Annotated in this window: 54 protein-coding genes and 28 tRNA genes (1 of these 82 cut by a window edge); 26 read left to right on the top strand and 56 right to left on the bottom strand. The window is 45.3% G+C overall.

Translation table 11 applies throughout. The features are described 5' to 3' along the window. Nucleotides 1-416: the final stretch of a sorbosone dehydrogenase family protein gene (locus QUA99_RS05375; protein WP_333234901.1), read on the top strand. The gene continues 940 nt to the left of window position 1, outside the view; 416 of the gene's 1356 nt are visible here — the last part of the coding sequence; its start codon lies beyond the left edge, outside the window; it ends in the stop codon at nt 414-416. A 212-nt stretch (nt 417-628) separates the two neighbouring features. Here the strand turns inward: QUA99_RS05375 and QUA99_RS05370 are convergent, their stop codons facing one another. From QUA99_RS05370 to QUA99_RS05355, 4 genes are all read right to left on the bottom strand, one after another. Further along, a complete protein-coding gene (locus QUA99_RS05370) occupies nt 629-1195 on the bottom strand; it encodes a DUF924 family protein (RefSeq protein WP_333234902.1) in 567 nt (188 codons plus the stop codon). A gap of 411 nt (nt 1196-1606) precedes the next feature. Beyond that, the gene (locus tag QUA99_RS05365) at nt 1607-1963 is read right to left on the bottom strand and encodes a peptidoglycan-binding domain-containing protein (RefSeq protein ID WP_333234903.1); all 357 of its coding nucleotides are present in this window, start codon (nt 1961-1963) and stop codon (nt 1607-1609) included. A gap of 126 nt (nt 1964-2089) precedes the next feature. Then, entirely contained in the window at nt 2090-2728 is a 639-nt protein-coding gene (locus QUA99_RS05360) for a ThiF family adenylyltransferase (protein WP_333234904.1), read from the bottom strand. 12 nt (nt 2729-2740) lie between these two features. Next, nucleotides 2741-3568 (bottom strand): hypothetical protein, encoded by an 828-nt coding sequence (locus tag QUA99_RS05355; protein WP_333234905.1) that lies wholly within the window; start codon nt 3566-3568, stop codon nt 2741-2743. A gap of 269 nt (nt 3569-3837) precedes the next feature. Here QUA99_RS05355 and QUA99_RS05350 point away from each other — a divergent pair, with 269 nt between their 5' ends. Next, entirely contained in the window at nt 3838-4227 is a 390-nt protein-coding gene (locus tag QUA99_RS05350; RefSeq protein WP_333234906.1) for a DUF4189 domain-containing protein, read from the top strand. A 141-nt stretch (nt 4228-4368) separates the two neighbouring features. On the opposite strand, the gene QUA99_RS05345 is transcribed toward QUA99_RS05350, so the two are convergent. Beyond that, the gene (locus tag QUA99_RS05345) at nt 4369-4710 is read right to left on the bottom strand and encodes a hypothetical protein (protein ID WP_333203426.1); all 342 of its coding nucleotides are present in this window, start codon (nt 4708-4710) and stop codon (nt 4369-4371) included. A 450-nt stretch (nt 4711-5160) separates the two neighbouring features. Between QUA99_RS05345 and QUA99_RS05340 the strand changes: the two genes are divergently transcribed. Next, on the top strand, nt 5161-5415 hold the full coding sequence (locus QUA99_RS05340) for a DUF433 domain-containing protein (RefSeq protein ID WP_333234907.1): 255 nt from the start codon (nt 5161-5163) through the stop codon (nt 5413-5415). A 73-nt stretch (nt 5416-5488) separates the two neighbouring features. On the opposite strand, the gene QUA99_RS05335 is transcribed toward QUA99_RS05340, so the two are convergent. The 9 genes from QUA99_RS05335 to QUA99_RS05295 form a co-directional block, all read right to left on the bottom strand. Then, entirely contained in the window at nt 5489-6682 is a 1194-nt protein-coding gene (locus QUA99_RS05335; RefSeq protein WP_333234908.1) for a hypothetical protein, read from the bottom strand. Between the two features lie 63 nt (nt 6683-6745). Further along, nucleotides 6746-8185, bottom strand: coding sequence for a hypothetical protein (locus QUA99_RS05330; protein ID WP_333234909.1), 1440 nt, complete (start codon nt 8183-8185; stop codon nt 6746-6748). A 166-nt stretch (nt 8186-8351) separates the two neighbouring features. After that, a complete protein-coding gene (locus tag QUA99_RS05325) occupies nt 8352-8834 on the bottom strand; it encodes a hypothetical protein (RefSeq protein ID WP_333234910.1) in 483 nt (160 codons plus the stop codon). 309 nt (nt 8835-9143) lie between these two features. Continuing rightward, nucleotides 9144-9216: transfer RNA gene (locus tag QUA99_RS05320), tRNA-Lys, on the bottom strand. Nucleotides 9217-9431: 215 nt separating this feature from the next. After that, entirely contained in the window at nt 9432-9632 is a 201-nt protein-coding gene (locus tag QUA99_RS05315) for a hypothetical protein (RefSeq protein ID WP_333234911.1), read from the bottom strand. Nucleotides 9633-10260: 628 nt separating this feature from the next. Then, nucleotides 10261-11223: a GNAT family N-acetyltransferase gene (locus QUA99_RS05310; protein ID WP_333234912.1), complete on the bottom strand. Its 963-nt coding sequence runs from the start codon at nt 11221-11223 to the stop codon at nt 10261-10263. Nucleotides 11224-11229: 6 nt separating this feature from the next. Further along, nucleotides 11230-11406 (bottom strand): hypothetical protein, encoded by a 177-nt coding sequence (locus QUA99_RS05305; protein ID WP_333234913.1) that lies wholly within the window; start codon nt 11404-11406, stop codon nt 11230-11232. Nucleotides 11407-11458: 52 nt separating this feature from the next. Next, nucleotides 11459-11532: transfer RNA gene (locus QUA99_RS05300), tRNA-Lys, on the bottom strand. Nucleotides 11533-11607: 75 nt separating this feature from the next. Next, nucleotides 11608-12150 carry a Uma2 family endonuclease gene (locus tag QUA99_RS05295; protein ID WP_333234914.1) on the bottom strand — a complete coding sequence of 181 codons (543 nt, stop codon included), beginning with the start codon at nt 12148-12150 and terminating at the stop codon, nt 11608-11610. Between the two features lie 244 nt (nt 12151-12394). Between QUA99_RS05295 and QUA99_RS05290 the strand changes: the two genes are divergently transcribed. After that, entirely contained in the window at nt 12395-13213 is an 819-nt protein-coding gene (locus tag QUA99_RS05290; RefSeq protein WP_333234915.1) for a hypothetical protein, read from the top strand. A 117-nt stretch (nt 13214-13330) separates the two neighbouring features. On the opposite strand, the gene QUA99_RS05285 is transcribed toward QUA99_RS05290, so the two are convergent. The 15 genes from QUA99_RS05285 to QUA99_RS05220 form a co-directional block, all read right to left on the bottom strand. Then, nucleotides 13331-13402, bottom strand: a tRNA-Lys gene (locus QUA99_RS05285). Nucleotides 13403-13503: 101 nt separating this feature from the next. Further along, on the bottom strand, nt 13504-14076 hold the full coding sequence (locus QUA99_RS05280; protein WP_333234916.1) for a dihydrofolate reductase family protein: 573 nt from the start codon (nt 14074-14076) through the stop codon (nt 13504-13506). A gap of 28 nt (nt 14077-14104) precedes the next feature. After that, entirely contained in the window at nt 14105-14185 is an 81-nt protein-coding gene (locus QUA99_RS33015; protein WP_445250982.1) for a hypothetical protein, read from the bottom strand. A 2-nt stretch (nt 14186-14187) separates the two neighbouring features. Next, complete coding sequence (locus QUA99_RS05275) at nt 14188-14484, bottom strand: type II toxin-antitoxin system VapC family toxin (protein ID WP_333234917.1); 297 nt, start codon at nt 14482-14484, stop codon at nt 14188-14190. After that, nucleotides 14481-14699: a hypothetical protein gene (locus tag QUA99_RS05270; RefSeq protein WP_333234918.1), complete on the bottom strand. Its 219-nt coding sequence runs from the start codon at nt 14697-14699 to the stop codon at nt 14481-14483. Before QUA99_RS05270 ends, QUA99_RS05275 begins: the two co-directional genes overlap by 4 nt. 128 nt (nt 14700-14827) lie before the next feature. Then, nucleotides 14828-14910: transfer RNA gene (locus QUA99_RS05265), tRNA-Ser, on the bottom strand. 4 nt (nt 14911-14914) lie between these two features. Next, nucleotides 14915-14989: transfer RNA gene (locus tag QUA99_RS05260), tRNA-His, on the bottom strand. Nucleotides 14990-14995: 6 nt separating this feature from the next. Next, nucleotides 14996-15068 (bottom strand) — tRNA-Ala (locus QUA99_RS05255). A 54-nt stretch (nt 15069-15122) separates the two neighbouring features. Beyond that, a tRNA-Ala gene (locus tag QUA99_RS05250) sits at nt 15123-15199 on the bottom strand. Between the two features lie 6 nt (nt 15200-15205). Continuing rightward, nucleotides 15206-15279: transfer RNA gene (locus QUA99_RS05245), tRNA-Arg, on the bottom strand. Nucleotides 15280-15611: 332 nt separating this feature from the next. Next, a tRNA-Arg gene (locus QUA99_RS05240) sits at nt 15612-15684 on the bottom strand. A gap of 6 nt (nt 15685-15690) precedes the next feature. Beyond that, nucleotides 15691-15761: transfer RNA gene (locus tag QUA99_RS05235), tRNA-Val, on the bottom strand. 5 nt (nt 15762-15766) lie between these two features. After that, nucleotides 15767-15838: transfer RNA gene (locus QUA99_RS05230), tRNA-Gly, on the bottom strand. Nucleotides 15839-15897: 59 nt separating this feature from the next. After that, nucleotides 15898-15968: transfer RNA gene (locus tag QUA99_RS05225), tRNA-Gly, on the bottom strand. A gap of 44 nt (nt 15969-16012) precedes the next feature. Next, the gene (locus QUA99_RS05220) at nt 16013-16456 is read right to left on the bottom strand and encodes a retroviral-like aspartic protease family protein (RefSeq protein ID WP_333234919.1); all 444 of its coding nucleotides are present in this window, start codon (nt 16454-16456) and stop codon (nt 16013-16015) included. A gap of 102 nt (nt 16457-16558) precedes the next feature. Here QUA99_RS05220 and QUA99_RS05215 point away from each other — a divergent pair, with 102 nt between their 5' ends. Continuing rightward, on the top strand, nt 16559-17164 hold the full coding sequence (locus QUA99_RS05215) for a macro domain-containing protein (protein WP_333234920.1): 606 nt from the start codon (nt 16559-16561) through the stop codon (nt 17162-17164). A gap of 20 nt (nt 17165-17184) precedes the next feature. Here the strand turns inward: QUA99_RS05215 and QUA99_RS05210 are convergent. The 16 genes from QUA99_RS05210 to QUA99_RS05135 form a co-directional block, all read right to left on the bottom strand. After that, nucleotides 17185-17256, bottom strand: a tRNA-Thr gene (locus QUA99_RS05210). A 95-nt stretch (nt 17257-17351) separates the two neighbouring features. After that, nucleotides 17352-17425: transfer RNA gene (locus QUA99_RS05205), tRNA-Leu, on the bottom strand. A gap of 51 nt (nt 17426-17476) precedes the next feature. Continuing rightward, nucleotides 17477-17552 (bottom strand) — tRNA-Leu (locus QUA99_RS05200). Between the two features lie 4 nt (nt 17553-17556). Next, a tRNA-Pro gene (locus tag QUA99_RS05195) sits at nt 17557-17629 on the bottom strand. A 4-nt stretch (nt 17630-17633) separates the two neighbouring features. Further along, a tRNA-Leu gene (locus QUA99_RS05190) sits at nt 17634-17714 on the bottom strand. Between the two features lie 23 nt (nt 17715-17737). Beyond that, nucleotides 17738-17814, bottom strand: a tRNA-Leu gene (locus QUA99_RS05185). A 29-nt stretch (nt 17815-17843) separates the two neighbouring features. Further along, nucleotides 17844-17917, bottom strand: a tRNA-Gln gene (locus QUA99_RS05180). Nucleotides 17918-17922: 5 nt separating this feature from the next. After that, nucleotides 17923-17997 (bottom strand) — tRNA-Gln (locus QUA99_RS05175). A gap of 10 nt (nt 17998-18007) precedes the next feature. Then, nucleotides 18008-18082: transfer RNA gene (locus tag QUA99_RS05170), tRNA-Asn, on the bottom strand. 6 nt (nt 18083-18088) lie between these two features. Continuing rightward, a tRNA-Phe gene (locus QUA99_RS05165) sits at nt 18089-18161 on the bottom strand. A gap of 4 nt (nt 18162-18165) precedes the next feature. Next, nucleotides 18166-18252, bottom strand: a tRNA-Ser gene (locus QUA99_RS05160). 8 nt (nt 18253-18260) lie between these two features. After that, nucleotides 18261-18334: transfer RNA gene (locus QUA99_RS05155), tRNA-Tyr, on the bottom strand. Nucleotides 18335-18368: 34 nt separating this feature from the next. Then, nucleotides 18369-18450: transfer RNA gene (locus QUA99_RS05150), tRNA-Tyr, on the bottom strand. 8 nt (nt 18451-18458) lie between these two features. Next, a tRNA-Glu gene (locus tag QUA99_RS05145) sits at nt 18459-18535 on the bottom strand. Between the two features lie 79 nt (nt 18536-18614). After that, a tRNA-Cys gene (locus tag QUA99_RS05140) sits at nt 18615-18688 on the bottom strand. Between the two features lie 208 nt (nt 18689-18896). Continuing rightward, a tRNA-Asp gene (locus QUA99_RS05135) sits at nt 18897-18970 on the bottom strand. Nucleotides 18971-19353: 383 nt separating this feature from the next. Here QUA99_RS05135 and QUA99_RS05130 point away from each other — a divergent pair. Then, nucleotides 19354-20016: a glutathione S-transferase family protein gene (locus QUA99_RS05130; protein WP_333234921.1), complete on the top strand. Its 663-nt coding sequence runs from the start codon at nt 19354-19356 to the stop codon at nt 20014-20016. A gap of 449 nt (nt 20017-20465) precedes the next feature. Here QUA99_RS05130 and QUA99_RS05125 read toward each other — a convergent pair whose 3' ends face one another. Then, nucleotides 20466-22334, bottom strand: a complete 1869-nt coding sequence (locus QUA99_RS05125; RefSeq protein ID WP_333234922.1) for a tetratricopeptide repeat protein — start codon at nt 22332-22334, stop codon at nt 20466-20468. A gap of 72 nt (nt 22335-22406) precedes the next feature. Then, the gene (locus QUA99_RS05120) at nt 22407-23222 is read right to left on the bottom strand and encodes a Uma2 family endonuclease (protein WP_333234923.1); all 816 of its coding nucleotides are present in this window, start codon (nt 23220-23222) and stop codon (nt 22407-22409) included. A 202-nt stretch (nt 23223-23424) separates the two neighbouring features. Between QUA99_RS05120 and QUA99_RS05115 the strand changes: the two genes are divergently transcribed. After that, entirely contained in the window at nt 23425-24237 is an 813-nt protein-coding gene (locus QUA99_RS05115; protein ID WP_333234924.1) for an ABC transporter ATP-binding protein, read from the top strand. Nucleotides 24238-24303: 66 nt separating this feature from the next. On the opposite strand, the gene QUA99_RS05110 is transcribed toward QUA99_RS05115, so the two are convergent. Next, entirely contained in the window at nt 24304-24540 is a 237-nt protein-coding gene (locus QUA99_RS05110) for a hypothetical protein (RefSeq protein WP_333234925.1), read from the bottom strand. A gap of 235 nt (nt 24541-24775) precedes the next feature. Between QUA99_RS05110 and QUA99_RS05105 the strand changes: the two genes are divergently transcribed. From QUA99_RS05105 to QUA99_RS05060, 10 genes are all read left to right on the top strand, one after another. Continuing rightward, a complete protein-coding gene (locus QUA99_RS05105; protein ID WP_333234926.1) occupies nt 24776-25513 on the top strand; it encodes an ABC transporter ATP-binding protein in 738 nt (245 codons plus the stop codon). Beyond that, entirely contained in the window at nt 25510-26370 is an 861-nt protein-coding gene (locus tag QUA99_RS05100; RefSeq protein ID WP_333234927.1) for an EamA family transporter, read from the top strand. Before QUA99_RS05105 ends, QUA99_RS05100 begins: the two co-directional genes overlap by 4 nt. 191 nt (nt 26371-26561) lie before the next feature. Continuing rightward, nucleotides 26562-30470, top strand: a complete 3909-nt coding sequence (gene cobN / locus QUA99_RS05095; protein ID WP_333234928.1) for a cobaltochelatase subunit CobN — start codon at nt 26562-26564, stop codon at nt 30468-30470. 45 nt (nt 30471-30515) lie between these two features. Beyond that, nucleotides 30516-31634: an ATP-binding protein gene (locus QUA99_RS05090; protein ID WP_333234929.1), complete on the top strand. Its 1119-nt coding sequence runs from the start codon at nt 30516-30518 to the stop codon at nt 31632-31634. Then, entirely contained in the window at nt 31634-32317 is a 684-nt protein-coding gene (locus tag QUA99_RS05085; protein ID WP_333234930.1) for a DUF3226 domain-containing protein, read from the top strand. Before QUA99_RS05090 ends, QUA99_RS05085 begins: the two co-directional genes overlap by 1 nt. Before the next feature lie 41 nt (nt 32318-32358). Further along, nucleotides 32359-34008: a hypothetical protein gene (locus QUA99_RS05080; RefSeq protein WP_333234931.1), complete on the top strand. Its 1650-nt coding sequence runs from the start codon at nt 32359-32361 to the stop codon at nt 34006-34008. A 521-nt stretch (nt 34009-34529) separates the two neighbouring features. Continuing rightward, a complete protein-coding gene (locus QUA99_RS05075; protein ID WP_333234932.1) occupies nt 34530-35450 on the top strand; it encodes an NAD(+) kinase in 921 nt (306 codons plus the stop codon). A gap of 321 nt (nt 35451-35771) precedes the next feature. Continuing rightward, complete coding sequence (locus QUA99_RS05070; RefSeq protein ID WP_333234933.1) at nt 35772-36257, top strand: hypothetical protein; 486 nt, start codon at nt 35772-35774, stop codon at nt 36255-36257. A gap of 5 nt (nt 36258-36262) precedes the next feature. Beyond that, nucleotides 36263-36391 carry a hypothetical protein gene (locus tag QUA99_RS05065; RefSeq protein ID WP_333234934.1) on the top strand — a complete coding sequence of 43 codons (129 nt, stop codon included), beginning with the start codon at nt 36263-36265 and terminating at the stop codon, nt 36389-36391. A gap of 36 nt (nt 36392-36427) precedes the next feature. Then, nucleotides 36428-38404, top strand: a complete 1977-nt coding sequence (locus tag QUA99_RS05060; RefSeq protein WP_333234935.1) for a carbamoyltransferase — start codon at nt 36428-36430, stop codon at nt 38402-38404. Between the two features lie 49 nt (nt 38405-38453). Here the strand turns inward: QUA99_RS05060 and QUA99_RS05055 are convergent, their stop codons facing one another. After that, nucleotides 38454-38579 (bottom strand): hypothetical protein, encoded by a 126-nt coding sequence (locus QUA99_RS05055; protein ID WP_333234936.1) that lies wholly within the window; start codon nt 38577-38579, stop codon nt 38454-38456. Between QUA99_RS05055 and QUA99_RS05050 the strand changes: the two genes are divergently transcribed. Genes QUA99_RS05050 through QUA99_RS05030 form a run of 5 tightly spaced genes read left to right on the top strand, consistent with a single transcriptional unit; the run spans nt 38578 to nt 43064 of the window. Continuing rightward, complete coding sequence (locus QUA99_RS05050; RefSeq protein ID WP_333234937.1) at nt 38578-38985, top strand: SxtJ family membrane protein; 408 nt, start codon at nt 38578-38580, stop codon at nt 38983-38985. The two genes, QUA99_RS05055 and QUA99_RS05050, sit on opposite strands and share 2 nt — an antisense overlap. After that, a complete protein-coding gene (locus tag QUA99_RS05045) occupies nt 38986-39150 on the top strand; it encodes a DUF5989 family protein (protein ID WP_333234938.1) in 165 nt (54 codons plus the stop codon). 4 nt (nt 39151-39154) lie between these two features. After that, on the top strand, nt 39155-40387 hold the full coding sequence (locus QUA99_RS05040; RefSeq protein WP_333234939.1) for an SGNH/GDSL hydrolase family protein: 1233 nt from the start codon (nt 39155-39157) through the stop codon (nt 40385-40387). A gap of 13 nt (nt 40388-40400) precedes the next feature. Continuing rightward, nucleotides 40401-41726 carry a hypothetical protein gene (locus QUA99_RS05035; protein WP_333234940.1) on the top strand — a complete coding sequence of 442 codons (1326 nt, stop codon included), beginning with the start codon at nt 40401-40403 and terminating at the stop codon, nt 41724-41726. A gap of 6 nt (nt 41727-41732) precedes the next feature. Continuing rightward, nucleotides 41733-43064 carry a hypothetical protein gene (locus QUA99_RS05030; RefSeq protein ID WP_333234941.1) on the top strand — a complete coding sequence of 444 codons (1332 nt, stop codon included), beginning with the start codon at nt 41733-41735 and terminating at the stop codon, nt 43062-43064. A gap of 270 nt (nt 43065-43334) precedes the next feature. On the opposite strand, the gene QUA99_RS05025 is transcribed toward QUA99_RS05030, so the two are convergent. After that, a complete protein-coding gene (locus QUA99_RS05025; protein WP_333234942.1) occupies nt 43335-44663 on the bottom strand; it encodes a hemolysin family protein in 1329 nt (442 codons plus the stop codon). 138 nt (nt 44664-44801) lie between these two features. Here QUA99_RS05025 and QUA99_RS05020 point away from each other — a divergent pair, with 138 nt between their 5' ends. The 3 genes from QUA99_RS05020 to QUA99_RS05010 all read left to right on the top strand — a co-directional run bounded on the left by QUA99_RS05020 (nt 44802) and on the right by QUA99_RS05010 (nt 49351). Next, nucleotides 44802-44963, top strand: a complete 162-nt coding sequence (locus QUA99_RS05020; RefSeq protein WP_333234943.1) for a hypothetical protein — start codon at nt 44802-44804, stop codon at nt 44961-44963. Nucleotides 44964-45094: 131 nt separating this feature from the next. Continuing rightward, complete coding sequence (gene mfd, locus QUA99_RS05015; RefSeq protein ID WP_333234944.1) at nt 45095-48661, top strand: transcription-repair coupling factor; 3567 nt, start codon at nt 45095-45097, stop codon at nt 48659-48661. A 24-nt stretch (nt 48662-48685) separates the two neighbouring features. After that, nucleotides 48686-49351, top strand: coding sequence for an S-layer homology domain-containing protein (locus QUA99_RS05010; RefSeq protein WP_333234945.1), 666 nt, complete (start codon nt 48686-48688; stop codon nt 49349-49351). A 98-nt stretch (nt 49352-49449) separates the two neighbouring features. On the opposite strand, the gene QUA99_RS05005 is transcribed toward QUA99_RS05010, so the two are convergent. The 3 genes from QUA99_RS05005 to gyrB all read right to left on the bottom strand — a co-directional run bounded on the left by QUA99_RS05005 (nt 49450) and on the right by gyrB (nt 52708). After that, on the bottom strand, nt 49450-49740 hold the full coding sequence (locus tag QUA99_RS05005) for a hypothetical protein (RefSeq protein WP_333448803.1): 291 nt from the start codon (nt 49738-49740) through the stop codon (nt 49450-49452). A gap of 65 nt (nt 49741-49805) precedes the next feature. Next, nucleotides 49806-50522: a heme oxygenase (biliverdin-producing) gene (locus QUA99_RS05000; protein ID WP_333234946.1), complete on the bottom strand. Its 717-nt coding sequence runs from the start codon at nt 50520-50522 to the stop codon at nt 49806-49808. Between the two features lie 245 nt (nt 50523-50767). Next, on the bottom strand, nt 50768-52708 hold the full coding sequence (gyrB, locus tag QUA99_RS04995) for a DNA topoisomerase (ATP-hydrolyzing) subunit B (protein WP_333234947.1): 1941 nt from the start codon (nt 52706-52708) through the stop codon (nt 50768-50770). Between the two features lie 258 nt (nt 52709-52966). On the opposite strand from gyrB, the gene miaA reads away from it, so the two are divergent. After that, on the top strand, nt 52967-53857 hold the full coding sequence (gene miaA, locus QUA99_RS04990) for a tRNA (adenosine(37)-N6)-dimethylallyltransferase MiaA (RefSeq protein ID WP_333234948.1): 891 nt from the start codon (nt 52967-52969) through the stop codon (nt 53855-53857). Nucleotides 53858-53967: 110 nt separating this feature from the next. On the opposite strand, the gene QUA99_RS04985 is transcribed toward miaA, so the two are convergent. The 3 genes from QUA99_RS04985 to msrP form a co-directional block, all read right to left on the bottom strand. After that, the gene (locus tag QUA99_RS04985; RefSeq protein WP_333234949.1) at nt 53968-54627 is read right to left on the bottom strand and encodes a Uma2 family endonuclease; all 660 of its coding nucleotides are present in this window, start codon (nt 54625-54627) and stop codon (nt 53968-53970) included. A 66-nt stretch (nt 54628-54693) separates the two neighbouring features. Next, entirely contained in the window at nt 54694-55356 is a 663-nt protein-coding gene (locus tag QUA99_RS04980) for a Uma2 family endonuclease (RefSeq protein WP_333234950.1), read from the bottom strand. A 246-nt stretch (nt 55357-55602) separates the two neighbouring features. Next, the gene (gene msrP, locus QUA99_RS04975) at nt 55603-56586 is read right to left on the bottom strand and encodes a protein-methionine-sulfoxide reductase catalytic subunit MsrP (protein WP_333234951.1); all 984 of its coding nucleotides are present in this window, start codon (nt 56584-56586) and stop codon (nt 55603-55605) included. Nucleotides 56587-56682 lie beyond the last annotated feature (96 nt).

Genomic DNA, 56682 nt, shown 5'->3' with positions numbered 1-56682 from the left:
AGCCGAATTTGCTCGACCCGCGCCACGCTAGAAACGGCAATAGCGATCGACCTGATTTAGCAGCTAAAACATTAATGCCGGACGTGCTGTTTCAGGCGCATTCTGCGGCTTTGGGGCTTCAGTTTTACGACGGCAAAACGTTTCCCAAAAGATTCCTGAACGGGGCATTTGTGGCGTTTCGCGGCAGTTGGAACCGGAACGCTGGAACTGGTTATAAAATCGTGTTTGTACCTTTTAATGCGGCGAACGGACGCCCTCAAGGTTATTATGAGGATTTTCTGACTGGTTTTCTGACAGATCCGTCTGGCCCGAAAACTTGGGGGAGGCCGGTTGGGTTGCTGGTTTTACCTGACGGGAGTTTGCTGTTTACTGAGGAAGCAAACAACCGGATTTATCGGGTGCAGTATCGCGGCTGACGATTGGGCGATGAATAAATTCTTCACCAGCGTCTACTTTTTGTTTAATCAACAATTTATCTTCTTTTCTAATTTGACTATTCCATTTTGATAGTCCCTGGGTTTAGGCGGGTTTTGTCGAGAGATTATCTGCTGTTGGTTGTGATTGCCGGCTAAAAATGCCTCTACAAGCCTCGAATATATCAGAACGCTCGAGGTTTGGCGATCGCGCTTTAAAATCCCGAACCGGGTTGTCTCAAAAACTCTGCTTCTTCCGGGGTTGTTTCGCGTCCGAGAATCTGATTGCGGTGCGGAAATCTCCCAAAACGCTCGATGATTTTTAAATGTTGAATGGCGTAGTTAATGACTGATTCGCTGTCGGGTTCGCCCTGAAGTCTGCTAAATAATTCGACTGATTTTTGCTGGTTTTCTAAGTTTTCGCTGTGTTCAAAAGGCAGATAAATAAACCATTTTTGTACAGTCAGCAATTCGCGATCGAAGTTGTGATTAACAGCGTATTCGGCGGTGGCTAAAGCTTTGCTGTCTGTGGCGAATGCTTGGGGCGTGGCGCGAAACATATTGCGCGGAAATTGATCGAGCAGTATAATTAATGCTAGGCAATTTTCGGGGGAATTTTGCCATGAGTCAAGTTGACCGGAGGCGGCTAGTTCGTATTTTTGCAGAAAGCGCGATCGCACTTCGGCGTCAAAATCTGCATCTTTTTCAAACCACTTCTTTTGGACTTTGCCAAATTCAGGAGAGTGCGATCGACCAAACCAAAAATCTAAAACTTCATTCATTACCACTCTAGTGTGCGATTGATTGTTGATGGCAATTTAGGTATCTGTAGTTGCACAAAATCTACTTAAGGAATGAGAATTAAATAACTTAAAATTTTGATGTTCTTGTGGGATGGGCGTCCCGCCCGTCCAGAAAGGGCGGGCTACGAGAGCCCACCCCACTTTCAAGAGTGTAAATTATTTAATTCGCGATCCTAATGTGCAACTACAAATCCCAGGGATTAATTATTACCAAAGATGACTCAACCCAAACACAGGTACTTGCTTTCCGACGCTATCGAGGGTCGAGAAAAAAAATTAGATTACAGAGTTTAAGCTTCCAGATTCATCTGTTATCGAGTAAATCTAAAATCTAAAATCTAAAATCTAAAATCGACTGACTTAGGAACTTTTGTTTTCGGGTGCTTAAATTTACGAACTAGCAAACAGTCTGTCCCAAGTTTTGCCTCCCACCACTCCGTCTACAGGAATATGAGCTTGCCGCTGAAATCTTTTCACTGCATCTTCGGTTGTCGGACCGAAAACGCCATCAATTACGATCGGGTGTGCGGACAAGCCCCGCGCGTTCAACAACTTTTGCAGTTTCTTCACATCGTGCCCTTTCGAGCCGCATTTTAAAATCCTTTTATGGTGTCTTACTACTGGTTGATGGCAATCATCAGTGTAGCAAACTGCGGAACCCGCTGCATAGTTGGCTCCACTTGTGCCAGTCAAAACTAATAGACCGAGAATTGCTAGTAAATAATAAAAAGTCTGTTGTCCTGCCATACTTTCCCTGTTAATGTTCTCAAGCGTTTTTTGCAAGTTTGACGATTGTTTGAGAGTGAGAAACCGGGTTTCTGGGATGGACGCATCCAATCTCGACCGGGTTTCTGGCAACAGTCAACCGACATTCTACAATATAAGTGGCTTGACTGCAAAATCTCCGATCGTGCAAGTTAAATTTTGTTGCTCTTGGGTAGCAGCAAAGGTAACAATAACTTCGCAAGCAACAGCAACTGTCAGCATTACCAAGTTTCTCGCCAGCGGGTAATCGCAAACGTCATCATTCGCCGCTGAAGGAACCCGATAGTGTTGGTTCCAAATTATTTCGGAATAATCGGCAGCTAATCCGACGTGTACGCATGGAAGGGAGGCACTCGCACAGTAATCCTTGACTGCTTGCCGCCCGACACTGTTATCGAAAGTATCGATGACTGTGGCGCTGTTGGCTAGCAGCCGATCGGCATTTGCGGGTGTCAATTCTTTTGAGTGCGCCTCAATGCTGACTCCCAAAGCGCGGTAGAGGTGGTTGGCGAGAATTTTGGCTTTGAATGCGCCGATGTCCGATCGATAATAGGGTTGAGTGGAAAGATTGCGTTCCTCAATGCGATCGCGATCGATGACTTTTAACTGACAAAAGCCCGATCGCGCCAGACTTTCTGTTATATTCGCACCCAAAGCGCCCGCGCCGCACACCGTTACCGGGAAATTTTTTATCAGCGACATCACTGCGGCACTTCTATAAAGTTGTTCGTGAAAAAATATACTCATGGTAATCAAGAATTATCGATTTTCGACTACTCCAACCAATGAATGCAAGTCGAAGTCTTTGTCCAATCCGCTGAGACAAATGCCAGCACTCATCACTGTCAAATCATTTTTGGCGATCGCAGAAGTGTGATGTTCTCCACTCCCGCTAGTCCATTCAACCAGCCAATAATTTTCGCGATCGAAAAAATCCCGCAATTCACCGCCGCCCATCTTCAACGCCCGCTGCAAGCGCTGTTCCTCCCGCACTTTCGGATCGAAATCTTTAATATTTCGGGACACCAATTCGTAAACAGTTCGCATTTCCGGCGTCATCCCTTTAAAGCGAACTTCGGGAGGCAAAATCAACTTTTTTAAAGCTGCTTTTAACTTCTCAGATGGCAGCGGATCGGCGCGCCTGTCAATCTCTTCAAACCACAAACAATGACCGTCCCACCGCGCAACAAGCGGTTCAAACTGCGAACCTTCTGTTACTAAATGCACTGGTACGGGTTTCGCAACACCAGTGCGCTGTTTAGCATCAGATTCGTTAACAGGATAAGCCAGCCAAGTTTGCCCTTGCAGTACGCAAGCCAACTGCAAGCGCACGGGTACGAGCAGTTGCAAATACTCTGCCACTTGCGACAAACTCGGCTCCTCAATTACCGCAGCAATTTTCTCATTAATCGGCCTAAAAATAGCCCATCCTTCAAATTTGCGCGGCTGCGGTTGAAAAGTATAAACCATTGAGCTAACTCTTATCCGCACCCTTCCCCCGGGCACGCAAGGAGCCAGGAATTGGGTATCGAGTAGCTGCTCTTCTTGGGCCGCGAGTTGGCTGAGGATTTTGCGGATATCTGCCACTGAATTGACCTCCGTAATCTTAGAGGACTTACGCATAGGGAATCAGAAACCGGGTTTTTTACGAAAATATTTCGTTCCCGCCCGCCGATTCGCTAAAAAACCCGGTTTCTAGGCGTCGGAATGGGTAAGTCCTGTCTTAACTTTTTTACCTAAGACACTTTTTGTTTAAGAAAATATAAAGATTTTTCAACACTATTGACAGGAATTAATGCCCTGATATAGTATCGAGCGAACCTCGCAACTTAACCTTGTAAATATCTTAAGTAAATATGCTGCAAAAGCTTTCTAAGTGGGTTGTAGTCACAGCTTTGACACTTCCTCTTTTTGGCTCAGTCCAGGTAGCTCAAGCTCAGGACACCTATGGAGCTACTGCTTATTCTCCGACTTCTGACGCCACTGGTATTAGTTGGGATCATGCTACGGAGAAAGAAGCACTAAACGCAGCAGTAGCCGCTTGCAATGAACAAAGCGGAGGTGCTAACGACTGCGAACCCCTGACATCTAATAGTAATAATTGTGGAGCGATCGCCGTAGGCAAAGGAGGAGCCGGTGCGGGCTGGGGCGACGATAAAGCCGCAGCAGAAGCTCAAGCTCTCGCCGGTTGCAGCGAACTAGATGGCGGCAACTGTAAAGTCCAACTTTCAGCTTGCAACAACTAATTAAATTGATAAAAATTAGTCGGAGCGGTGGATATTTTCGCTTGTAAAACAGGTTAGAAAATAGTAAGTTTAAGGTGCGCTGGGCGCACCTTACCGAATACAAATTGGCTAAAAGTTGGGTGCGCTAGGCGCACCTTACAGTTAATCTCCTACTTCGGAAGTAACTGCATCGGGTGGCAGCAAACTTTCTAATCTATCTTTAGACCAGTATTCAGTAGGATAAGCGAGTGCAATAATATCAGAGAGTCTAATCAGCCACGTAACTTGTCCGTAAGCATCGATATTTTCCGCCTGTTCGTTAGGGGGAACTATCACCAAAAGTTCCGCAAACTCCCCGAACAAATTAATCGGGATGCCGCCGAAACTGCTATTATTTGTTTTAATCCAAACTTTGCTGCCTCGATCGAGAGCTTCTTGCAGTCTGGCGCAAAGCAAACTGGATTTTTTGACCTGGGATTTTTTGGCTTTCGACTTTTTTCCCATAGTTTTAAGAAGTTAAAGTAGTTGTACTGTGGGTTGCACAGTCCGTTAGACAGTGGGTTTAGATTTAGTGCGATCCTCTTCGTTGGCCTAGCCCCCGTAGGGGCGGGCAACGCTTACGCGGTTTGGTATTGAAACGGACAAAAGGAAAAAGGGCGATCGCCCCCTCGCTACCCCATTACTCTAGTCTATAAGAAAGTGCTGTACTGCGATCGTAATAACAATTTAATCGCAAAATCGGGAAATGACACCAGTTCAAAAAAAATGGGACTCTAGCCCAACTCCAAACCCTTAAGTCATCAGTGATTCCCAATCTAAAATCTAAAATCTGAAATCTAAAATGGTATGACCTGCGGTGGCACTGTTACAAAGTCAGTCAACGACGCCCGTGTTTCTACTGTGCCCAAATGCAGTATAATCGGCGGAATCTTCCCAAATCGTTTAAGTAAAACAATGGACTGGCGAAAGCTCATTCATCCAAACCCGAAAGCTTCCACAAGTCAATCAGCAGCGCCAGAAACTCGATTGTCTGTAGAATTCTTGCTGGGGCTCTTTGCTGCGGGATGGACTCAACAGCAGGTGTTAGAGAAGTATCCTGCACTGACTGCGGAAAAGTTGCGCGCTGCTTTGGCTGGTGCGGATTCCCAGTTAGTGTCATCCATCGCTAATCCAGAATTACAAGCAATTATCGCTCAAACTAGAGAATAATTTACAATGCTAATACCTGAAGGATTGCGGGCTGTTTTTCGTTTGCTGCTGAATGTCTCCGTATATAAAAGTTCTACTTGACGCGATAATTCCAGGTTTTGATAGCTAAATCTATAAACCATCCTAAATTAAAGTCTGTCTCCTTTTGGTAAATTTCCCACCATTCCCTAGTAGTGCTATCAATAGGTGGAGTAATTCCTTTAAGGAGATACAAAAGTAAGAAAAAAGTATTAGGATTATAACCTTGTGCAGCTTGCGTCAAGTACATATTAGGTTTACACCATTTTAACATTCCATGTCTAGTCATTCCTGAAAATGTATTAGGTTGAGGTTGCTCTTTTAAGTTGATAGTATCTTTTGTACAGACGACCCATTCTATGGAAGAATTTTCAGAAAAAGGGTTGCTTCCTTTTTTCAAAACAAATCCAAATCTAGTTATCGGTGTTTTGGTATTTTTATTAACGGCTGTTGGCAACCAAAGAAATAAAACGATTCCGTTAGTAGTGTTAGTTATTTCGGCCACTTTTTTGTGATTCACTCCATCCCCAGTTCCATACAATATTTTTCTGTAAGTGGTACTAACCATTTCTTTTACTTTTGGCTGAGACAAAAGCAAAGTTCGCAACTTCAGAAAATCTGTATGATAGTCTGGTGGGAGCCTACCTACAAAATTGCAAGTAAAAGGAGGTAAACTGCTAAGATCTAAATTATGAGAGATTTCTGGCAACCCAAATACAGGGTAAGAAATTTCATAAATTTGACTTAATAGTTTAAATTGACCTGAATTATGATGATTTTGTACAGCAAATTCCCAAAAACAAAAATCTTCTTCAAATTTTGAAGCTTCTTTGTCTGTGTAATTATCAGCGTGAAAACTCGGTGCGATAGCTATCATTTTAACTGGCAATGAATAGTCAATTTTATCCTCAAAGCATTTATTGGTGATAATAGCTTTACGATACCGAGTTAACTGCGAAACTAATCCTCGATCTTCTTCATTTTTCAACTCAATAATTATCGGCTGCTTTTCGGATTTGGTACAGCACAATAAATCGCATCGCTGCATTTTTACAGTATGCTGCCTTTTGATTTTAATTAGCGAGGGAAATATTTCATCAAATTTCTCATCTACATAATCTTCCAAATCCATCTCGGATTGAAACCTGATTTCACCACCAATATAAATTAACTTGCGATTAGCAGTTTTTACCCTCTCATTCAACCTTTTACCTTGGGTTGATAGATGTTTTGCTTTGAGGTATGGCACAGTAGCTATCCCATAAAGTGAGCATTGCCCGCCAGCTTAACTCACGAGCCATGCCCAATTATATCACTTGTCATCCCTCACAGGCAGCGACGTATCCAGAATTTCCATCAACAATTCCAGCCGCGAAGGACGGCTCAACATCGGCACTAAATTCGGTAAGGAGTAATAATCACCCGCAAACGTAAAGGTTTCCACCGATACTTGTTTGTCCTTCAATTGCTTCTGGACATATTCGCACCAAGAACCAACTCGCACAATCACAACATCAGGAATTACCCCCAAACTGCGGCAGTAATTCTGATAAGCATCTGCGAAATAAGGTGCGGTGTTTTCGCCTTCATCTGTTACCAGAATGAATTGTTCGACAACCTGCTTTTTAATTCGCATTGCTTCCACCGCGCAACCGCAACTTGTGCCGCCGCCAGCGCGAATGTGCTTGAAAGCGCGTTCCCAGTCTGTCAATTCGCTGCCGTTTGCTTGCACTGGATACGGCATGGTGTCAAAGGCATAAACGAACAGTGCAGCCTCGGAAATGCCGGAAATCAAAGCAGCGAGACGCTTCCCGACTTCGATCGCACTTTCCATACTTCCCGACTTGTCAATCAACAAACCGGTTGCTTTCGCAATCTTGCCGCGCTTCTTCACCTGTTCGTTTGTCACCGCTTCCAGCTTCGCCGCCGTTGCTGCGTCGAAGTTCGCGCCCGCGCCCGCAACACTAGCTTTGTAAGCAGAAACCCGATCGCACTTTGCCGCTTCATCCAGCTTCGAGTCAATCAACTGCTTGACTTCCGCGTGATCCATCGCGCCGCGAGACTGAATCGATTTCAAATTGTTGATGACTTCCTGCGGCGACATCGAGTTAATCAGCGCGGCCAAAACCGTTGGCGTTAGCTGTTTGATCGCACCAACTGCGATCGTATACGGAATCTTGTACTCCACAATCAAATTCGCCTGTTCCGCAGGTGTCGCCGCCTTGGCCAACTGCTTCAAAACGGATGCCAGAGAGTCTTCCGGCGGATTGTCTTTAAAGAGGATAGCGTTAGCGCGATCGCTCGGCTTGACGTGCAGCGTTGCGTACAAATGCTTCATCGCCTTGCGGTTGCGGATGGCCGCGCGATCGAAAAACTGCGGATTTTTTTCCCGCGATTTCAGATAGCGAGTGACAGCAGTGCGCGCGCTGCGGGGCACCTTATTCTGGTGCCGCTTCATAAAGTCCACAATCCGCGAAACCTCGTAGGGAGGGAACTCTTGCAGCATCATAAACCCGGCATCTCGGTGTTCCGTCAGCGCCGAAGTCAGCAAATTTCCGGCAAAAACTTCCTTGTGATCGCGCACGTCGCCGTGACGTTGATACCACACTGCTAAATGACCGTAAAAAATCGGGTCTAATTCGATAATTAACTTGTGAATTTCTGCTACTTTTTCTAATACACGGTGAGGAGTGGTGAGCAGAGAGTTGAGCATTTCCAAACGCAAATCGCGTTCTGCTGTATTCATATTCATTGGTGTCACCTAATATTTTGCACCTAGCGCCTTAGTCCGCCAGGGATTGAAATCCCTGGCTCAAAGCTTAAGTCCTCTTAAGAGGACTGAAATGCGTGTTTACAAATGTATTTTTTGTGATTAAAAACGAACAAAAACAAATATCTTTAGTCCTCTTCAGAGGACTTTAGCTATTAGACAGGGATTTCAATCCCTGGCGGACTATTTCGGATTCGAGGGACTTCAAATCGGGTTCAACCCAGCTATTTCTGGCTTCCCAGGACATCAGGCGATCGCGCGTGTAATAGCGAAATGGTAAAGTGCGATCGGCATATTTTGCAATCAAACCGTTAGCCAGATGTACGATCGACCGATTTTGGCTTTCATCGGCGAGATATCGGCGAATAGTTCGCACCCAAAACAGGGTTAGCGTTTCGTGATACCCGCTGTTTTTTGTGGTTTCAATTCCTTGAACCGAGTTGTAACGTTTAATGCCATTGCGAATCGCATTTATCGCTTCTTGATCCGAGTCATAACACAGATACCACAGGGCAACGGTTAAATGTGCTTCGTGCGTCCATTGACTTCGCGACAGGTTGCATTCTTGGAAGGCATGAATCAGACTGTCTATCTCTTTGGGCGATCGGTAAATTAGAGTTGTATTTTTCATAATTTAATTCTCCTCACCACTTTTATATCTAATATTTATAAATATGAGATGTTCCGCACAAGTTAGCAAAGCGTTTTGACTGTCCGATGGCTCTACCCCTGAGCTACAGCCCCTTAAACGGGGCTGGCAGGATTTGAACCTGCGACAAATCGATTATAATGTGTGTATTCGCTTCACTCGTTAGGGTGCGGAACAAAATTTTTCTAATCTCTAAACTAGAAAGTTTTGACTTGTGATTCTTCTAAATTACTCAATTATTTTGGCCTTTTATAGCATTAAAAGTCACTCCACGCAAGTTAAGAAAGCCGTTGGCACATACGCAGGAGTTGAACCCGCGACCTTTTCCTTAAGAGGGAATTGCTCTACCAATGAGCTAGTATGTAAGCTTCCTTTGTTGGGGCGCGAAGTGGAACTTTTAAGCGCCTGAAAGATATAAAAAATTCAGCTATAAAAGGCAGCGCACAAGTCAGAGAAGCTTTTTTTCAGCCGAGGGGCCGGTAGGAATGGAACCTACAATTGGATTTTAAGTTAAACGTTTCCAGTTTGTAAGCTTCTTTAGTTGGGGTGCGCTGTCTAATACGTGCTTTCAGTGAATTTCTAGCCGTAAACGGCTTCTGGGCGGACAATTAAATCACCGCTGGGACGGCGATCGAGCACGTAAGACTCGAAGCGAGATCCCTTGACATCAAAATGATTGGCCAGACGTTCCTTAATAGCCTTGTCGCTCATTCCTGCCGCGATACCCAGTTGGTTTTCTGCCACGTCATAGGAACGTCCTTCAAAACGAATGTGAACCATTACCGATACCTCCTAGAGCAATTTTGGATTTTGGATTAGTAGCTTATCTGCTCTCGACTTTGGCTTTTTGTGAGACTTAGCAAATTGCCAGTATCGGTAAAGATTCACGAAATCAGATAATCTTTACTGAAAGAAGCGCCGTTCTAAATGATAAGCTTGTTTGATATTGCGGATTTCCTCAGCCTTTTTGCTTGATTGAAATCTGGCAGAGCTTGTCTGTTCTGAATCCGCAGGAAATTCGTTGAAATTAGACTGATTTCGTACAACATCTGACTCTAGCCGAGTCAGTTTGTAACCGAACAGTCTCGTATAAAGTAACAACATGACAATCGAGTCTATATTACAAGACTTTCAAATTGATGTTCGTTGAAATTTTGAGCAATATTTAGTTGTCAAGGTTCAGAATTTGCACGAAAAATACAGGTTTTTGCTTGTCCTGCACTTTCCATATTTATATACTACATACATACTACATACGTGTCAAGGGGGTAGCAAAAGTTTTTTAGATAAAACTTACACGAGTGGCGAGAAACCTGGTTTTTTCAGGAAAATTTTTCGTTGCTACCTGCTGATCCGGTAAAAAACCGGGTTTCTTGGGTCAAAGCGCGATCGCCAACTGTAACATCGATCAAACGTCTTTAACATAAGAAATGCTGTCGCGAATATTGTGGAAGCCAGCAGACTCGTAAAGATGCAATGCACCTGATGAATTTTCAGCATCGACGCCGAGAATAGCAGTAGCCACACCGGCAGCTTTGAGCCGATGCAAACCAGCGAGCAACATCGCTCGTCCCAATCCCCTTTTGCGGAAGCCGCGCCGAGTGCCGAGACAAGCAATCCAGCCTTCATTGCGCCCGGTACGATCGCACTCTTGCACACTAATCTCGCAGTAACAAAAACTGACAAATGTGCCGTCATCAGCAACAGCAATCAAGTCTAAATCATTTCTGTAATCGGGTTTAGCTAACTCGTGCTTAAATTTATCTACCGTTAAATCGTGATGATTCCAGTGATCGATAAACGACTGGTTGAACATTTCTACCCAAGCTGCCGCGTTCTGTTCGCTGGGGAACTGACGCAGCGCGAAACCTTCGGGGAAGTGGGGTTCTGGGATTGGTTCAGAGAGCGATCGCGCCATTCGGCAAAAATAGCGATCGACCTTGAAACCATTACTTGTGAGCAATGAAATGCGATCGCAATCCTCAGCGCGCGCGTAGGTTCGCAGCTTCACGCGCCCGCCCTGCATCGCAGACACTTCGCGCATCCGCACTTCACCCCAGGCGATCGCCGCTGCTTCCACATCACCTCCGCGCGCGTCGGGGTGAACGCGAAACCACAGCCAACCGTCAATTACTTCTCCTGGTTCAGAAATCCACAACCGAGCGAAACCGATTAATTTTCCCTCCGCATCTTCCCAAAGGCGAATATCGCGGGCTTTGTCTAGGGACGGTTGGTTAAATTCTTGTTGCAATTCCGAGATGGAAGTACCTTCGTCGAGCCGATCGACTCCTTCGCAAGTATTAATTAAATCGGCGATCGCATCTAAATCGCGATCGCCCCCATAGCAGCGCGCCGAGAGACTTGCCATCATAGCTAATCACCATTTCCTGTTGTTATTCAGTTTAAAAATAGCTTGGGCGATCGCACTTTTCTTGATCGACTCGCCCCAATAGTCGATCGGCATTAAAAATCCGACAACGCTAACACTCACAGTAATCCAACCGCTACCGCCATTGGCTGCTATCGTGAGCGCAAAATGGGCGAAAAACGACATACTAGAGACAGTTTAAAGCCTCAAAGCCTTGTGAGTAGTATGTTATTTGGGATGGGAGTAGAAGGACTTGAACCTTCGACCTTGAGATTAAGAGTCACCTGCTCTAACCAACTGAGCTATACTCCCGCATCTAGGCTACTATAACACAACTGTTCTGAAAATTCAACTATTTTTGTATAAATTTGTGGCGATCAATCCCAATCACCCTAAAAGTCTCTCAACGGATACGCGAATGTCTGGAAATGCCAGCGGTATAACCGTTCCCGCCTCGATCTTTTGCTCTGTAGCGTACTCGCCATTCTGAGGATAGCGAAACACGATCATTTGCTTAGCAGATAAATTTAAAACCCAATATTCTTGAATTTCTGCCTCGGCATAAATGGCGGCTTTCAACTCTAAATCCTTCTTCAAGCTAGTTTGAGCAACTTCTACAATCCAAAAGATATCTTGAGCTTCGGGATGGCGATCGTTGTAAGCAGACTCCGGCAATCGCACGATCGCAATATCTGGTTCTGGTTCAGAGTCTGATAGCGTAATCGGCCCGTTGAAGCGGACATCAGCTTTACCTGCGAGTAGTTCTTCGAGGTATTTAGTACCTCGTTTGGTGGTGTTGTAATGAATAGGGGTTTCTGGACTCATCTGGCAAACTTCACCGGCTAGCAACTCCACACGGCGATCGCGTAGAATCCCTGCTTCAATCATGCGGTGATAGTCGCCCACAGACCATTTAGCTAGCGTTTTCATTGCAGAATCGACGCATTTTCTTAAAAGAACAACTTTATTTTACACGATCGCCCTTATTCAATACCTAATTTAAGTGCGATCGCAAAGCCTGTTGGTAGGACAATCGCTGACCAAATTCACCGACATCTTCACGTGATCGTTGGCATTAACATTTCAATTGAGGTAGATACAGGATTGACTTGTGTAAAATATCAAGATACAGTCGTAGGGCGAGGAACTATATACTTTTAGGAGCAATCGCCTTATGAAAAACAAGATAGTTGCACTATTAGATGTGTTAGCTTGCTTTTTAACAGCAGCGATTGACATTACATTCCTCACCTCTATAGGCAATTATCTGAACTATCGTGAAGCGACACTTGGTGAGTGGCTTTACTTGTGGATAATGACAGCTCTGGCACTATATCTTCTGGGTCTTTACACCATTGCTCTGGTGGATCGAAAACTTTCAGAACAAGAAATGGAAAGTGAGCCGTTGTTTCTGGTTTTCGGTTGCATCATCGGTTTGCTGAGCGGCTACTTAGTTACCTATTTCTACTCATCAATGCCGACTCTGCGACACAAGTTGGATTGGTCATTTGGGGTTTTACTTCCTTTTTTGCTATCTATTTTAGGAATTTATGTTTCTGGAAAATTTAAGCGGAGTAAATCCACAAGCAATCTAATCGTTTCATTGTTGAGAATTTTAATTCCGTCTGCGATCGCTGTAACATTTATATTGGTTTACAACAACGGTTTTCCGGGTGTAGCAGCACCTGCTGAGGTTCGACAGCAATGGGCGTCCAAAGAATTTTGGAATTATGGCGGAGTTCTGAATTCAATCAAAAACTGTCAGCCCATCATCAAGAGAGTAGGCAGCGTAAAATTTGTGGCACCTACCCAAGGTCAAAACAATGTTGTCTTTGAGCCTGGTAGTTCCGGTCATTCCGGGGAATTGACGCTAGAAGTAGTTGGTGAGAAAGGTATAGGTGTCGCTAATTTTGACTTTCATATCGGTACTTTCGTCTCAAATGTTCGATTTACTTATCAGAAGAGAACAGAAGAACTATCCTGCAGGAAATAGAAGAAATCCAACTATTTCAAAATTTGGGAAACGACGCCCGCACCGACAGTAAGATCGCCCTCGCGAATGGCAAAACGCATATTTAACCCTCTAACTTCTACTTTCGGCCTTTAAAAATGGGTGGTATAGGAGTTGAACCTATCTGGTACCGGTTAAAAGCCGGGTGCATAACCGCTTTGCTAACCACCCTTAAAAAGTCAGCTTTTGTGTAATTCCTAAAAAATCATTGTGTAGTAAACACTTCAGTCCTTTTTTGCCCCCAGCAATTGCAACGCATAAAATCCCGATTGCTAATGCTGCACTCGATAATAAAGCAACATGAAACCGTTGCTATAGATTTTGCGATCGGCAAGTTCCAAATTTGTCGGATTGATTGCACCGGAAAAAAGAGGAATTCCCGCTCCGATAACTACCGGATTCAACTTGACAATCATCTCGTCAATCTCAGAAAAAAGAGTTGTCGCTAAAGCGCCACCACCGCAGAGCCAGATGTCTTTACCCGTTTCTTTTTTCAATTCCTGAACTAATGCCACAGGATTGTCCGAAACAAGTTCAATATTCTCATCGGGACTGGCTTTGATAGTGCGCGAAAAAACATACTGCTTCAAGCTGGGATAAGGATTAGTTATACCAACATTTAGACCTACCTCATAGGTTTTGCGTCCCATCAAAACCGCATCAAACTGCTTGTTCTCTGCACCAATGCCTAGTGCTTCCTGAAGGTGAGCCGGAATAGTCTCAGGAAAGGAATCGAACAAATCAGCAAAATGCTCTCCTTGCATAGGAAAACAATCAAATGAGCCATCTTCGCGAGCAATAAACCCGTCAACGGTGCAAGCAACGTAATATTTTAGTTTTCTCATGTTTCACGTTTCTTTTTATAATTTGATATTACAACAATTTTACATCGTACTGTTTGAACCTATCGTCATGTGTAATGATAGTGTAATCTTCTGCTTGGGCTTGAGAAATAATTAGGCGATCAAAGGATCTTGATGGTAAAAAGGAAGATTTTGCAATTTCTCGTAATGGAGGAACTTAGTTTCTAGAATTTGAAAGTCGTGGTCGAGCAGAAATATTTCTAACTCGGACACAGAAATAGACAAAGACAACTTACCGATGCTGATTTTGATAGTAAGTTCCCACAGACTCGCTTGGCTGATATAGATTTCATTGACAGGATTAGCAATCAGCGAGCGCACATACTCATCAAGCCGATCGTTACCTTCAACAAACCAAATTAGAATGTGAGTATCAATTAGATATTTCATCGCAACATATATTCTTCAAAACCAGGAGGTGTTTCATCAAAATCATCCGCAACGTAAGTAAAAATTCCTTGACCACAGCCAAATTGACGAGGTTTGAGAACAGCAGTCTTTTCGGGTGAATTTTCTTTCAGTTTTTGGATTTCGTTTAAAACTTGCATATCCTTTAATAACAAAATCCACTGAATCAATTCTAATTTGAGAACTTGAATGCTCATCGCTTCTATGTTGAATAACTAGCAAATCTAGACTTATTATAAACCAATCCATCCACCGAGGAGGTACTGCCCCTCCTATCCCCGCGTTATCAGCACGGTGTCTCGCTTTTCGACTTCCGGTGGTTAAAAGGAAGATGAAGGAATCGAACCCTTACAGTTACCTGTACCCCAGTTTTCAAGACTGGTTGCCAACCATTTAGCGGCATCTTCCAAGGGGTGTCTGACGGGGCTTGAACCCGCTAATAACTAGCTTCACGGGCTAGCGTCTCGACCGCTTCGACTTCAGACACCGGAAGTGGAGTCAAGGAGAATCGAACTCCTGACCTCTTGCGTGCAAAGCAAGCGCTCTACCAATTGAGCTATGACCCCGCGTAAAAGATTCACCTGTGGAGTAAATCTAAAATCTAAAATCTAAAATTGGTGTGGTGGATTGCGATCGGATTTGAACCGATATCTTTCTAACAGCCAGTTAGATGCTTTACCAATTAAGCTACGAACCCAGACAGCAGGAGCGGTAGGACTTGAACCCACAACATTCGAGGTAGAAGCTCGACACTCTATCCAGTTGAGTTACGCTCCCATGTTTTTTGTTAATGCGCGATTCCCTAGGGGATAGCTGCGCTTCACGCACTTCGCGTGCAAGTTATCAGAGCATTGCGTTTTCTCAGTTACTAGAGGGACTCCGCCGATGAGTTACTACACACTCTTTAAAGGATGGCTACCTTTAAGCCAACCTGCCGGGTTCATGGCACTCCTCGTTCTCAAACGCCCGCTGATTTTGACAGCGTTACCTTTCCTCTCGTACTAAAGTATGTAGGCTCCAAAGATTGGGGCACGCAAAGGGCGATCGATCTTAATATAAAAAATTATCCATTCAATGGAATCAACCTCCTTAAATTAAAGCAAAAACAACGAGAGTGGCAGGACTTGAACCCACAACATCCGCGTCCGAAGCGCGGCGCTCTATCCATTGAGCTACACTCCCATAAATTGGTAGTCCTGACAGGAGATTACCCCGCGTCTGCTTGTAAGGCAAACGCTCTACCATCGAAGCTCAGGACTACAAAAGCGGATGATGGGACTCGAACCCATGCGCTGAGAATGGCATACTCAGATGCTAGCCTTTACATCACACCCGCAAACCGATTTTAGATTGGAAATTTGAGATTTTGGATTGAAAAAACCTCTCGTTTAGCCAAGCGGATAACGAGGCTCGAACTCGTGCCTAGAGTTTGGAAGACTCGAATGCTACCGTTACACCATATCCGCAATTAGTTGAGCGATTGTATCTCTTTAACCTCAACATACAGGCTTTACAAAATTGTCAAGTAAGTTTGCGTTGGACTGATGGGTAAAGTTACTAATCGCTGATTTTTTAAATCTAATTCAATTCCCAGGGCTTCTAGAGGAATCACGCCTAATAAAGGATTCAGACCTCCGGGCAATTCCAAACACTCAAACGTGCCTTCGCGTCCTACTAAAGAAATTTTAGCATCCTGAAAAATTCTGGCTTTACCAATGCCATTAGCAGTCTCTACATCCACTTCTTTGAGCAATTCTAAACCGAGTTGTGCAATGATACTTGCAGGCAAACACAATGTTGTTGCACCTGTATCAACTAGCACATTATTTAGAGTGACTGAACGGATTTGGTCGGAAGGCATAAATCCTCTGGCTGCGACATTTTGATCGGCGCGGTTAGTCACGGTGAGTGTGGTAAGAATTTTTCCCATTGAGGTGTTGTCAGTTGCTAGCATAGTTTAACCTTGAACTACTCTACCTCAATTATGGCAACTTATTGGGAAAATGAGTGCGATCGCCATTAGTAATTTGCTAAACTAGGAGCGGAGATAAAACACATGAAACTTATACTTACAGCACCCAATCCCGAACTATTCGCCGCATTCCAAGAGTATTTTTTCTACCTACCCAATGTCGAAATTACCAACAAACGTTTCGAGGATTTAACAGAGTATGACTGTTTGGTTAGTCCCGCCAATTCATTTGGCATGATGGATGGCGGTATCGATGCAGCCATTGTTGATTTTTTGGGTCATTCTCTAATGGTTAGGGTTCAGCAGCATATTTTGGAAGACTATCTAGGCGAACAACCAGTTGGCACGTCATTTATCATCGAAACTCACCATCCCAAACATCCTTTTATCGCTCATACTCCCACCATGCGCGTACCGATGTCTGTCGTAGGAACAGACGTTCCGTATGTGGCAATGTGGGCCATGCTATTAACACTTCGGCGCTATAATCGACACGCAGAACGTAAAATTGAGAGTGTCGTTTGTCCGGGATTGGGAACGGGAATCGGCCGAGTTCCTTATCGTGAAGCCGCGCGGCAAATGGCTCTGGCTTACGATTATTTTGTGTATCCCACACCGTATGTCAACTGTTTTGTTGCAGCAGAAAGACAACTGCAAATTTGGGAAGGTGGCGATCGCAATCCTGCTTAAAGAGCGATCGCACTTTCCCAAGCAGGTGGCGAGATTTGAACTCGCATAAAAGCTTTACAAGAGCCTCATGTTGCCAGTTACATCACACCTGCATTTTTGGTGGCGGGGGCAGGAGTTGAACCTGCTATGAAGAGGCTTATGAGACCTCCAAGCCTACCCAGGCTACTTCACCCGCGATGTCACCAAATACCCCTGACTGGCATCGAACCAGCACTAACTAGATCCTAAATCTAGCGCCTCTACCGATTGGGCTACAGGGGCAAAACCGATTTGAGATTTGAGATTTGAGATTTGAGATTGAATAAAACCTCATACCCCTGACAGGACTCGAACCTGCAAAAAACACTCGTTCTGAGCGAGTGATGTTTTCCAATTACATCACAGGGGTAAAGTCGGGATGGTTGGATTTGAACCAACGACTCCATGCTCCCAAAGCATGGCTTCTGGCCGCTGAATTACATCCCGTTCATGCTCCTAGTGAGACTCGAACTCACACTCAAAATAAAACAGATTTTAAGTCTGCCGCGTCTGCCAATTCCGCCACAGGAGCAAGTAGAAACTTAGTTAAAATTTTGGTACTCCTGACTGGATTTGAACCAGCAACACACAATTTTTGAAATTGCGGCCTCTGCCAATTGGGCTACAGGAGTGTAATTTATCTGCTTTGGTAATAGCAGAACTGGGAAGGCAGGGATCGAACCTGCATTTTGCCGCTTTCAAAGAGCGGTGCCCTACCAATTAGGCGACTTCCCAATAATTGGATGCCGAGGCAGGAGTTGAACCTGCAACCTCATCGTTCAGAGCGATGCGACTTGCCTTTCGTCCACTCGGCAATTGAAAAAATGGCTGCCCCAGTAGGACTCGAACCTACAACCTAGCGGTTAACAACCGCTTGCTCTACCATTGAGCTATAAGGCAACGCAATCCCCCAAGTCAGTATCGAACTGACGACCTCTTGTTCTTCACACAAGCACTCTACCAACTGAGCTATCGGGGGAAAACGGAGAAGGTGGGATTTGAACCCACGACGGTTGTTAAACCGCTCTTTCTTAGCAGGAAAGCGCCTTAAGCCACTCGGCCACCTCTCCACAGCGAGCGAGAACGGAGGGATTTGAACCCTCAATCTTCAGTTTTATTAACTGAGATGTTATCCGGCTACACCACGTTCTCAAAATTGCAACTGCATATTAAATGCAGTTACAAATGGGTCGGGCTGGAATTGAACCAGCAACGCTTTAAGCTACTGTTTTACAGACAGCTACCCACGCCAATAGGAGGGCCGACCCAGAAATTTTGGAAGTGCTGACGGGAGTTGAACCCGCAATCACTTGGGTGAAAACCAAGCGGCTTAAACCATTTGCCTACAGCACTATCGATTTTAGATTTTAGATTTTGGATTTTGGATTGCTCTTTGAGATTTGAGATTGCTCCTGCGAATAAATAGGAACAGAGGTTAGGGCGGGATTTGAACCCGCCCAATTCGGTTTTGCAGACCGACGCCTTCAACCACTCGGCCACCTAACCTGGGAGTCCCGACGAGGTTTGCACTCGCAATCTTCACGCCAGAGGGAGAGACGGCTTGACTTTTGCCTACGGGACTTTGACCCCCGCCGAAAAACGGATACTTGCTTTCCGACAGGAGGTGTGGATTTTAGACCAAAGTTCCAGTTCCCAGATTCTTCTCCTGTGGAGTAAATCTAAAATCTAAAATCTAAAATCTAAAATCGACTGACGGGAGTAACGAGACTTGAACTCGCAACCTTTCGCTCGACAGGCGACTGCTCTGACCGGTTGAGCTATACCCCCGCGAAAATGAACAATATTCTGTCCTTGAATTACTCAAGTTGGGACGGGGTGGCGGTTGATTCCGCGTACTACAACCCGATCGGGCTATTGTTGCCGGAGTCTACACCGCCGATGTCCACAATTATGTGACACGATTAACTTCCTATTCTGTTTTCAAGGTTCATATTGCTCGTGGGGTAGGGCTTTGAAGCTCTTTCCCCTTCGCATTACGTTTATACTACACAACATAATACAAGACTGTCAAGGGGGTAATACAACTTTTTTTAAAATTGGGTTTTTTAAAGGGGTGCCGATCGCTCAAAACAACTCTCCCGGCTCCCCCAAATCCTTATAAATCAAAACATTTGGCTGATAAACTGGTAGTGTCGCGTAAGGTAAACCTGATGCTAAAACTGTACTACACTCCAATTTCTCTGAATTCTCGCCGTGTGTGGGTGGCACTTCTGGAAAAGCAGATTGCGTTTGAGCCTCTAGCGCTTAACCTCGACGGCGACCAATTTGGGCAGGATTTTCTGGCAATTAACCCGTTCCACCGCATACCGGTTTTAGTGGATGGAGATTTGACTTTGGTGGAGTCGCTGGCAATTCTCGATTATCTGGAGGCGAAATACCCGACGCCTGCACTGCTACCTACAGAGGCGAAAGCGTTGGGAATTGTGCGAATGGTGGAAATGCTGACGTTAAATGAACTGTTGTCGGCAATGTTTCCATTAACACGTCAAATGCTGGGTGTAGCGGGAGACACTGCACAGAAGTTGGAACAGTCAACACAGCAGATAGCAACGGTACTGAGGTTTTTTGAGGGGTTGCTGGCGGACGATCGCACTTATTTTGCTGGGGAACAGTTTACTTTCGCCGAAGTGGTGGCGGGGACTGCTGTGCCTTCGCTGGGGATGTTTGGCATATCTTTTGATGAGTATCCGAAGTTGCAGCAGTGGGCAGATCGACTTGCTGGGCGATCGAGTTGGCAGCAAACCGAGGTATCTCAAGCCGAAGTTGCGGCCAAAATCCCAATTATTAAGAATTTACTGGCGGCCAGGCTTTAAAAGAGCGATCGAGCTTCAAATAAATATACCGGGCGATTAGAAAGAGACTGTTGGCCAATTCGCAAGGTTTATTACCCCTCACCTCTGGGAGGCAGTATTTCCGTTCACTATTGATAGTTAATAGCTATAGCGGTTCTCAAAAAAGTGAGGTATGCCCTATGCCCTATGCTCTATGCTCTATGCCCTATGCCCTATGCCCTATGCACGTCGGGTACCTCATCTTTCTGAGAAAGGCTATATATGGTCAATTAGACATTTAGTCTAGACCCACTATTTTTAGGGGTGAGGGGTGAAGCCCTTTATTGATTCGCCAACAGTCTCTTTCAACCGCCGAGCGATTTTGATACAGCAGATTCTACGTTTATGAAGTACACCCGCCTATCGTTCGATTCCCGTAGGGACACGGCACTGCCGTGTCCCTACACTCCATAAACCTGGAATATGCTGTATTAAATAGATTGCTGATATTTTTCCAGCAATTCCGGGATGTAATCGTAGCCGTCAACACCGATCGCCGGAATGATATTCGCTCGACTTTTCGCCAAAGATTGTTTAAAAGATTCTGCACCCATTTGACCCCGCAAAATTGTCAACAAACCAGCCGATTGACGCCACTCAATTGCACCAATTTGCTCCAAAAGATACATCCCCAAACTGCCCGCAAATATTGCTTTTTCTAGTTTGTGAATTCTGTAATAAGCTTGAGACAAATAAGCCAAATTCAGACCTTGCAAATATAAATCCCCTGAAAATTGAGCCGCTTGCCAACCTTTAAGCAAATATTCGATCGCACCTTCAGCATTTTCCAGGGCTATTTTAGCAATACCGAGACTGCTGGAACAAAAAGCTTGACTTTGCCTGTCTCCCAATTTTTCCGATAGCAACAAACCTTGTTCCAAATAACCGATCGCACTCTCATAAACCTCCGGTTCCACCTCCTCCAACTGCCGCGCTTGAAACACTTCGCTGTAACCCAAATTAGCCAGCGCATTTGCCTCACCTTGCCTTTCTCCCGCTTGTCTGGCCATAATTAAAGCCCGCTGGCTGTAATTAATCGCTTCCTGATAATTTTTTTGAGCAACATAGTTGCGGCTGATGTGATTGAGATTGGCAACTTCGCAAGCTTTGTCTCCTTCGAGACGGGCAATTTCCAGCGCTTGCTTGTGCAGCAAGATCGATCGCTCGTAAGCCCCAGCCGCCTGCATCGAATAACCCAAAAGCGTCAGAATCCGAGCTTTCGCTTGAGTGCCTTCAACTCGCCGCAGCGGTTCGTCTAAATAATCCAAAGTATGTCGCAGGGCTTTACCATCAAACGAAGCAAAAATTCCGCCATAAAGGGGAAAGTATTCCCGCTGAGAAAAAGCGCGCAGAATTTGCAAAGTTACTTGAAAACAAGCATTTGCCAACTGTTCGCCGATCTTGGTAGAATTATTAAACCCACTAGCTAGCTGACTCCAAATTACCGCAAAAGTAATGTAAGTAGAAATTGAAGCTTTGGTTGACACTTTGGAATCATAAACTTGCTTGTCAAACCAGATCGCCAACGCCCGCTGCAGAGACTGCAAAACAATCGCCAATTCCACCAAAATGCCTAACTCTAAATTTGATTCCTTGGCGGCGAATTGAACTATAGATTCACCGAGCGCAATAGTATTTAAAAGAGCCTGGGGAAAGGGACTCTTAACTTTTTTTGCCCAAAAAGCCCAAGGCCCATTTTGTTCGGGACTACCTGCAAATCCTAGCTGCTGCGGCTGATAAATCCAGCCCACAAGTTCCGGTTCCAAACGCTGCCAAGATTCTAAACCTTTGGCGATGCCGGCGGTGATTTGCTGCAAATCTTGCTCTGTTTCGGGATTGCTCGTTTGCAGCATTTCTTGGTGCAGTAATTTTGCCAATTGCTGCAATTGATCTAGAGTCAGCGGATGTTCTTTATTCGGATCGATTACTTGCAATAATGCCAGGAGGCGGGCGTTAGATTCGGCGGTAACGATTTGTTGGATTGAGGATGCAATTGCGCGATCGATGCGGTTATCTTTCTGCCAGCGTTCCCATTCTCCTTGGATGGTTTTGAGCGCTCGAAGGGTGCGATTTGCCTTTGCTTGTTTGATTTCGTCTTTTTCATTTCTGAGCTGATTTTCGGTGGCATCGAGGCGTTCGCCGAAACAGCGTTCAAAGATTTCACCGGTACCTGTGCTAATGTCTTGCACCAGCATTTGATAAACTTGTTCTTTGGAGCGAATTTGACCTTTGAGGGTGATTTCGACAATTTTGTCGATTAGGGCTAAGTAGCGATCGCGCAGTGAGGTAGAGTCTGGCATAATTTATTTTTAGTTAATAAGTTTTTATGGACAGCGCTTGCAGCTTGCACCATTTCATGCTGCTATTTAATTTTACAGCTCCTCTGGATTAATGCCCATCGATCTGAGGCGATCGGCTAATCGATTTGCTCGCTGACTTTCTAATTCAGCTCGCTGACTTAGTAATTCAGCCCGCTGTCTTTCTAATTCGGCTCGCTGACTTTCTAATTCGGCTCGCTGCCTTTCAAACTCCTCTGGAGTCAGAACCCAATCGCCACTGACATCGTACCAACGCAGCCACAACCTCAAACAACCTTGATAACAACCTTCCCACAAACCTATACCTAATTCTAATTCCGGTATCCAGAATCGCGGCTCGGTTAAAACTTGTTCGCGGTAACGATTGCCAATCAAACGAAATACTCTCAGTTGATTGTTGTACCGACTGAAAACAAAGTAGTAAGGAATCTGCAAAATCTGTTCGTAAACTCGCCACTTAGTAGGGGGTTTATTTCGTGCTTCTTCTGTGATTCCTAAATCCTCCTCTTCAGTTCCAGGTGACAGCAGTTCTACTACTACCAGAGGACTGACATTTTCTTGCCACATCACGTAGCTGAGGCGCAATTCGTCACCTCGATACAATCTCGGCACCCCCAATACGAGAAACCAATCAGGTCTTTTGTACCAATTGAGATGGCTAGAATCGTAGTATAGATTGAGGTCTGTCGCTATAAATATTTGTTCTGGTGGATGGTTGGCGGGGCGGCAGGTTAAACGCAGCAGTTCGGGTTGAAACTCGTGAAATTCGTCAGGCAAACCGGGTTCCTCCGGGTCTTCACTGGGTAAATCATACATCGTAGGGAGGACTTTTGTTTGCGAAGGCTGCGAATCCGGTACGTACATCGTCATAAGATTACCAAGGCGAGACGGCTTGAGGAGATTGAGGCGGCACGGCAATTGTAATATTATAGCGGTTTTCCGTTGAATCAGCTAGATGGCTGGTAATTAATAATGGGTAATTGGTAATCAGTAAAGGATTTTCAAGCGGGAGGCTATTTATTAAAATACAAATGTGAGGCATAATTATATTGCAGATTTTATCTAGTTTTTTGTGATTTCAGAAACTGTTACCCTCTCAAAAAGCAATTCCATCTTAGAAGCACAAGGATTAACTCGCAGCTTTGGCGGTTTAATTGCTGTAAACGACGTATCTTTCACAGTTCAAAAATACGAGATTTTTGGATTGATCGGCCCTAACGGCGCTGGCAAGACAACTCTATTTAATGTAATGACTGGACTGATACCTGCCTCTAGTGGCACTCTGATTTATCAAAACGAAAATATTTCTAAACTGCGACCTTATCAAATTGCTAATAAAGGTATGGCCCGAACATTTCAAAATATTCGGTTGTTTGGGGAACTTTCTGCTTTGGACAACGTGGCGATCGCCAGACACATCCACAGTCGATCGGGCAATCCAGTTTTATCGGTGCTGGCGGGGATTTTAGGCTTGCGGGCCTCTAACGCAATGGAACGCAAAACCCAGCGAAAAGCCTTAGAATTGTTGGATTTAGTCGGATTGGGCGATCGCGCGGGCGAACAAGCCAAAAACTTGCCCTACGGCGACCAGAGGCGCTTAGAAATTGCCCGCGCTTTAGCCCTAGAACCGCAAATACTCTTGTTAGATGAACCTGCAGCGGGGATGAATCCCAATGAAAAGCACAAATTAAGCGAATTTATCCGAGAAGTGCGCCAACAATTCAATTTAACTGTAATATTGATCGAGCATCATGTACCGCTAGTTATGGGATTGTGCGATCGCATTGCCGTTTTGCATTTCGGTCAGCTTATTGCTTTGGGAGAACCTGCTGTTGTCAGGAATGACCGGGCGGTAATTGAGGCTTATTTGGGAGATGAAACGTAGAAATTGTAAATGTTTCGCCGGGTCGGGCAAAGAAGCAATAGGGAGCATCTCAGTTTTGCAGCCAAGCTAGAAATTGGAGTTTTGAGGCAGGAGGCAGGAGGCAGGAGGCAGGAGGAAGAAAGAAGAAGGAAAGAGGAAGAAGGAAGGAGCCAAAAGAAGTATTTTTACAAATATGAGATGCTCCCAAGCAATATCTACAGGGTCTGCCTCGTTTGGCAACAGGAAAAATTGAGGCAAAGCCTCTGGTTCTGCGTTACCAGGCTCTGCATGGTAACGAGTAATAAAACTCACGTATTGCATCATTTTTACCCATTCTGTAGGGGCGGGTTCACGGACAATAACTGCCTCAAACCCACAATCTCATAAACCCGCCCCCGCTTGGGCGGTAAATCCCAGGGAACGAGTAAGATTAATAGTTATTGTTAAATGTATCTCCCAGTCCTCATAGCCAGGAATTAAGCTATGAGCCCGGGGTTGAAACCCCTGGCGGACTGCGGGAAAAGAGACAGTTTTGTTATCAACAATCAAGTCACAGAAAATGCACGACAGCCCATCAAAAAACCCCCAAAACATCCTCTTAGAACTCAAAAATGTTTCTGTAAATTACGGAGGCATTCAAGCCCTGCGAAATATTAATTTAACCGTGAATGCAGGCGAGGTTGTCAGTCTCATCGGTGCCAACGGTGCGGGCAAAAGTACCACACTCAGGGCTATTTCTAAAATAGTTAATATACAGCAAGGACAAATTATTTATAGCGGGCGCGATATTACCCGCCGTCAAGCTTACGAAGTTGTGAAATTGGGAATCGCCCACAGTCCAGAAGGGCGGCGGGTTTTGGCGCAGCAAACGGTGTTGGCTAACTTGGAATTGGGGGCCTATATTCGATCGGACTCGGCGGCAGTAAAAGCCGATTTAGAGCGCCAATTTGAGATATTTCCGCGCCTAGCAGAAAGGCGCCGCCAGCTAGCAGGAACCCTCAGCGGCGGGGAACAGCAAATGTTGGCGATCGCCCGTGCGCTGATGTCGCGCCCGAAACTGCTATTATTAGACGAGCCTAGTTTAGGCTTAGCACCCGCGATCGTCAAAGAAATTTTCGCAATCATTCAAAACCTGCGTTCCACAGGCGTTACAATCCTCTTAGTCGAACAAAACGCCAATTTAGCACTGCAAATTGCCGATCGGGGTTACGTACTAGAAGCTGGTAATATTACCCTCACAGGTATTGGAGCGGATTTGCTAAACGACGAGCGAGTCAGGAGCGCATATTTAGGTTGACTTGGTTAATTTTTGGAATCTTGACCGCTTTCTTTGAAGCCGTCAAAGACGTTTTTGGCAAACAAAACCTCAAAAAAAGTGACGAATATGTTGTCGCTTGGTCTCTCTCATTTTTTTCAGTCATCTTTTTGCTTCCCTGGGTATTATATACAGGAATTCCGCCATTAAATTCTCAATTTTGGCTCGCCCTATTAATCGGAGGTAGCATCAACGCTGTCACAGCCCTCCTCTACATCAAAGCCATCAAACTATCAGATTTATCCCTGACACTACCGCTGGTAGCTTTGACACCATTATTCATGTTGTTAACTTCACCGTTAATGGTCGGTGAATATCCAAAGTTTTTTGATTATATGGGCATTTTACTAATCGTAGCAGGCTCTTATTTATTAAATATCAAAGAGAAATCTAAAGGATATTTAGCTCCATTCAAAGCACTGCTGGATGAACCCGGATCAAAATTGATGTTAATCGTTGCATTTCTATGGAGTATTGCCTCAAATTGTGACAAAATAGGAGTTACAAATTCCTACCCTATTTTTTGGATATTCTCTTTGTTCAGTACAATGACTGTTTTGCTACTGCCAGTTTTATTGCACAAAACCCCAAATCCAGGGCGACAAATTCTCAAACAATTACCAATGCTAGCTGCTATGGGGTTTATCAATGCTACTGGAGTCATGTTTCAAATGCAAGCTTTGACATTAACTTTCGTAGTGCGAGTGGTCGCGATTAAGCGTACTAGCGTGTTAATCGGTGTATTGTTCGGTCATTTCATTTTTAAGGAAAAAGATATTCAAGAAAGATTATTAGGGGCCGGAATCATGATTTTGGGAGTTTTATTTATCAGTTTATAGGTTAAGATTTCCGGGACTTTGACGCTCGTTCTCTCCCCGAATGTAGGGGCGATGCCCCCGTGCTCGCCCTCTATCGGTTGGGCGGGAATGTCCGGGTGGGAAACACGCCCTCGCCTCTATTGATGTATAAGTCATGTTATAGTAAAGGCGATCGCACTTTCTCTCACTATTTATTAACATAAAAAAAATTAATGCACAAAATAGCAGCCACACCCGGAGGTTGGAGCCCTCAAGCAGAAGGAGTAATTTTTATACAGCAAACCCCAGCACCAATAGTATTTATTAGTGCTGCTGACACCGACATTCAAACTCTCGCAGCCGCCGCATCCAAAATGCCGGCAAAATTTCCCAAAGTGCGCGCAGTAAACCTGCTTCAGTTGCAGCAACAGCTAACAATTGACACCTATGCCGAGGAAGTTTTAGAACGCGCAGAGGTCATAATCTTAAGACTTTTAGGAGGGCGTTCTTATTGGTCTTACGGGTTAGAAATCCTGCGAGAAACTGTGCATAAAACTAAGGCATCACTGATTGTAATGCCGGGAGAAGACAGTCCCGATCCCGATTTAATCAGCCATTCCAATGTATCGCTGTCAGCAGTAAATCAACTGTGGCGCTATTTCACAGAAGGCGGAGTCCAAAACTTTGTTAACGCACTCAAATTTGCCGCCGATACTTGCTTGAAAACTGCTTACAATCCGCCCCTCCCCCAAACAGTTTCCCGCGTCGGAATTTATGATTGGACAAATCTTGTGGGGCAGGCATCTTGCCTGCCCTTACAAGATAGCAGGCAAGATGCCTGCTCCACAATACAAAATGATGCCTGCTCCACAATACAAAATCAGTTCCCGGATAATTTATTAAATATACCAACTCTAGCAAAAGTCGGAATTTTATTTTATCGCGCTCATTATTTATCAGGAAACTTAGCACCAGTTGATGCACTTTGTCAAGCTCTATCAGAGCGAAACTTAGTACCAGTTCCCGTCTTTGTGTCTTCTCTGCGGGAACCAGATTTGCAAATAGAATTGCTGGAATACTTCCAGCCAAAAGAATCAGAACCCATTCAATTATTGCTCAACACCACAAGTTTTGCAGTCTCCGGTTTCAGCAGCCAAGAACCGGAACAAAACAGCTTAAAATCCTTAGACGTTCCCGTATTGCAAGCAATCTTCAGCGGTGGCGGTTTGGAACAGTGGGAAACTGAATTACAAGGACTTTCGCCCCGCGATGTGGCGATGAATGTAGCCTTGCCGGAAGTAGACGGAAAAATCATTACTAGGGCTGTTTCTTTTAAAGCCGTACAGACTTGGAACAGCGAATTAGAAACAGATGTAGTAGGCTATGTAGCAGCGGGCGATCGCATTTCATTTGTAGCAGATTTAACCGCGAATTGGGTGAAGATGAAACAAACCCCAGCCGCCAACAGACGCATCGCCATAATTCTGGCAAATTACCCCACCCGCAACGCCCGCTTAGCCAACGGTGTCGGCTTAGATACGCCCGCTAGCTGTGTCGAAATCCTCAAAGCTATGCAGCAAGCTGGCTATCAAATTGAAAATATCCCTGCTAGCGGCAATGTGTTAATTGAACAGTTAACTTCTGGCGTAACAAATGACCCGGAAGGACGCGAATTGCGACCTGTTCATCAATCATTGGATTTGGCAGAATATGAAGAATATTTTGCTACTTTGCCGCAGGAAGTGCAAGATGGAATTTGCAATAGATGGGGGTTGGCGGAAGGTCATACACAAGGTAGGGACACGGCAATGCCGTGTCCCTACTTTCCGATTCCGGGGATTCAGTTTGGCAATGTATTTGTAGGAATTCAACCATCGCGCGGGTATGAACTTGACCCCGCCTTGAATTATCATGCACCCGACTTGGAACCAACTCACAATTATCTAGCTTACTATTATTGGCTGCGAGAAAAGTTGGGAATAGACGCTATAATTCATGCCGGAAAACACGGCAATTTAGAATGGCTTCCGGGTAAAAGTATAGCATTGTCTAACAAATGTTATCCCGAAGTAGCGTTAGGCGCGATGCCGAATTTTTATCCCTTCATTGTCAACGATCCGGGGGAAGGTTCCCAAGCAAAAAGACGATCGCAAGCTGTGATTATTGACCACCTGACACCGCCGATGACTCGCGCCGAACTCTACGGGCCTTTGCAGCAGTTGGAAACCTTAATCGACGAATATTGCGAAGCCCAAAGCTTAGATCCGTCTCGATTACCCATGATTCGCGATCGCATTCTCGCCCTCACCAACAAAGAAAACTTAGATAAAGACTTAGGAATACAACTAAATAAATCGGAATTTACAGAATTTATCACCCGCACAGACGGCTATCTTTGCGAACTCAAAGAATCCCAAATTCGCGACGGATTGCACATTTTTGGGCAGTGCCCCGAAGGTAGACAGTTGCGCGATTTGATAATTGCGATCGCCCGCCATCCCACCAACGGGCGATCGGGCATAACCCGCGCCCTAGCAGAAGACTCAGGCTACGATTTCGACCCCTTAACCTGCGATCCAACGTCGATAATTCAGCACCGCACAGCAGGCGATTTAGTAAAAGAACTCGAAGAAAAAGCCGCTGAATTAGTAGATAACTTAATCGAAAAAATCCGCGTTCATCCGCGTTCATCTGCGGTTGCCAATCCAGAAATAGGAGAAGCAACCCAACAAGAATTAGACTGGATAAATAACTATCTTTTACCTTCACTCCTCCAAACAAACCAAGAAATTACCAACCTGTTGCGCGGACTAGATGGGCGGCACATACCAAGCGGCGCATCCGGCGCGCCCACTCGCGGCAGACCAGATGTATTGCCCACCGGTCGCAATTTTTACTCCGTAGATATCCGCGCCATTCCCACAGAAACCGCCTGGAGAGTTGGCAGAGTTGCGGCAGAAACTTTAATCGAAAGATACACCCAAGAAAACGGCGAATATCCGAAAACTTTGGGTTTGTCAGTGTGGGGAACATCCACCATGCGGACGGGGGGAGACGACATCGCCGAAGCCTTAGCGCTGATAGGAGTTCAACCAGTTTGGGATGGCCCTTCGCGCCGGGTTGTAGATTTTGAAATTTTGCCAGTTTCTGTTTTGGGAAGGCCGCGTGTTGATGTTACTTTGCGAATTTCGGGGTTTTTCCGCGATGCTTTTTTTAATTTAATTGATTTGTTTGATAGTGCGGTAAAAGCTGTGGCAGATTTAGACGAATCGGCTGAAAATAACCCTTTAGCCGCACAAGTTAAGGAAGAGATTTTGTATTGGGAATCTACAGGTTTGAGTCGAGAAGAGGCGCAAGGGCGATCGCAATTTCGAGTCTTTGGTTCAAAACCAGGTGCTTACGGCGCAGGACTTCAAGGCATAATTGAAGCTCAAAACTGGACAGACGACAGCGATTTAGCAAAAGCTTACATTAATTGGAGCAGTTACGCCTATACCTCCTCTAGTTCCTCAAATTTGCCGGGAGATGTAGCAGGAGTTAAACAGAGTGAATGGGGATTTTCTGCACCCGAAGCATTTGAAAAACGCCTCGGCCAAATGCAAATAGTTCTGCAAAACCAAGACAACCGCGAACACGACATCCTCGACTCGGATGATTATTATCAATTCCAAGGGGGAATGACGGCCGCAATTCGCAATTTGCAAGGCAAAAATCCTGAAACCTATTTCGGCGACAATTCGATTCCTGAAAATCCGAAGGTGCGGCAACTGCGGGAGGAAATTGCGCGGGTTTACCGCAGCAGGGCTGTGAATCCCAAATGGATAGAAGGTGCGATGCGACACGGTTATAAAGGTGCTTTTGAAATTGCAGCAACTGTTGATTTTTTGTTTGCTTACGATGCTACGGCAAATTGTGTAGAGGATTTTATGTATGAAGGAATCGCAGAGGCTTACATTTTTGATGAGAAAGTGCAGACATTTATTCAAGAAAACAATCCTTGGGCACTGCGAGATATGGCGGAAAGATTGCTAGAAGCTCGTCAGCGGGGGTTGTGGCATAGTGCGAAGCAGGATACATTGGATAAATTGAGGTCGATCGCCCTGCAAGCCGAAGCAGTCATCGAATCCCATACTGGTTTCTAGTCTGAACGGAGAAATGATAAAATATAGTTAATATGCGAGGAATCCATGTTGCGCGATCTTACCATCCAAAATTATCGCTGTTTTAGAGATTTTCATATCGACGATCTAGCTAGGGTTAATTTGATAGTCGGTCAGAACAATAGTGGTAAAACTACTTTTTTGGAAGCCATTTATTTATTAGTCCAACAACAGAGTATTCAAGCTTTGTTTGATGTACTAAATGGTCGTGGCGAAATGAGCAACATAAAAACTCAACTTGCATCAGGTCAAGCAGTAAACCGCAGCAAGTATCAATTTGAACATATTTTTTACGGACATCAACTAACTCCAGAGGGAAGTATTTACATTCAATCCCAGAAAGAAGAACAGCTCTCACTCAAAATCCAAGCAAACCCTACAAACCAACAAGTGGTAATTCCGGTAGATGAAGAACTAGAAACCAGGTTTTTAGCATGGGAATTAATTGCTTATTACAATCAAAATTACCGAGTCAAAATTTCAGTGCTGCGCGATGCGACTATTGCTAAGATTAGTAGTTTACTTTCGGTTCAATCAACAGAGCTCGATGATAACTATTTGTCGCTTGTTGGAGCCAGCAAAGATAATTTTAATTTACTCAAAACTACGGCAATAAGTTTTAACGAAATGGCTGTGTTTTGGGATGCTATTACACTGACCCCAAAAGAAGAAAGCGTAGTAGCAGTACTGCAAATATTAGAACCCGATGTAGAACGTATTAGTTTTACCAGTAATCCCACTAATAACAGTGGTATTTTGATTAAACTTCGAGGACAGAATTACCCAGTTACTCTTGGCAGTATGGGAGATGGTATGCGACGAATTCTTAGTATAGCAATGGCAGCCGTATCATCAGAAAATGGTTTTTTGCTAGTCGATGAAATTGATACAGGTCTTTACTATCAAACCCAAACTGATATGTGGCGATTGATATTTGAAACAGCACAGCGATTGAACGTTCAAGTCTTTGCAACTACCCACAGTTGGGATTGCATAGCCGCATTTCAAGAAGCCTTAGAACAGTCAGAAGATAGTTCGGTTGGCAAATTATTTCGCTTGAGCCGGCGCGGTGAGGATATTCGTGCAGTTGAATACACTCCCGATGAATTGTCCGTTGCAGTGCGCCAAAGTATCGAGGTGCGCTGATGCCAAAAGCACCAAAACCTCATTCACCAAAACCTCAACAGTTATTGGTAGAAGGTAAGAATGACCTACACGTAATCTCGGCTTTGTGCAAGCAATATCAACTGCCAGAAACATTTTCCGTCGAAGTACCGCAACAAGAAGGTACAGAAGGAGTTGAAGCGCTGCTAAATGGCTTGCCAGAAAGATTGAAAGCAGAGAATTTACGCACGTTGGGAATTGTGGTAGATGCCGATAGCAATTTAAGTGGGCGGTGGCAATCTCTTAAACATAAACTGAGTTCGAGTGGCTATCGAGATATCCCGCAATCTCCCCCTCCCGAAGGCTGGGTTTGCACACCTTCAGATCCATACTTGCCTCGCGTCGGAGTTTGGTTGATGCCAAACAATCAACTTCCTGGAATGTTAGAAGATTTTGTCGCCTATCTCATCCCCCCTGGCGACACCCTGCATCCGAAAGCCGAAGCAATTTTACAAGAGCTCGAACAAGCCGGACTTAACCGCTACACTTTAATTCATCATCCCAAAGCGCTAATCCACACTTGGCTGGCATGGCAGAAAACGCCTGCAATGCCGATGGGACAAGCAATAACAGCACAAGTGCTAAACTCCGATTGCCCGATCGCCTTAATTTTTATTGAATGGTTAAAACATCTGTTTGAGCTAATTGCTCCATCCCCCGGATAATTAGTAATATCTAGTAATATTTTGCCCACGCTGAAAGCTTTATGATTCGCCGCTACATTGCTAGCATCAGCACCAGCATCCTCAAACGTACCTGCGCCGCAGCCGCTGTATTAGCCGTAACTTTGGGATGTTCGTCAACGAAGCCGCCCAACACCGCAGCGCCATCGGGTTCGATCGAATCCGCAGTCCTGGCCCAGTCCCCAACGTCTCTGTTAGCTAAAAACCCCAACAAATCCAAAAAATCTCTCAGCGCTGCTTCATGCCCTCAAAGCGATGCCTTCACGGAGTCAGTTAACTTTGCCACCCAAGCTTCTAATTTGGCTCAATCAGCCAATTCAAAACAAGACTGGGACGAAGTAGCCGCCCTGTGGGTGCAGGCCGTCGCCTGGATGCAAGCAGTTCCCCCAGGCAGTCCCAGACGGGCGTTTGCGGAGAAAAAAGTAATCGAGTACATGAGAAACCTGGTTTATTCGCAGCAGCAAGCGGGCGCAACCCGATCGCAAGCCAGTACAGTCAGCTTCAGCAGCGATTTGCTAAACGAACAACTCGAACTTTACCTATCCTACGTTGCTGCCGTCGGCCCGCCAGATATTTTGATTGTCGGTAGTTCCCGGGCATTGCAGGGCGTCGATCCCAAACAGCTAAAGCAATCTTTGGCCCAAAATGGCCGTCCGGGCTTAAAAGTATTTAACTTTTCAGTCAACGGCGCAACTGCACAAGTAGTTGACTTTCAACTGCGGCGGCTTTTGAAGCCCGGTCATTTGCCTCAAATGATTATCTGGGCAGACGGTGTGCGGGGATTTAACAGCGGCCGGGACGATCGCACTTTTAATTCGATCGTCGATTCTGAAGGCAGCCAACTTTTAGCAGCAGGCGTTCGCCCCGAACTGCCGTCCGATGAACCCAACGTGATTCCCCAGTGTTACAAATTCCCGCAGCCCTGCCCTAACAACACTTTCCGCAAAGCACGGGCATCTGTCGATCGACCTTTCAGCGGCGGGCAAGATGCCCGCCCCACAATCAAATTCCTGTCTGGTGGAACGGGCATCTTGCCCGTTGCTGACACCCACCCCACAATCAAATTCCTGTCTGGTGGAACGGGCATCTTGCCCGTTGCCTCAAATGCTGCAAGATATGAGTTAAAACCGATCGCAGCCGTTCCAGCAACTCAAAAAGCAGAATTGATTCCAGTCTCGCAGCCGACAACTGTAGCAATGAGGCAAGTCCGCGAATTGGCAGATTCGATCGACTCCAACGGATTCATGCCTATATCTGGCCGTTACAATCCCAACACTTATTATCGAGAACGCGCTTACGTTTCAGGCCAGTACGATCGCGACTACGAAAACTTCAACCTCGGAGGCAAACAAGCAACAGCCTTTAATTCAGTTGTAGCATTTACCAAAGCTCGCAAAATTCCCCTAATTTTCGTCAATTTACCCCTCACCGACGACTACTTAGACGGAACTCGCCTGCGGGCAGAACAGCAGTTCCGGCAGCGAATGGATCAACTGTCGCGGCAAAAAGGCTTCGCTTTCCGCGACTTGTCGCAGCGGTGGCCCGGCCGCAACGACTATTTTTTTGACCCCAGCCACCTCAACCGCTTTGGGGCGATCGCAGTTTCTCGCTTACTCGCGGCAGATTCCAGCATCATCTGGCCGCGGCCCAAATCCAGCCGCACCGAGGGATAATACCATTTTAGATTTTAGATTTTAGATTTTAGATTCAAGAATTGGGAATTAAAGATGAGATAATGGAGGCGAGCTTTCTAAAAATTGGATTACTTTTTGCAACTGCTATAAACCAGAGGGAGAGTCGGCGATTCAGTCTAAAATCTAATCATCTAACAATCAAAAATCCCAAATCTAAAATCTAAAATCGATGGAGGGGAGATACCCTGTCATCGGAATAATATATTTCCGAGTACAGTGCGATCGTCCCGCTCGTGGCGATTCAGTCTAAAATCTAATAATCTAACAATCCCAAATCAAAAATCCCAAATCAAAAATCAAAAATCGATGTGCACTGCGCTCGTCCCGCTCGTGGCGATTCAGTCTAAAATCTAATAATCTAACAATCCCAAATCAAAAATCAAAAATCAAAAATCAAAAATCGATGTGCACTGCGCTCGTCCCGCTGGTGGCAATTCAGTCTAAAATTTAATCATCTAACAATCGAAAATCCCAAATCTGAAATCTAAAATCGATAGGTTGTGCAACTAAAACAAGTAATTATCGCCCACAAAGCCAGAGATACCCTCAGCCAGCGGTGGGCAGAACAGTGTGCCCGCCAATTAGAAAGTCGCGGGTGTGACGTTTTAATGGGGCCCAGCGGCCCGAAAGATAACCCGTATCCGGTATTTTTAGCTTCTAGTAACAGTTCAATTGATTTAGCTGTGGTGCTCGGCGGCGACGGTACTGCCCTAGCTGCCGCGCGGAATTTGGCTGCTGACGGCATTCCGATTTTGGCAGCGAATGTGGGGGGACATCTGGGGTTTTTAACCGAGTCTTTTGAGGATTTCCAAAAGACTGAGGAGATTTGGGACAGACTTTCGGAAGATAGGTATGCGGTGCAGACGCGGATGATGTTGCAGGCAACAGTTTTTGAGGGAAACAGAAGCAATCTCGAACCCCAAAGCGATCGGTTTTTGGCACTAAATGAAATGTGTGTCAAACCTGCTTCAGCCGATCGAATGCCGAGCTGTATTCTAGAAATGGAAGTTGACGGCGAAGTAGTCGATCAATACCAAGGCGACGGTTTAATTGTGGCAACTCCCACCGGTTCGACTTGCTACACCGCATCTGCCAACGGGCCGATTATGCACTCGGGAATGGAGGCGATCGCCGTTACTCCGATTTGCCCTTTGAGTTTATCCAGTCGGGCGATCGTCCTGCCGCCCGGTTCAGTCGTCAGCATTTGGCCTTTAGCAGATTACGAACTCAGTACAAAACTCTGGACAGACGGCATTTTGGGTACTGCCATGTGGCCGGGACAGCGCGTAGACGTGCGGAGGGCCGACTGCGAAGCCAAATTTATCATTTTGCGGGAAAACTATTCTTATTACGGCACTTTGAGGGAAAAACTTCACTGGGCAGGAGCCAGAATTCGCTACAGCAACAATCACCGCAATTAATCCGAATCCTCCACCATTAATCATTAATCTGTAGGGGCGGGTTTTACCAACAATATTTGCCTAAAATCAATAATCTCATAAACCCGCCCCCACAAGGCGATAAATCGCAATTTACATTTTTATGCTGCAAGCGAAAGAAAGGTTGATATGGGTTATTAGTTGTCTGGGAGCGGGTTTATATAGATGGTTTGCGGTCATTAAATATTATTCGTAAAACCCGCCCCTACAGGATGCTATTTTACAGGCAAAACCTGCCAGGCCCAACATAAAATCTCCGTACTTTGTTAAGATCGCTCAATATCTTGACAAACAGCTCGATCCATGCAGATTTTCAAACAATCAACCCGACCTTTCAACCCTCAAGATACATATCCCTGTCCCGTGTGCCGCACCGGTCAAATTTCTACCATGCCGATGATGGACGCCCTAGCTTGCAACTTCTGCCAGCACATTTATACCGCAAGCGTTGAAAGACAATCGCTCCAAATGGCCGATCGCCAACCGCCCGTAACTTGGCACTGGAACGGCAAACAGTGGATAGGAGCCCACCTCGAAGGCGTAGAATTCGGATGGCCCTATTTTGCAGCAGCGATAGGTCTAATTTTCCTTCCCACTACCTTGCTGGGACTTTCAGCTTACTATTTTCCCCCGGTTCCCGGCAGCAGATTGTCGTGGCTGCCCGCAGCTTGGACAGGCTTAGCTTTTTTGTCCCATTTAGGCATTGTGCTGTGGTTGATGGGTGAATTTTATCAATTCCCGCTGCTAACTTACTTCAGAGCTTGGGGGCGCAGGATTAGCCGGCGCTAGCTTAAATGCTCTCAAAAAAGCCGATCGCCCCAAGACGGCGCACCGACACCGATTCAGGTAAAATTAGAGGCGATCGCAAAATTCAATTCCCAATCAGCACTTATGCAGCTATAATCGTTAGCTATTCTAAATAGTCAAAAGCAAACGCATTGCGATTTGTGAGGAGAGCGATGAATATACTTGGAATCTCGGCGTACTATCACGACAGCGCCGCAGCCTTAATTCGCGACGGAGAAATTATAGCCGCAGCGCAGGAAGAAAGATTTTCCCGCAAAAAGCACGACGCCAGATTTCCCAAGAATGCGATCGCTTATTGCTTGAAAGAAGCGAAAATTGATTTGCGGGAACTCGATCGAATAGTCTTTTACGACAAACCTTTAGTCAAATTCGAGCGCCTTCTCGAAACTTATTTAGCCTACGCACCCCAAGGTTTTCGCTCTTTCTTAACCGCCATGCCGATATGGCTCAAAGAAAAGCTTTACCTCAAAACCATGCTCAAAAGAGAGCTCGCAGAAATGGCAAACTGCAAAACCAATAAACTGCCACCTCTGCTATTTACCGAACACCACCAATCCCACGCAGCATCGGCATTTTTCCCCAGCCCGTTTCAAAAAGCAGCCGTTTTGTGCCTAGACGGCGTGGGCGAGTGGGCAACAACCTCGGTTTGGTTGGGAGACGGCAACGAACTTACACCTCAGTGGGAAATCGATTTTCCCCACTCCTTGGGTTTGCTTTATTCAGCTTTCACCTATTACACCGGCTTCAAAGTCAACTCTGGCGAATACAAACTCATGGGTTTAGCACCTTACGGCGAACCCAAGTATGTAGACAAGATTCTCAACTATTTAATCGACCTCAAAGATGACGGAACTTTCCGTTTGAACATGGATTATTTCAACTATACTGTTGGCTTAACCATGACAAACAAGAAGTTTGACGAACTGTTTGAAGGGCCGCCGCGTCAAGCTGAAGGAAAATTGACTCAGCGAGAAATGGACATTGCCGCTTCCATTCAAGTTGTTACCGAAGAAGTTGTTTTGCGACTTTGCAGAACAGTAAAAAAAGAATTGGATGTCGATTATCTTTGTCTTGCCGGCGGCGTTGCTCTCAACTGCGTTGCTAACGGCAGACTCTTGCGGGAAGGTATTTTCAAAGATATTTGGATTCAGCCGGCGGCAGGAGATGCTGGCGGTGCTTTGGGCGCGGCTTTGGCGATTTGGTACCAGTATGGCGAACAAACTCGCACTGTGAGCGCGAACTCGACAGCAAATAGTAGAGAATCCCTCAAGACTGAACTTGTCACTACCAACGCAGCGGTTGAGGAGAGGACTGAAGTTCTCGCTGCAAACCAAGCGGTGGCAACTGTGGCGAAGTCTGTTGCTCATTTAACTTGTCACGACCAAATGCGCGGCTCATATTTGGGGCCGAGGTTTACTGACGCAGAAATTCTCGAATATTTGGATTCAATCAAAGCTAGCTATCACCGATTGGACGATGCCGAATTAATGCCGCAGTTGGCTGAGATTTTGGAACAGGGAAATGTGGTGGGATGGTTTCAAGGGCGGATGGAATTTGGGCCGCGGGCTCTGGGCGGTCGATCGATCGTGGGCGATCCCCGCAATGCTAAAATGCAGTCCGTGATGAACCTGAAAATTAAATATCGGGAATCATTTCGACCTTTTGCGCCGTCAATCTTAGCCGAACGAGTTGCCGATTATTTCGAGATTGACCATTCTAGCCCTTATATGCTATTGGTAGCACCTGTCAAAGCCAGTCTCCGCATTCCCATGACTCCCGAACAAGAGCAGTTGTTTGGCATTGAAAAGCTCAACATTCCGCGATCGGAAATTCCGGCTGTCACCCACGTCGATTACTCGGCTCGCATTCAAACTGTTCACAAAGAAACCAATCCTCGCTACTATGACTTAATCAGCCATTTTGAAAAGCGATCGGGCTGTTCGGTTCTGGTAAATACTTCTTTCAACGTCCGAGGCGAACCCATTGTTTGCACTCCAGAGGATGCTTACCGCTGTTTCATGCGAACCGAAATGGACTATCTGGTTTTGGAAAATTACTTGCTTCCCAAGTCCGAACAAATTCCTTGGAAACAAGATGATGCTTGGAAAAATGAATTTGAATTGGATTAATTATTAGTCAGTTGGCAGTTGGCAGTTGTGAGTTGTTAGTTGGCAATTGTCATTCTTCCCTCTTCCTTCTTCCTTCTTCCCTCTTCCTTCTTCCTTCTTCCCTCTTCCTTCTTCCTTCTTCCTTCTTCCCTCTTCCTTCTTCCTTCTTCCCTCTTCCTTCTTCCTTCTTCCCCATGAGCGACGAAATTAAAAAACTAGACAAAAAAGGCCTGCGCGATTTTGGGCTGCTCATTGGCGGCTTGATTGCAGTGCTGTTCGGTTTAGCAGTACCTTTACTGCGGCGGCATTCTCTACCTTGGTGGCCCTGGATTGTCGGCGCAGTGTTAATTGTGTTAGCGTTAGCGGCGCCGAAATCGCTGAATCCGGTTTATCGCGCGTGGATGCGCTTTGGACTTATTCTTAACAAAATCGAAACGCCGATCGTCCTAGGGATAGTTTTTTACCTCATAATTTGGCCGATGGGAGTTATCAAAGGCGTGTTGGGCGAAGATGCAATGCGGCGCAAACTCAATCCAAAAATGGATACTTACCGCGTCCCGAGCAAAGCAAGAACAAAAGTTAGTATGGAGCGTCCTTTTTAAGTGTTTGAATCAACATTAGACTTTCTCAAAGATTTGTGGGCGTTTATGAGAGAACGCCAAAAGTATTGGCTGTTGCCGTTAATTGTGACTTTAGTTTTTTTGGGAGCTTTGATTGTATTGAGTCAGGGTTCTGTGATTGCTCCGTTTATTTACACCCTGTTTTGAAATAATGAGCAAGTTGAAAAATTTGGGTGTCAATTTAGGTTTGACACTCGGCGGTTTATTTATGGGGGTGATAATTGGTGAAGTTGGATTGCGGGCGGCCAAGACTGAAGGCTATCCAAAAATAGGAGATTTCGTAGACTCGGCACCAACTCGTTTCCACACTTCCGATCCGAATTTGGGTTGGAAGCTGAAACCTGGTGCGTCGGGGGAGTGGAAGGGGGAAGGTGAGAGTTTTGTGCAGGTGAATAGCGAGGGTTTGCGCGATCGCGAACACACAAAAGCCAAACCTCCCAATACTTTGCGGGTGGCAGTTTTGGGAGATTCTTTCACCGAAGCAATTCATGTACCTGTCGAACAAACTTTCTGGTCGAAATTAGAACGAAAATTAGGAAATTGCGAAGCCGTTAAGGGACGCAAAAATGTTGAAGTAATTAATTTTGGCGTGCAGGGTTACGGTACTGCTCAAGAATTGATAATGCTGCGAAAAAAAGTGTGGGACTACAATCCTGATATTGTAGTTCTTGCATTTTTTATTGGCAATGATATAATTAACAATTCCCCAAAACTAGAATACGATCGCTACCGACCATTTTTTGTGTATGATGCTAGCGGGAAGTTAGTACCAGATATGTCTTTTCGCAATCTAGCGCCGATCGACCGCAACGAAAAAGCAGTTTCATTTGTAGACAGGCTGCCAACTTTTATCGTCAATAATTCGCGCATTTTGCAGGTGATTAAAAAGGTAGACCTAGATAAAAAAAAGCGGCAGTTATCTGAGGATTTTACCGCTTTAAGTACCCTAAACCTCAAGGAACCTCAGAATGCAGATTGGCAAGAGGCTTGGAGGGTGACAGAGGATTTGATTGTGACTGTGCGGAATGAAGTTGTGCAGAAAAATGCTGATTTCTTGGTTGTGACGATCGGCGATCCGATGCAAGTCGAACGCGATGCCAAGATGCGAGAAGATTTTACGAAAAATAACAAGATTCAAGATTTGTTTTATCCCGATAAACGGCTGGAAAAATTGGGCGCGCGCGAGGGTTTTCGGGTACTGAATTTAGCCGAACAGTTTCAAGGTTATACTGAAAAATATCAAGTCTGCGCCCACGGTTTTGAGAATTCTGTACCCTGTCGGGGTCACTGGAATGAACTCGGACACAGGCTTGGCAGTATTCTGATCAACAGAAATTTATGCGAAAATTTGAAGCAGTCTCAAGTACCCAAAAAACAACCGTAATCAGTCAAATTTCATGAAAGATTCAACTGCGCTACAAAAAGGCAAAAATATATTAAGTATAATCGCGGTTAATTTGGCGATCGCCTTTATTGGTCTGGAAGCTTTGTCGCTAGCTTTTTATTTTATCAACCAAAAGCAGTTTTTTTATACCAGAACTAAAACCACAGAAAAAGTAGTAGAAGATATTGAAAGGGTCGGAATTAGGCTAGATGAATCTATCGTAGAAAGACTGCACCCATTTTTTGGCTACGTACTCAAACAAGGTGCTTTTACCAATGAAAAATTAAAGTTAAAAGTCAACAAACACGGCTTTTTTTCCCTATACGAATATCCCTTTATTAAAACCAATAAAAATCAATTTATTATCGGAGTTTTTGGCGGTTCAGTTGCGAATAACTTTGCAGTAGATGAATACGTAACTCGCAGATTGTCTAACAAATTGAAGACTTATCCAGAATTTGCCAACAAGGAAATCATTGTTTTAAATTTTGGCAACGGCGGCTACAAACAGCCTCAACAATTATTAATTGTAAATTACTTTCTGGCTTTGGGCCAAGAGTTAGATTTAGTCATCAATATTGACGGTTTTAACGAAGTAGCACTGTCAAATCTAAACAACAAAGGCCAAGTAGAAATAGGAATGCCCAGCGTTCAACACATACAGCCTCTGACGGGCTTAGCCAACAACAACTTGTCGCCGGAAGCCATGAGTTCGATCGTGCAAATTAACGAAACCAAAAAACAGTTGAAAGCAGGTATTGACAAATTGCAAACTTGTCAACTTGCTTTGTGTCACGCTGTTACCTCGCTGCAGGTGAAACAATTAGTCAACAATTACCAGCAAGCAGTTGTCAAGTACGACCGACAAGTAAAACAATCCAACCCAGACACGGCAAATAGCGGTATAGTATACATTCCCAAAGCTGACTCTGTTTTGCAGGATGCCGCTGCTTTTGACAAAATGGCATCGGTGTGGTACGAATCGTCGATCGGGATGAATCAAATTTTATCTAGTAGAAAAATTAAGTATTTTCACTTTATCCAGCCCAACCAGTATTATCCCACTAAGCGAGCGTTTACCGCCAAGGAAAACGAAATTGCGATCGACCAGAAGAGTCCTTATATTGAAGGTGTGAAAAAAGGTTATCCAGTATTGTTGTCCAAAGTTGATGATTTGCAAAAAACCGGGGTTAATATTTTTAGTGCAGTGAATATTTTGGACAATACAAAAGAGACGGTTTACAAAGATGCCTGCTGCCACTATAATTCAGTCGGAGACGAAGTATTGGCAAACTATGTTTCTAGTTCCATTATTAAAGTAGTAAGAGAGTCGAAATAGAGGTTTATGAAAGATTTAAATTTTTTTAAAAAAGGACAAGAATTTCTCAAGATTGGTTTGATTAATTTAGTGCTTTTACTGGTTTTCCTGGAACTCGGTTCCCTGGTATGGTATTTTGTCAAGCACAAGCAATTTTTCTATACTAGAGAAAAGACGCAAAATAAGTCGGATTTAGGAATTAATTTAGAAGGAGTGCGGCTGAATCAGTCTATTGTTGAAAGGTTTCACCCTTTTTTGGGATTTATCCAACAACCTGGCCCCGATTTTCGCCCTGGTTTTAAGGTTAACAACTACGGATTTATCTCTCCTTACGATTACCCTTTGAAAAAAACCAAGAAAAATCAATTTATTATCGGAGTTTTTGGCGGTTCTGTGGCTTCTAATTATGGAGTATTTGAAGTTCAAAACAAAATTTTACCTCAATACCTCAAGCAGCTTCCGGGTTTGAAAGATAAAGAATTTGTAATTTTGTCTTTTGCTACCGGAGGCTACAAACAGCCGCAGCAGTTATTAATTTTAAACTATTTTTTGGCTTTAGGGCAAGAACTGGATCTGGTCGTCAATATAGATGGTTTTAATGAAGTAGCACTTTCTAACTTAAACAATAAAAATCAAGTCGATTTGGCGATGCCAAGCATTCAGCATATTTTGCCGCTGACTAGCTTGGCGAATAATAGCCTTTCTACAAAAGCGATGAAAGCAACTATCAGAATCCAAGAAAATAAAGCTAGGATTAATCAGGGTTTGGAACGTTTGCAAAACTGCTCTTTAGCTGCGTGCGATGCTTTGACTTCTGTTTACGTTCAAAATCTAGTTAATAACTATAAAACCGATGTCATTAAGTTTGAAAAAGAACGGACTAAACCCAAAAAAGATGACAGTGGCAGCGTTATTTATATCAATACTAATAAGTCAGTTTTACGGGATTCAGTAGCTTTTCAAGAAATGGCGTTGAATTGGGCGAAAAGTTCAATTTTTATGCACAAAGTTCTGTCTGCTAGTAATGTGCCTTATTTTCACGTTCTTCAGCCTAATCAATATTATCAGACGAAAAGGGTGTTTGGGGAAGCTGAAAAGCAGATTGCTTTTAACAAAGATACTCCTTATGCTAAAGCTGTGCAAATTGGATATCCGGCTCTTTTCAAAAAGTTTCCTAATTTGGAAAAAAATAATATCAATATAGTGAATGCTGTCAATGTTTTTGACAAGACTAAAGAGGCTGTTTATGTAGATAGCTGCTGCCATTACAATCAAGCTGGAGAGGTGGTTTTTAGCAATTATGTAGGTCGTTCTATTCTGGAATCTTTGCGGAAAGATGAAAGAAATAAGAAGAAGTGATATTATGTCTGGTTGATTTGTTATTGTACAATTTGCGAACTCGTAGGGGCGGGTTCACCAACAATATATAACGATAACCAACAATATATAAAAACCCGCTCACCAATAATTCACATCAACCTGATATTTATATTTAATTCCTAAATGTAGGTGATGATTTATCGTTGGGTGGGGCGGGTTTTTGAGATTGTTTGTTTCCGGCGATGATGGTTGGTGAACCCGCCCCTACGGGTATTATGTCGATGGATTAAAATTACATGGTTTTTAGTTTTAGGTTTTTGGTTGGGTTCTAGGTCGATCGCCCGCTGAGTCGATCGGCATTACCAAGATTTTATCAACTCGGTTCCCGTCCATATCGACTACTTCCACGCGCAAACCGTTCCACTCAAAATGCTCGGCTGCTGTGGGAATTTTGCCCAAATTTGTAATCACAAAACCGCCCATTGTGTGGTAACTTCCTTTGTGTTCGGCTGACTCTTCGATTCCAAACAGCTCAAAAAAATCTTCGACTGCTAGCATTCCGTCTAACAGCCAAGAACCGTCTTCGCGCTGCACGGTTTGAGGTTCGTCAGCATCTTCAATCGAGGGAAAGTCGCCAACCAGTTCGACTAAAATGTCGTTAACTGTTACCAATCCTTGAATGACGCCGTATTCGTCTACTACCAAGGCAATTTGATTGCTAGATTGCTTGAAAAGCTCTAATACTTTTAAACCCCTGGTGCTTTCCGGCACGAATAAAGGCCTGCGCAAAGAAGCACTTAAATCGAGCGGTTGACCAATTAAAGTGCGAGACAGCATATCGGTAACGTGTACTAAACCGAGAACGTTGTCGAGTCCGCCCTGACAGACGGGAAACCGAGAATGACCGCTGCCGAGCATTTTTTGGCGGTTTTCTTCTACTGAGTCGTCGAGGTCGAGCCAGACAAGATCGGGCCGTGGGGTCATTAAGGCGCTGACTCGCCGATCGCCCAAACGAAACACTCTTTCCACCATATCTTGTTCGGCTTCTTCAAAGGTTCCGGCTTCTGTTCCTTGCTCTATTAAAACTTTAATTTCTTCCTCTGTAACTTGGGGTTCTGTTGAAGGCACAATTCCCATGATCCGCATTACTAAGTCAGTGGAATAACTTAACAGATAAACCGCAGGAGCACCAATTTTTGAGAGCATTCGCATGGGAATTGCTACGCTTGAAGCGATGGGCTCCGGGTTGTTGAGCGCTAGCCGCTTCGGCACGAGTTCGCCGATAATTAAGGTCAGATAAGTGATGGTTAAAACTGCTACTACTGAGGCGATCGTCTGAGAATAGGGCGCGAGGGCAGGAATCAGCCGCAACAAAGGCTCTACCCTTTTAGCAATTGTCGTTTCTCCGAAAGCGCCCGACAGAATGGCCAGCATCGTAATCCCGATTTGAACTGTCGGCAAGAACTGATTGGGGGCATTAGCCAGATCCAAAGCTACGCGGGCATTGACTGAACCTTGGTTGGCCATCTGTTGCAGTCTCACCTTCCGTACAGAGATGATGGCCATCTCTGACATCACAAACAAGCCATTGAGGAAAATTAGCAGGAGAACAATCAGAAGGTCGGTACTTGGGGACATTTCTCAAATTATCGATGGTAACGGCAAGCGCACTGTCCGATTAGTCGATTTTAGATTTTAAATTTTAGATTTTAGATTGACTCCGCAGCCACTATCTGGGGATCTCCCTGATGTCTAAAATTTTTCGATCTTGACAGCTTGAGTCGTGGGCTTGTATCCGTCTTTGGGTGCAGTCACAGGAGAGGTTGGGAAGCTGTCTATCTCGATCGCAAAATCGAAATTGTTTCTCAACCTGTCACTAGAGTAACGGAACTGGCTCATTTCGATCGCAAGTTGGAGATATTTAGAGAAGACCTGTAGCAAAAATCTACCTGCAGTTCAGTGGAATTACCAAGAGCCGATCGCCACAATGATAGATGTTTGTCGTACAATCTTCCTTAGTAGGTAGCGAGGAAGAGCCTTCGCCCATCAGGGATTAAAATTAACAGCGCATGACTTTCTCTTCGATAATTCGTACCCTGGGGCGATCGCCCCTAGCCACAGAACTTCTCAACAAGCTCAAACGGCATCATTGCCTGCAACTCTCCGGCATCGCCCGTTTGCCTAAAGGTTTAGTAGCTTCAGCCCTAGCACAGCAAGAGGGGCGAAACCTATTGGCGGTAACGGCAACTTTGGAAGAAGCCGGCCGCTGGGTGGCCTCTTTAGAAGCGATGGGCTGGCAAACTGTACATTTTTACCCGACTTCAGAGGCTTCGCCCTACGAGCTATCTTACTCCGACGAGAACGAAATGACTTGGGGACAAATGCAGGTGCTGGCGGATTTGGTGGACAACGAGGAAAAAAGTGCCAATTCGTCTAAGCCGATCGCGATTGTAGCTACTGAAAGAGCTCTCCAGCCTCATTTGCCCCCGCCGGATGCTTTTGAACCCTACTGTCTGACGCTGAACCGAGGGGCAGTTCAAGACTCAAAAATACTCGACCGCCAACTGGTTTCGATGGGGTACGATCGGGTGACTCTGGTGGAAATGGAGGGCCAGTGGAGCCGCCGGGGCGATATTGTCGATGTGTTTCCGGTAGCGGCGGAGTTGCCGGTGCGGCTGGAATGGTTCGGGGATAATTTGGAGCAAATTCGGGAGTTCGATCCCTCGAACCAGCGATCGCTCGATAAGGTCGATCGGTTAGTTTTAACTCCTACTAATTTTAACGCAATTATTAAAGCAGTTTTAGCTGAAAAAAATATTGACGAAATCAACCGCCTAGGCTCTCTTGACACAGAAAATGAAGCCGAAAAATTTGTCCGCAGGCTGTTGGGTTTGGCTTTTGAAAAACCAGCATCTTTGTTGAATTATTTGCCAGAAAATACTTTAGTTGTTATTGACGAACCGCAAGGGTGCGAAGCTCACAGCGACCGCTGGTTTGAGAATGCACGGGAACAGTGGGAAAATTGCCATCGGGAATTGGAAGTTGCGGATGCGGGAACAGAAAAGTTGCCGGTTGCTAATTTTAAGGTTCCGAAAATTCACCGCACTTTTGCTGAATCAATGGCAGATGTCGCAGGTTTCGACAGACTTGAACTTTCAGAATTGGCAGAAGATTCTACTACTAAAAAAGCTCAAAGCTCTACAGAGGGCGACCAGCTACCGGCTGCGATTAATTTGGCTTCTCGGCCTGTGGCTGTGATGCCTCACCAATTTGCGAAGCTGTCTCAAATGCTCAGGGAAGAGCGCGATCGGGGTTTTGCGATTTTTCTAGTTTCCGCTCAACCCAGCAGATCGGTTTCTCTGCTGTCGGAACACGACTGTCCGGCTCAGTTTGTGGTGAATCCGCGCGATTATTTGGCGATCGACAAGTTGCAGTTGCAGCACGTTCCGGTTGCTTTGAAGTACAGCGGGCTGGCAGAATTGGAAGGGTTTATTCTGCCGACTTTTCGGATAGTTTTAATTACCGATCGGGAATTCTACGGTCAGCATTCCCTGGCAACTTTTAGCTACGTCCGCAAGCGCCGCCGCGCTGCTTCTAAAAAGGTTGACCCGAACAAGCTGAGTCCCGGGGATTTTGTGGTTCACCGCCAGCACGGTGTGGGAAAGTTTCTGAAGTTGGAACGCTTGACGATCGATCGCGAAACTCGCGAATATTTGGTGCTTCAATACGCTGACGGTACTCTGAGGGTGGCGGCAGACCAGTTGGGGGCTTTGTCGAGGTTTCGGACTGTAGGCGATAAAGTACCGGATCTCAACAAACTGACAGGTCAAACTTGGGAAAAAACTAAAACAAAAGTTCGCAAAGCTGTTAAAAAATTGGCAGTGGATTTGCTGAATCTTTATGCTAAAAGAGCCAAGCAACAAGGTTACGCTTTTCCTCCTGATATGCCTTGGCAGCAAGAGTTGGAGGATTCTTTTCCCTACCAGCCAACGCCGGATCAGTTGAAGGCAACTCAGGACGTGAAACGCGACATGGAGGGCGATCGACCGATGGATCGCCTGGTCTGCGGCGATGTCGGTTTCGGCAAGACAGAAGTCGCTCTCAGAGCTATTTTTAAGGCGGTTACAGCGGGCAAGCAGGTGGCTTTGCTCGCACCGACGACGATTTTGACCCAACAGCACTATCACACGCTGAAAGAGCGTTTTTCCCCTTATCCGATCGAAGTTGGCTTGCTCAATCGCTTTCGCACTGAAACCGAGCGCCGGGAGATTCACAAGCGTTTGGCGACTGGAGAGTTAGACGTGATTGTGGGTACTCAATCTGTTTTGAGCAAAGCGATTAAATTTCGGGATTTGGGCTTGCTGGTGGTGGACGAAGAACAGCGGTTTGGGGTCAAGCAAAAGGAAGCGATTAAAGCTCTGAAAACTGAAGTAGATGTGCTCACTCTCACCGCAACGCCGATTCCCCGGACTTTGTATATGTCGCTGTCGGGGATTCGGGAGATGAGTTTGATTGCGACTCCGCCACCCAGCCGCCGCCCGATTCAGACGCATTTATCCCCCTACAATTTGGAAGCGGTGCGGACGGCAATTCGTCAAGAATTGGACAGGGGCGGTCAGGTGTTTTATGTGGTGCCGCGGATTGAGGGGATTGATGAGTTGGCCGCTCAGTTGCAGGAGATGGTACCGTCTGCCAGAATTGCGATCGCCCACGGTCAAATGGATGCTTCGGAACTAGAATCGATCATGCTGACTTTCAGTGCGGCGGAGTTCGATATTTTGGTGTGCACGACGATTATTGAGTCGGGTTTGGATATTCCGCGAGTCAATACAATTTTGATAGAAGACGCGCAGCGGTTCGGTTTGGGTCAACTTTACCAGTTGCGGGGACGGGTGGGACGCGCGGGGATTCAAGCTCACGCTTGGCTGTTTTATCCGAAGCAGAACCAACTGTCGGATGCTGCAAGGCAGAGGTTGCGGGCAATTCAAGAGTTCGCGCAGTTGGGATCGGGCTATCAGTTGGCCGTCCGAGATATGGAAATTCGCGGTTCGGGTGATGTTTTGGGTACTGAACAGTCGGGTCAAATGGAGGCGATCGGTTTTGATTTGTATGCTGAAATGTTAGAGGAAGCTATTCGCGAAATTAAAGGTCAGGAAATTCCGAAAGTGGAGGACACGCAAATCGACCTCACTTTGACAGCGTTTATTCCTGCTGATTACATCGCAGATTTGGATCAAAAGATGAGCGCTTATCGGTCTGTTGCTTCTGCTAATACCGCAGAAGAGTTGGAGCAGATTCGGGCCGATTGGTGCGATCGCTACGGCCCCATTCCTATTCCGGCCCAGCAACTTATCCGGGTTGTCGAACTCAAACAAATCGCTAAGCAAATCGGTTTTTCTCGCATTAAACCGGAAAACAAGCAGCACATTGTTTTGGAAACCCCGATGGAGGAACCTGCTTGGAATTTGCTCAAGGCTAATTTGCCCGAACATTTGCGCTCTCGTTTTGTCTATAGCAAAGGGAAGGTTACTATTCGAGGTATGGCGGTTTTGACTGCCCAAAAGCAATTGGATAATTTGATTGATTGGCTGGGGAAAATGCAAGGCGCTTTGCCGGAAGCCAATGTTTTATTTTAAAATAAAATCCCGGAATATCAAATTTTGAAAAAGTTAGTCTGTGTTTTTTTTGCGATCGCGATAGTGCAAGGAGTGCCAATGGCGGTTAAAGCTCAACAAATAATTGACCCGATCGACCGGGTTGTGAGTGCAGGATTGATGAAAAAAGATGCTACCGGCAATTTTCATGCTGAGGGCATTGTCACCCGCGCCGATTTGGCGGTGATTTTAGTAAAAACTTTTGGTTTGGAACGGCGGAAAACAGCTCAGAAACCGGAGATGGAATTGCCCGACGTACCTAAGAGTTACTGGGCTTACAGTGCGATTCAAACTGCTTTGAAAACCGGAACGATGAATGGATATCGCGACGGAATGTTTTTCCCAAATCAAAGGGTGACTCGCGCTGAAGCTTTGGCGATTTTTGCTCAAGCTTATGGGGTTTTTCAGTTTCCCGAACCCAGCATTTCCGAAATTTTAGCTAAGTATCCAGATGCAGGCGAAATCCCTAATTGGGCTAGAAAGTCTATGGCTACTGCACTTTATGAAGGGTTTGTTAATGTTGAACTCGGAACTAATAAGATTAATCCTTTGAAGCCGATGACTCGCGGGGATATCGCTTACGCTTTGAGCAAGTATTTGGAGCGACAGGTAAGGCCAAATTCTTTGCCTGTCCCGGACGAGCAGCCTCCTAATCGCGGCATGGGAAGGTAAATATATAGCCTTTCTCAGAAAGATGAGGTACAAGTTTAGATTTTAGATTTTAGATTTTAGATTTTAGATTTTAGATTGGGGGATTGGGGAATTGTTAATTAATTCGTGAATACCTCATCTTTCCGAGAACCGCTATAGAAAGTTTCATTTGCATGAGAATGGGTAATGGGTAATTGGGCATTGGGCATTGGGCATTGGGCATTGGGCATTGGGCATTGGGCATTGGGCATTGGGCATTGGGCATTGGGCCTTCTGCCTTCTGCCTTCTGCCTTCTGCCTTCTGCCTTCTGCCTTCTGCCTTCTGCCTTCTGCCTTCTGCCTTCTTCTATAAAAAGTCGATCGCCCGCCATGCAAAATCCCGGAGATTTGGTGACTGTAAAAGCAGCCATCAAACCCCCAGGATTTAAGTTTTTCCTCTTCAACGAGGCTCAAATTATTGCCAATGAGTGTTGGCTCAATCAGCAGTAGCCAATTCGGTACTGCCGGCGCCGCGCTTCCGCGTCAGGGTATTGAAAAGCATCTGACCGACAGCTTTAATCAAATTGCCTTCTAACTCCATGAACATCTTCATGTTCATGCCAAAAGCTGCATTAGCTTCGTCAACAATTCGATCTGCTGTTGCTTCGTCAATCGGCAGTTCGTTCATTGCCTGACGGTAGTTAGCTTTGAATTCTTTTTCATCAGGAATATCCTGGAATTCATAGAAAGCAGTGCCTTCTCCTTCGGAAAGATTCATCCCGCGCTGGGCAATTCCCTTCAGGATTTGTCCGCCGGATAAATCGCCCAAGTAGCGAGTGTAAGAGTGAGCTACTAACAGTTCTGGTGCGGTAGCCGAAATCTCGTGAATCCGCTCCACATAAGCTTTAGCTGCCGCTGACGGAGCTACTTGTTCGCGCCAGTTCGCACCGTAGTAGTAAAATAAATCTTGCTCTAAGCTTTGTTTGCGATTCAACTCAGAAAAGTATATTTTTGAAACAACCGGATGCTGCTTTTGGCGTTCCATTTCCTCTTCCATTGCCGAGTAGACAAAGTAGAGGTTTCCTACTAACTTCCGGTAAGAAGTTTTTTCTACAACGCCTTTTAAAAAACACTTGACAAAACCGACGTTTTCTGCCATTGTGTGGGATTTTTTTGTTCCCTCACGCAATTTGGTCGCTAAATTGATGCTCATGCTATATTGTCCAACCTTCTATTTTTGCGGTAGTTGATGGATGCGCCAAAAATCTCAAAATTACCTAAGCATTTACCTTAGATCGATTTGATGAGAGATTGTATTAATTTTTATAACAAAACCTAGACTCAGCAGAAGGGATCCGAAGGTAGAAGGCACAAACAGTTTAGTCATTAGTCCTCAGTCATTGGTGGTTAGCGAATGACTACTGACTAATGACTAATGACTGCTGACTACTGGCTAATTTAGATGTCCAAGTCGAGGAGGTTGAGTTTGGGGCCGTAGGTTTCGATGAATTCGCGGCGGGGGGCGACACGATCGCCCATTAAGATCGTAAAGATGCGATCGGCCTCAGCAGCGTCTTCAATCTCCACCCGTTTCAGCGTCCGAGTTTCTGGGTTCATCGTCGTATCCCACAACTGTGTCGGCATCATTTCGCCCAAACCTTTGAACCGCTGGACGGTGTAGTTAGCATTCGCCGGAAATTCATTGCGGACGAGATTGTTCATTTCGCGATCGCTGTAACAGTAGTAATGATTGCGTCCGCGTTCCACTTTATAGAGAGGAGGACAAGCAATATAGATGTAACCTTGTTCTACAAGTGCGCGCTGATAGCGGTAGAAGAAAGTCAGCAACAGCGTGCGGATGTGAGCGCCATCTACGTCAGCGTCAGTCATAATTACGATGTGGTGATACCGCAATTGACCCGGATCGAATTCTTCGCCTTTGATGCCCAAACCCAGTGCTGTAATTAACGATTGAATTTCGTTATTTTTGTAAATTTTGGCATCGTCTGTTTTCTCAATATTGAGAATTTTACCGCGCAAAGGTAGGATTGCTTGGAATTGGCGATCGCGCCCTTGTTTGGCCGATCCGCCTGCCGAATCCCCCTCCACCAGGTAGATTTCAGACAGGGCGGGGTCTCTGGAACTGCAATCTGCTAATTTTCCAGGCAAAGGAGACGATTCTAAGACGGATTTTCGGCGCACTAAATCGCGGGCGCGGCGGGCGGCTTCAGCGGCCTTAAATGCCTGAATTGCTTTTTCCAAAATAGCGTCCGCTACCTGGGGGCGAAACTCCAAATATTCTGTTAATACTTCGCCTACCAAGGAATCGACAATTCCCCGAACTTCTGTATTTCCTAGCTTAGTTTTAGTTTGGCCTTCAAATTCCGGGTCTGGGACTTTGACAGAAATCACTGCTGTCAAACCTTCGCGAACGTTTTCGCCGGCGAGGTTGGGCTCGTTTTCTTTGATTTTGTTGCGCTTGCGGGCGATCGAATTCATCGTCCGCGTCAAAACTGCCTTCAAACCTTCTAAGTGCGTCCCACCGTCGATCGTCCGAATGTTGTTAGCAAAACCTAGAACGTTGTCGCTAAAAGCATCGACGCACCACTGCAAAGACACTTCTATTTGCACGTTGTTGCGTTCTCCTTGCACGTAGATCACTTCGTCGTGCAAGGGCTGCTTTTCGCGGTTCATGTAGGTGACATATTCCTTGATGCCACCCTCGTAACAATAAGTTTCGACGTGCGGTTCGCTACTTTTGAGCAATTCCAAGCGGCGATCGCCAAACGTAATTTTCACGCCCGCATTCAAATAAGCCAATTCTCGCAAGCGTCCGGCAACCGTAGCGTAATCGAACTCAATGCCAGTGCTAAATATTTGATGGTCTGGCAAGAAACAAACTGAAGTACCGGTGCGATTTCCTTTGCTGGGCTTTGCCTGAAGTTCGCTGACTGGAAAGCCTCTTTCGTAGCGCTGCAAATGTTCTTTTTGGTCGCGCCAAACCCTAACCTCTACCCACTCCGAAAGCGCGTTAACTACAGAAATACCTACACCGTGCAACCCTCCAGAAACCTTGTAACCGCCGCCGCCAAACTTACCGCCGGCGTGAAGTACAGTCATTACTGTTTCTATTCCCGATTTGCCAGTTTTGGAAACGATGCCGGTGGGAATACCCCGGCCGTCATCTGTGACAGTAACAGAACCGTCAGCGTTGAAGTCAACCTCAATGTGAGTGCAGTGGCCAGCCAGCGCCTCATCTATGGAATTGTCCACAACCTCGTAAACTAGATGGTGGAGTCCTCGCGGGCCGGTGGTACCGATGTACATCCCCGGTCGTTTGCGGACTGCTTCGAGACCTTCGAGAACTTGAATCTGGTCGGCGCTGTAGCTGCTGGTCATACAAAAATAGCTCCAATAATGAGGCCTAAAGCCCCGAAAGCTTCTAAAATGGGAAAACTTCTAAAATTATAGCACAAAACCGTTAAAGGCGATGCTAGGGCTTTCTGAAGGGAAATTTATCGGGGGGAGGGAGGGGAATGGTTTTGAGATTGCTTGAGGACTGCCTGGGCAGATCGCGGTGAATCTGTGAAGGGAGAGAGGGGAAAGCATTGATAGGAGAGGATTTGAGACTTTTTATAAGGAAATGTGCGACAGCTTATGCCTAGATTAATTACGATTTGCGGGGCGACGGCGACGGGGAAGTCTGGAGTGGCTGTGGCTGTGGCTTCGCGACTGCAATCCTCGATCCTGAGTGCGGACTCCCGTCAAGTGTACCGCGAATTTGACATCGGAACCGCAAAACCGACGGCGGTCGATCGCACTTGTGTACCGCATCACTTAATTGACATCTGCGATCCGACAGAAACTTTGACATTAGCAGATTACCAGCAGCAAGCTCAAAATTTAATAGCTGCTGTTGATTCTCCTCTGTTGTTGGTTGGTGGGACGGGCTTATATATTAAGTCGATCGTGCGCGGTTTAAAAATTCCGAGGGTAGCGCCGATGCCCGAATTGCGATCGCAACTTGCAGAACTCGGACAATCTCAATGTTACGCGATGTTGCAGCAGGTCGATCGCTCTGCCGCTGAGAAAATTCACCTCAATGACCCCGTAAGAACTTTAAGAGCACTGGAAGTATTTTATGTCACCGGTCGCCCTATTTCCGAACAGCAGGGCGAAAATCCTCCCAATTATCCTATTTTACAAATTGGGTTGGATTGCGATATTGATGTTTTGGTCGATCGGATCGAACAGCGCACCGAACAAATGCTAGAAGGCGGTTGGATTGCTGAAGTAGAATATTTGTGTAAAAAATACGGCTGCGACTTGCCATTGTTGAACACGCTGGGCTATCAGGAAATGAAACAATATTTGGCGGGCGACATTAAGCTTGAAGAAGCTAAAGAATTAACTATTTTGCACACGAGGCAATTTGCGAAGAGACAGCGGACTTGGTTTCGAGCGTATCCTGAAATTGAATGGTTTGATGTTAGCACGCCAGATTTATTGGAGCGAGTTTGGCAGAGAGTGCAGGAGTTTATTAATTGATTTTATATCGATATTAAAGATTTTTTAAACCGCAGATGAACGCAGATTAACGCTGATGTAATTTAAATTGATTTGCTAGTTTTTCAACTAAAGTCAGTCGGATTTTTGCGTTAACTTTGATTTAGTAAAATTTCTCTAATTCTTTGCCGAAACAAACGCACCGCCGCCCGCTGTCCCATTGTTCTGCTTTGTTCGATGAAACCGGGAATTTCGGCAACGGGTAAAAATGGAAAAGCCAAACTGCGATCGCACATTTCATATTTTCCCTCCACAAGTTGATAAACTTGCAGAGATTCCCGCCGATACCTCCAAAGTTCGGGAACACCAAGAGCAGCATAAATTGTAAACTTATTCACAGAAGAATTCGTGTAGTCTGACTCTATTGCTAAATCAGGCGGCGGGTCATTTGGCAAATTGATATTTCTGCCTCTAACTAAAGATTCATTTTGAATGTAGAAACAGGAATCAGGTTCTACAGCACGAGTTAAATCTTCTCGTTCAAGAGTCAGCGAACCAAGACTCCTAAGTTCAATTTCCAGTTCATCTACAATGGCTTCCACAAAGCTTTCTATCAGTCGTTTGGGTTCTTCGTGTTCTTCCAGCGGCATCCTGATTTCTAATACTCCTCCCTCGTAAGCAATTCTCCAAGCTCTATCGTCCCCAACATCTGCCAGCAATGCTTTAAAAGTTGACCAACTGACACCTTTTAAAATAACTCGGTTTTCTGGGGTAGTTTGCTGCTCGACGGGAGTTGATGTTGTTGTTACCATTTAACAATTCCTTGGTAGCTTCATCAATTTTTATTGTAGTCGATTAGAGTATGTCTGATTTTTTCGTTAACTTTGACTCAGTAAAATTTCTCTAATTCTTTGCCGAAACAAACGCACGGCAGCACGCTGTCCGATTGTTCTGCTTTGTTCGATGAAACTGGGAATTTCGGCAACGGGTAAAAAGGGAAATGCTAAACTGCGATCGCACATTTCATATTTTCCCTCCACAAGCTGATAAACTTGCAGAGATTCCCGGCGATACCTCCAAAGTTCGGGCACGCCAATTGCAGCATATATGGAATCTTTATTAACTGAAGAATTCGTGTAATCTGACTCTATTGCTAAATCGGGCGGCAAATCTTCTGGGAGGTTGATGTCTCTTTTACCTCTGATGCTGGCTTCATTTTGAATGTAGAAACAACTATCAGGTTCGACAGCCCGAGTTAAATCTTCCCGTTCTAGAGTCAGAGAACCAGCTTTCATCACTTCGATTTCTAGCTCGTCTGCTGTAGCTTCAATAAAGCTTTCTATCAGTCCTTTCGGAACTTCATGTTCTAGATGCGGCATCCTGATTTCTAATAATCCTCTATCGTAAGCAATTCTCCAAGCTCTATCGTCCCCGACATCTGCCAGCAATGCTTTAAAAGTTGACCAACTGACACCTTTTAAAATAACTCGGTTTTCTGGGGTAGTTTGCTGTTCTACGGGAGTTGATGTTGTTGTTACCATTTAACAATTCCTTGGTAGCTTCATCAATTTTTATTGTAGTCGCTCGACTGCAAATTTAAGGTAAAAGTTACAAACATAGGGATACGGCACTGCCGTGTCCTGTATTTCATTTTCTTGAAGCGAACAAAAAAGTTTTTTTTAATTAACCGCAGAGAACGCAGAGGGCGCAGAGAAAGAGAAAGGAGAGAAATTAATAATTTGAGGAACGCAAAAGCCTGTTCCTCAAATTATATCTCGCGTACTTAATTAACTGTACAAACTAGCTACATATTCGCCGTAACCGTTATAGGGTAAAGTCGGGCGAGTTTCCCACGACCAACTGTTACCGGGGCCGACTATCCGTTCGCTGGCCTGCGACCATCTGGGGTGCGGTTTGTCGGGTTCGACATTTGCTTCAAAGGCGTATTCGTTGGGGCCGATTGTATTCCAAAAAGTGGCGGGCTGTTGTTCGACAAATTCAATTTTTACAATTGACTTTGCGCCCTTAAAACCGTATTTCCAAGGAATCACTTGCCGCAGCGGCGCACCATTTTGCTTAGGTAGCTTTCGGCCATACAAGCCTGTGGCAAAAAATGCTAAATCGTTGGCCATTTCTTCAATTCGCAGACCTTCGGTATAAGGCCAAGGATAAAATTGCGAAAATACACTTGCACCTTTGGTAATTTTGGGGTCGTAAAATGAGGTGAAGCGAACGAATTTAGCCTTCGATTGCGGTTCGACATCTGCCATCAGCAATTTCATGGGAAATCCGACCCAAGGAACTACCATCGCCCAGGCTTCTACGCAGCGAAATCGATACACTCGTTCTTCGATGGGAAATTTTTTGTAGAGGTCGTCAATATCATAAGTGCGGGGATTTTTTACTAAACCGCTTACTTCTACTTTCCAGTTTTCTGTTGGCAAAGCTTGAGCGGCTTGCCAAATAGATTTTGTGCCGCCGTATTCGTAAAAATTGTTGTATTTTGTAGCTAAGGCTTCGTCGGTAATCGCTCGATCGACTTTCGCAAAGGCAGGATTCCGGCTCAATCCCGCATATGCTTGGGTTGAGCTTTGCTCCAGAGCAGTTTTTGAGCTAGCATTGCTTTGGCAGCCGGTCAGCGGCAGCAGCGAAGCAGTCACGCCGGCGCCAATTAAATTGGTCATGAAGCGGCGGCGGTTGAGAAAGGCTGTTTCTGGGGTAATTTGGTTGTCGAGAATTTCCCAAGGTTTGGGGACGCGAATTAAGGGCATAAGTAATAGTTAAAAGTTAGTAGTTTGTTTGGCTAAATTTGCCAATTTTTTAATCGGTTAGTCGATGGGAGATTGGCAGTTTTAGATTGACTCCAT

Source organism: Microcoleus sp. F10-B2, from assembly GCF_036704965.1.
In the GTDB taxonomy this organism is placed as follows: Bacteria; Cyanobacteriota; Cyanobacteriia; order Cyanobacteriales; family Microcoleaceae; genus Microcoleus.
The sequence above is the reverse complement of the archived record's forward strand: the minus strand, read 5'-3'. Positions and strand labels throughout refer to the sequence as shown.

Coding starts and splice junctions, on each gene's coding strand:
- QUA99_RS05370 (WP_333234902.1), bottom strand. CDS start 1,195: ATGAATGAAGTTTTAGATTTTTGGTTTGGTCGATCGCACTCTCCTGAA.
- QUA99_RS05365 (WP_333234903.1), bottom strand. CDS start 1,963: ATGGCAGGACAACAGACTTTTTATTATTTACTAGCAATTCTCGGTCTA.
- QUA99_RS05360 (WP_333234904.1), bottom strand. CDS start 2,728: ATGAGTATATTTTTTCACGAACAACTTTATAGAAGTGCCGCAGTGATG.
- QUA99_RS05350 (WP_333234906.1), top strand. CDS start 3,838: ATGCTGCAAAAGCTTTCTAAGTGGGTTGTAGTCACAGCTTTGACACTT.
- QUA99_RS05345 (WP_333203426.1), bottom strand. CDS start 4,710: ATGGGAAAAAAGTCGAAAGCCAAAAAATCCCAGGTCAAAAAATCCAGT.
- QUA99_RS05340 (WP_333234907.1), top strand. CDS start 5,161: ATGGACTGGCGAAAGCTCATTCATCCAAACCCGAAAGCTTCCACAAGT.
- QUA99_RS05330 (WP_333234909.1), bottom strand. CDS start 8,185: ATGAATATGAATACAGCAGAACGCGATTTGCGTTTGGAAATGCTCAAC.
- QUA99_RS05325 (WP_333234910.1), bottom strand. CDS start 8,834: ATGAAAAATACAACTCTAATTTACCGATCGCCCAAAGAGATAGACAGT.
- QUA99_RS05315 (WP_333234911.1), bottom strand. CDS start 9,632: ATGGTTCACATTCGTTTTGAAGGACGTTCCTATGACGTGGCAGAAAAC.
- QUA99_RS05310 (WP_333234912.1), bottom strand. CDS start 11,223: ATGATGGCAAGTCTCTCGGCGCGCTGCTATGGGGGCGATCGCGATTTA.
- QUA99_RS05305 (WP_333234913.1), bottom strand. CDS start 11,406: ATGTCGTTTTTCGCCCATTTTGCGCTCACGATAGCAGCCAATGGCGGT.
- QUA99_RS05295 (WP_333234914.1), bottom strand. CDS start 12,150: ATGAAAACGCTAGCTAAATGGTCTGTGGGCGACTATCACCGCATGATT.
- QUA99_RS05290 (WP_333234915.1), top strand. CDS start 12,395: ATGAAAAACAAGATAGTTGCACTATTAGATGTGTTAGCTTGCTTTTTA.
- QUA99_RS05280 (WP_333234916.1), bottom strand. CDS start 14,076: ATGAGAAAACTAAAATATTACGTTGCTTGCACCGTTGACGGGTTTATT.
- QUA99_RS05275 (WP_333234917.1), bottom strand. CDS start 14,484: ATGAAATATCTAATTGATACTCACATTCTAATTTGGTTTGTTGAAGGT.
- QUA99_RS05270 (WP_333234918.1), bottom strand. CDS start 14,699: ATGAGCATTCAAGTTCTCAAATTAGAATTGATTCAGTGGATTTTGTTA.
- QUA99_RS05220 (WP_333234919.1), bottom strand. CDS start 16,456: ATGCTAGCAACTGACAACACCTCAATGGGAAAAATTCTTACCACACTC.
- QUA99_RS05215 (WP_333234920.1), top strand. CDS start 16,559: ATGAAACTTATACTTACAGCACCCAATCCCGAACTATTCGCCGCATTC.
- QUA99_RS05130 (WP_333234921.1), top strand. CDS start 19,354: ATGCTAAAACTGTACTACACTCCAATTTCTCTGAATTCTCGCCGTGTG.
- QUA99_RS05125 (WP_333234922.1), bottom strand. CDS start 22,334: ATGCCAGACTCTACCTCACTGCGCGATCGCTACTTAGCCCTAATCGAC.
- QUA99_RS05120 (WP_333234923.1), bottom strand. CDS start 23,222: ATGACGATGTACGTACCGGATTCGCAGCCTTCGCAAACAAAAGTCCTC.
- QUA99_RS05110 (WP_333234925.1), bottom strand. CDS start 24,540: ATGATGCAATACGTGAGTTTTATTACTCGTTACCATGCAGAGCCTGGT.
- QUA99_RS05105 (WP_333234926.1), top strand. CDS start 24,776: ATGCACGACAGCCCATCAAAAAACCCCCAAAACATCCTCTTAGAACTC.
- cobN (WP_333234928.1), top strand. CDS start 26,562: ATGCACAAAATAGCAGCCACACCCGGAGGTTGGAGCCCTCAAGCAGAA.
- QUA99_RS05090 (WP_333234929.1), top strand. CDS start 30,516: ATGTTGCGCGATCTTACCATCCAAAATTATCGCTGTTTTAGAGATTTT.
- QUA99_RS05085 (WP_333234930.1), top strand. CDS start 31,634: ATGCCAAAAGCACCAAAACCTCATTCACCAAAACCTCAACAGTTATTG.
- QUA99_RS05080 (WP_333234931.1), top strand. CDS start 32,359: ATGATTCGCCGCTACATTGCTAGCATCAGCACCAGCATCCTCAAACGT.
- QUA99_RS05070 (WP_333234933.1), top strand. CDS start 35,772: ATGCAGATTTTCAAACAATCAACCCGACCTTTCAACCCTCAAGATACA.
- QUA99_RS05065 (WP_333234934.1), top strand. CDS start 36,263: ATGCTCTCAAAAAAGCCGATCGCCCCAAGACGGCGCACCGACACCGAT.
- QUA99_RS05060 (WP_333234935.1), top strand. CDS start 36,428: ATGAATATACTTGGAATCTCGGCGTACTATCACGACAGCGCCGCAGCC.
- QUA99_RS05050 (WP_333234937.1), top strand. CDS start 38,578: ATGAGCGACGAAATTAAAAAACTAGACAAAAAAGGCCTGCGCGATTTT.
- QUA99_RS05055 (WP_333234936.1), bottom strand. CDS start 38,579: ATGGGGAAGAAGGAAGAAGGAAGAGGGAAGAAGGAAGAAGGAAGAGGG.
- QUA99_RS05040 (WP_333234939.1), top strand. CDS start 39,155: ATGAGCAAGTTGAAAAATTTGGGTGTCAATTTAGGTTTGACACTCGGC.
- QUA99_RS05035 (WP_333234940.1), top strand. CDS start 40,401: ATGAAAGATTCAACTGCGCTACAAAAAGGCAAAAATATATTAAGTATA.
- QUA99_RS05030 (WP_333234941.1), top strand. CDS start 41,733: ATGAAAGATTTAAATTTTTTTAAAAAAGGACAAGAATTTCTCAAGATT.
- QUA99_RS05025 (WP_333234942.1), bottom strand. CDS start 44,663: ATGTCCCCAAGTACCGACCTTCTGATTGTTCTCCTGCTAATTTTCCTC.
- mfd (WP_333234944.1), top strand. CDS start 45,095: ATGACTTTCTCTTCGATAATTCGTACCCTGGGGCGATCGCCCCTAGCC.
- QUA99_RS05005 (WP_333448803.1), bottom strand. CDS start 49,740: ATGGCTGCTTTTACAGTCACCAAATCTCCGGGATTTTGCATGGCGGGC.
- QUA99_RS05000 (WP_333234946.1), bottom strand. CDS start 50,522: ATGAGCATCAATTTAGCGACCAAATTGCGTGAGGGAACAAAAAAATCC.
- gyrB (WP_333234947.1), bottom strand. CDS start 52,708: ATGACCAGCAGCTACAGCGCCGACCAGATTCAAGTTCTCGAAGGTCTC.
- miaA (WP_333234948.1), top strand. CDS start 52,967: ATGCCTAGATTAATTACGATTTGCGGGGCGACGGCGACGGGGAAGTCT.
- QUA99_RS04985 (WP_333234949.1), bottom strand. CDS start 54,627: ATGGTAACAACAACATCAACTCCCGTCGAGCAGCAAACTACCCCAGAA.
- QUA99_RS04980 (WP_333234950.1), bottom strand. CDS start 55,356: ATGGTAACAACAACATCAACTCCCGTAGAACAGCAAACTACCCCAGAA.
- msrP (WP_333234951.1), bottom strand. CDS start 56,586: ATGCCCTTAATTCGCGTCCCCAAACCTTGGGAAATTCTCGACAACCAA.